Annotated in this window: 56 protein-coding genes (2 of these 56 running past the window's edge); 40 read left to right on the plus strand and 16 right to left on the minus strand. The window is 64.6% G+C overall.

What is annotated here, in order from left to right; translation table 11 throughout:
• The 11 genes in view from dctP to AADV58_RS02535 are tightly spaced (at most 49 nt apart) and all read left to right on the plus strand, a layout consistent with a single transcriptional unit that may run on beyond the window.
• On the plus strand, positions 1–725 hold the 3' portion of the coding sequence (dctP, locus tag AADV58_RS02485) for a TRAP transporter substrate-binding protein DctP (RefSeq protein WP_281982266.1). It extends 301 nt beyond the left edge of the window; the window shows 725 of its 1,026 coding nt (coding positions 302–1,026); the start codon falls outside the window, past its left edge; its stop codon occupies positions 723–725.
• Between the two features lie 49 nt (positions 726–774).
• Entirely contained in the window at positions 775–1,359 is a 585-nt protein-coding gene (locus tag AADV58_RS02490) for a TRAP transporter small permease subunit (protein WP_281982264.1), read from the plus strand.
• Positions 1,356–2,696 carry a TRAP transporter large permease gene (locus AADV58_RS02495; RefSeq protein WP_281982262.1) on the plus strand — a complete coding sequence of 447 codons (1,341 nt, stop codon included), beginning with the start codon at positions 1,356–1,358 and terminating at the stop codon, positions 2,694–2,696. Before AADV58_RS02490 ends, AADV58_RS02495 begins: the two co-directional genes overlap by 4 nt.
• Before the next feature lie 17 nt (positions 2,697–2,713).
• Complete coding sequence (mdcA, locus tag AADV58_RS02500; protein ID WP_341743994.1) at positions 2,714–4,366, plus strand: malonate decarboxylase subunit alpha; 1,653 nt, start codon at positions 2,714–2,716, stop codon at positions 4,364–4,366.
• 5 nt (positions 4,367–4,371) lie between these two features.
• Positions 4,372–4,686 carry a malonate decarboxylase acyl carrier protein gene (mdcC, locus tag AADV58_RS02505; RefSeq protein WP_341743995.1) on the plus strand — a complete coding sequence of 105 codons (315 nt, stop codon included), beginning with the start codon at positions 4,372–4,374 and terminating at the stop codon, positions 4,684–4,686.
• Complete coding sequence (locus AADV58_RS02510; protein WP_281982256.1) at positions 4,683–5,585, plus strand: biotin-independent malonate decarboxylase subunit beta; 903 nt, start codon at positions 4,683–4,685, stop codon at positions 5,583–5,585. The genes mdcC and AADV58_RS02510 overlap by 4 nt, the downstream gene beginning before the upstream one ends.
• Positions 5,582–6,304, plus strand: a complete 723-nt coding sequence (gene mdcE / locus AADV58_RS02515) for a biotin-independent malonate decarboxylase subunit gamma (protein ID WP_281982255.1) — start codon at positions 5,582–5,584, stop codon at positions 6,302–6,304. Before AADV58_RS02510 ends, mdcE begins: the two co-directional genes overlap by 4 nt.
• A 3-nt stretch (positions 6,305–6,307) precedes the next feature.
• The gene (gene mdcG, locus AADV58_RS02520; protein ID WP_341743996.1) at positions 6,308–6,973 is read left to right on the plus strand and encodes a malonate decarboxylase holo-[acyl-carrier-protein] synthase; all 666 of its coding nucleotides are present in this window, start codon (positions 6,308–6,310) and stop codon (positions 6,971–6,973) included.
• Complete coding sequence (mdcB, locus tag AADV58_RS02525) at positions 6,966–7,859, plus strand: triphosphoribosyl-dephospho-CoA synthase MdcB (RefSeq protein WP_341743997.1); 894 nt, start codon at positions 6,966–6,968, stop codon at positions 7,857–7,859. The genes mdcG and mdcB overlap by 8 nt, the downstream gene beginning before the upstream one ends.
• Position 7,860: 1 nt before the next feature.
• The gene (mdcH, locus tag AADV58_RS02530) at positions 7,861–8,775 is read left to right on the plus strand and encodes a malonate decarboxylase subunit epsilon (RefSeq protein WP_341743998.1); all 915 of its coding nucleotides are present in this window, start codon (positions 7,861–7,863) and stop codon (positions 8,773–8,775) included.
• 7 nt (positions 8,776–8,782) lie between these two features.
• A complete protein-coding gene (locus AADV58_RS02535) occupies positions 8,783–9,592 on the plus strand; it encodes a sulfite exporter TauE/SafE family protein (protein ID WP_424243828.1) in 810 nt (269 codons plus the stop codon).
• A gap of 11 nt (positions 9,593–9,603) precedes the next feature.
• Here the strand turns inward: AADV58_RS02535 and AADV58_RS02540 are convergent, their stop codons facing one another.
• A complete protein-coding gene (locus AADV58_RS02540) occupies positions 9,604–10,383 on the minus strand; it encodes an enoyl-CoA hydratase/isomerase family protein (protein ID WP_028993736.1) in 780 nt (259 codons plus the stop codon).
• Between the two features lie 124 nt (positions 10,384–10,507).
• Here AADV58_RS02540 and AADV58_RS02545 point away from each other — a divergent pair, with 124 nt between their 5' ends.
• Together AADV58_RS02545 and AADV58_RS02550 are read left to right on the plus strand one after the other, a co-directional pair.
• Positions 10,508–10,828 (plus strand): DUF485 domain-containing protein, encoded by a 321-nt coding sequence (locus tag AADV58_RS02545; protein WP_245580480.1) that lies wholly within the window; start codon positions 10,508–10,510, stop codon positions 10,826–10,828.
• The gene (locus AADV58_RS02550) at positions 10,828–12,489 is read left to right on the plus strand and encodes a cation acetate symporter (protein WP_028993734.1); all 1,662 of its coding nucleotides are present in this window, start codon (positions 10,828–10,830) and stop codon (positions 12,487–12,489) included. The genes AADV58_RS02545 and AADV58_RS02550 overlap by 1 nt, the downstream gene beginning before the upstream one ends.
• Before the next feature lie 76 nt (positions 12,490–12,565).
• On the opposite strand, the gene AADV58_RS02555 is transcribed toward AADV58_RS02550, so the two are convergent.
• The gene (locus AADV58_RS02555) at positions 12,566–13,237 is read right to left on the minus strand and encodes a GntR family transcriptional regulator (protein WP_028993733.1); all 672 of its coding nucleotides are present in this window, start codon (positions 13,235–13,237) and stop codon (positions 12,566–12,568) included.
• A gap of 161 nt (positions 13,238–13,398) precedes the next feature.
• On the opposite strand from AADV58_RS02555, the gene scpA reads away from it, so the two are divergent.
• From scpA to AADV58_RS02580, 5 genes are all read left to right on the plus strand, one after another.
• Positions 13,399–15,549 (plus strand): methylmalonyl-CoA mutase, encoded by a 2,151-nt coding sequence (scpA, locus tag AADV58_RS02560; protein ID WP_341743999.1) that lies wholly within the window; start codon positions 13,399–13,401, stop codon positions 15,547–15,549.
• Positions 15,550–15,556: 7 nt separating this feature from the next.
• The gene (meaB, locus tag AADV58_RS02565) at positions 15,557–16,567 is read left to right on the plus strand and encodes a methylmalonyl Co-A mutase-associated GTPase MeaB (RefSeq protein ID WP_341744000.1); all 1,011 of its coding nucleotides are present in this window, start codon (positions 15,557–15,559) and stop codon (positions 16,565–16,567) included.
• Between the two features lie 27 nt (positions 16,568–16,594).
• Entirely contained in the window at positions 16,595–18,130 is a 1,536-nt protein-coding gene (locus AADV58_RS02570) for an acyl-CoA carboxylase subunit beta (RefSeq protein ID WP_341744001.1), read from the plus strand.
• Between the two features lie 140 nt (positions 18,131–18,270).
• Positions 18,271–20,283, plus strand: a complete 2,013-nt coding sequence (accC, locus tag AADV58_RS02575; protein ID WP_341744002.1) for an acetyl-CoA carboxylase biotin carboxylase subunit — start codon at positions 18,271–18,273, stop codon at positions 20,281–20,283.
• Positions 20,284–20,351: 68 nt separating this feature from the next.
• A complete protein-coding gene (locus AADV58_RS02580) occupies positions 20,352–20,606 on the plus strand; it encodes a hypothetical protein (RefSeq protein WP_028993728.1) in 255 nt (84 codons plus the stop codon).
• A gap of 3 nt (positions 20,607–20,609) precedes the next feature.
• Here the strand turns inward: AADV58_RS02580 and AADV58_RS02585 are convergent, their stop codons facing one another.
• From AADV58_RS02585 to AADV58_RS02635, 11 genes are all read right to left on the minus strand, one after another.
• Entirely contained in the window at positions 20,610–21,542 is a 933-nt protein-coding gene (locus tag AADV58_RS02585; RefSeq protein WP_281982231.1) for an exopolyphosphatase, read from the minus strand.
• A 69-nt stretch (positions 21,543–21,611) separates the two neighbouring features.
• Complete coding sequence (gene ccmI, locus AADV58_RS02590) at positions 21,612–22,451, minus strand: c-type cytochrome biogenesis protein CcmI (protein WP_341744003.1); 840 nt, start codon at positions 22,449–22,451, stop codon at positions 21,612–21,614.
• Positions 22,448–22,930 carry a cytochrome c-type biogenesis protein gene (locus AADV58_RS02595; protein ID WP_341744004.1) on the minus strand — a complete coding sequence of 161 codons (483 nt, stop codon included), beginning with the start codon at positions 22,928–22,930 and terminating at the stop codon, positions 22,448–22,450. Before AADV58_RS02595 ends, ccmI begins: the two co-directional genes overlap by 4 nt.
• The gene (locus tag AADV58_RS02600; RefSeq protein WP_341744005.1) at positions 22,927–23,514 is read right to left on the minus strand and encodes a DsbE family thiol:disulfide interchange protein; all 588 of its coding nucleotides are present in this window, start codon (positions 23,512–23,514) and stop codon (positions 22,927–22,929) included. The genes AADV58_RS02595 and AADV58_RS02600 overlap by 4 nt, the downstream gene beginning before the upstream one ends.
• On the minus strand, positions 23,511–25,481 hold the full coding sequence (locus AADV58_RS02605; RefSeq protein ID WP_341744006.1) for a heme lyase CcmF/NrfE family subunit: 1,971 nt from the start codon (positions 25,479–25,481) through the stop codon (positions 23,511–23,513). The genes AADV58_RS02600 and AADV58_RS02605 overlap by 4 nt, the downstream gene beginning before the upstream one ends.
• Positions 25,482–25,483: 2 nt before the next feature.
• Positions 25,484–25,972: a cytochrome c maturation protein CcmE gene (ccmE, locus tag AADV58_RS02610; RefSeq protein WP_028993723.1), complete on the minus strand. Its 489-nt coding sequence runs from the start codon at positions 25,970–25,972 to the stop codon at positions 25,484–25,486.
• Positions 25,969–26,157, minus strand: a complete 189-nt coding sequence (gene ccmD / locus AADV58_RS02615; protein ID WP_028993722.1) for a heme exporter protein CcmD — start codon at positions 26,155–26,157, stop codon at positions 25,969–25,971. The genes ccmE and ccmD overlap by 4 nt, the downstream gene beginning before the upstream one ends.
• Complete coding sequence (ccmC, locus tag AADV58_RS02620; RefSeq protein ID WP_028993721.1) at positions 26,154–26,900, minus strand: heme ABC transporter permease CcmC; 747 nt, start codon at positions 26,898–26,900, stop codon at positions 26,154–26,156. The genes ccmD and ccmC overlap by 4 nt, the downstream gene beginning before the upstream one ends.
• Entirely contained in the window at positions 26,897–27,565 is a 669-nt protein-coding gene (ccmB, locus tag AADV58_RS02625; RefSeq protein ID WP_028993720.1) for a heme exporter protein CcmB, read from the minus strand. Before ccmB ends, ccmC begins: the two co-directional genes overlap by 4 nt.
• A gap of 11 nt (positions 27,566–27,576) precedes the next feature.
• Positions 27,577–28,191, minus strand: a complete 615-nt coding sequence (gene ccmA, locus AADV58_RS02630) for a cytochrome c biogenesis heme-transporting ATPase CcmA (protein ID WP_028993719.1) — start codon at positions 28,189–28,191, stop codon at positions 27,577–27,579.
• Between the two features lie 126 nt (positions 28,192–28,317).
• A complete protein-coding gene (locus AADV58_RS02635; protein WP_028993718.1) occupies positions 28,318–29,316 on the minus strand; it encodes a cytochrome-c peroxidase in 999 nt (332 codons plus the stop codon).
• Positions 29,317–29,479: 163 nt separating this feature from the next.
• Here AADV58_RS02635 and AADV58_RS02640 point away from each other — a divergent pair, with 163 nt between their 5' ends.
• A complete protein-coding gene (locus AADV58_RS02640; protein WP_028993717.1) occupies positions 29,480–30,385 on the plus strand; it encodes a hydrogen peroxide-inducible genes activator in 906 nt (301 codons plus the stop codon).
• Here the strand turns inward: AADV58_RS02640 and AADV58_RS02645 are convergent.
• Positions 30,367–34,635 (minus strand): EAL domain-containing protein, encoded by a 4,269-nt coding sequence (locus AADV58_RS02645; protein ID WP_341744007.1) that lies wholly within the window; start codon positions 34,633–34,635, stop codon positions 30,367–30,369. The genes AADV58_RS02640 and AADV58_RS02645 overlap by 19 nt on opposite strands.
• Before the next feature lie 251 nt (positions 34,636–34,886).
• Between AADV58_RS02645 and AADV58_RS02650 the strand changes: the two genes are divergently transcribed.
• The 17 genes from AADV58_RS02650 to hypE all read left to right on the plus strand — a co-directional run bounded on the left by AADV58_RS02650 (position 34,887) and on the right by hypE (position 49,078).
• Complete coding sequence (locus tag AADV58_RS02650; protein WP_028993716.1) at positions 34,887–35,975, plus strand: hydrogenase small subunit; 1,089 nt, start codon at positions 34,887–34,889, stop codon at positions 35,973–35,975.
• 4 nt (positions 35,976–35,979) lie between these two features.
• A complete protein-coding gene (locus AADV58_RS02655) occupies positions 35,980–37,776 on the plus strand; it encodes a nickel-dependent hydrogenase large subunit (RefSeq protein ID WP_341744008.1) in 1,797 nt (598 codons plus the stop codon).
• Between the two features lie 22 nt (positions 37,777–37,798).
• Entirely contained in the window at positions 37,799–38,503 is a 705-nt protein-coding gene (cybH, locus tag AADV58_RS02660) for a Ni/Fe-hydrogenase, b-type cytochrome subunit (RefSeq protein WP_341744009.1), read from the plus strand.
• An 89-nt stretch (positions 38,504–38,592) separates the two neighbouring features.
• A complete protein-coding gene (locus AADV58_RS02665; protein WP_281981583.1) occupies positions 38,593–39,204 on the plus strand; it encodes a HyaD/HybD family hydrogenase maturation endopeptidase in 612 nt (203 codons plus the stop codon).
• The gene (gene hypC / locus AADV58_RS02670) at positions 39,204–39,506 is read left to right on the plus strand and encodes a HypC/HybG/HupF family hydrogenase formation chaperone (protein ID WP_341744010.1); all 303 of its coding nucleotides are present in this window, start codon (positions 39,204–39,206) and stop codon (positions 39,504–39,506) included. Before AADV58_RS02665 ends, hypC begins: the two co-directional genes overlap by 1 nt.
• Positions 39,503–39,961 carry a hypothetical protein gene (locus AADV58_RS02675; RefSeq protein WP_341744011.1) on the plus strand — a complete coding sequence of 153 codons (459 nt, stop codon included), beginning with the start codon at positions 39,503–39,505 and terminating at the stop codon, positions 39,959–39,961. Before hypC ends, AADV58_RS02675 begins: the two co-directional genes overlap by 4 nt.
• The gene (locus tag AADV58_RS02680) at positions 39,958–40,821 is read left to right on the plus strand and encodes a hydrogenase expression/formation protein (protein WP_341744012.1); all 864 of its coding nucleotides are present in this window, start codon (positions 39,958–39,960) and stop codon (positions 40,819–40,821) included. The genes AADV58_RS02675 and AADV58_RS02680 overlap by 4 nt, the downstream gene beginning before the upstream one ends.
• 8 nt (positions 40,822–40,829) lie before the next feature.
• The gene (locus AADV58_RS02685) at positions 40,830–41,039 is read left to right on the plus strand and encodes a rubredoxin (protein WP_341744013.1); all 210 of its coding nucleotides are present in this window, start codon (positions 40,830–40,832) and stop codon (positions 41,037–41,039) included.
• A complete protein-coding gene (gene hybE / locus AADV58_RS02690; RefSeq protein ID WP_341744014.1) occupies positions 41,036–41,512 on the plus strand; it encodes a [NiFe]-hydrogenase assembly chaperone HybE in 477 nt (158 codons plus the stop codon). Before AADV58_RS02685 ends, hybE (AADV58_RS02690) begins: the two co-directional genes overlap by 4 nt.
• On the plus strand, positions 41,509–42,408 hold the full coding sequence (locus tag AADV58_RS02695) for a hypothetical protein (protein ID WP_341744015.1): 900 nt from the start codon (positions 41,509–41,511) through the stop codon (positions 42,406–42,408). Before hybE (AADV58_RS02690) ends, AADV58_RS02695 begins: the two co-directional genes overlap by 4 nt.
• Complete coding sequence (gene hypA, locus AADV58_RS02700) at positions 42,401–42,742, plus strand: hydrogenase maturation nickel metallochaperone HypA (RefSeq protein ID WP_028993708.1); 342 nt, start codon at positions 42,401–42,403, stop codon at positions 42,740–42,742. Before AADV58_RS02695 ends, hypA begins: the two co-directional genes overlap by 8 nt.
• Positions 42,743–42,759: 17 nt before the next feature.
• Positions 42,760–43,851 carry a hydrogenase nickel incorporation protein HypB gene (gene hypB, locus AADV58_RS02705; protein ID WP_281981592.1) on the plus strand — a complete coding sequence of 364 codons (1,092 nt, stop codon included), beginning with the start codon at positions 42,760–42,762 and terminating at the stop codon, positions 43,849–43,851.
• Positions 43,848–46,145: a carbamoyltransferase HypF gene (gene hypF, locus AADV58_RS02710; RefSeq protein WP_341744016.1), complete on the plus strand. Its 2,298-nt coding sequence runs from the start codon at positions 43,848–43,850 to the stop codon at positions 46,143–46,145. Before hypB ends, hypF begins: the two co-directional genes overlap by 4 nt.
• Positions 46,142–46,639, plus strand: coding sequence for a [NiFe]-hydrogenase assembly chaperone HybE (hybE, locus tag AADV58_RS02715; RefSeq protein WP_341744017.1), 498 nt, complete (start codon positions 46,142–46,144; stop codon positions 46,637–46,639). Before hypF ends, hybE (AADV58_RS02715) begins: the two co-directional genes overlap by 4 nt.
• A 21-nt stretch (positions 46,640–46,660) precedes the next feature.
• The gene (locus AADV58_RS02720; RefSeq protein ID WP_341744018.1) at positions 46,661–46,909 is read left to right on the plus strand and encodes a HypC/HybG/HupF family hydrogenase formation chaperone; all 249 of its coding nucleotides are present in this window, start codon (positions 46,661–46,663) and stop codon (positions 46,907–46,909) included.
• Positions 46,909–48,033: a hydrogenase formation protein HypD gene (gene hypD / locus AADV58_RS02725; RefSeq protein WP_341744019.1), complete on the plus strand. Its 1,125-nt coding sequence runs from the start codon at positions 46,909–46,911 to the stop codon at positions 48,031–48,033. The genes AADV58_RS02720 and hypD overlap by 1 nt, the downstream gene beginning before the upstream one ends.
• Positions 48,026–49,078, plus strand: coding sequence for a hydrogenase expression/formation protein HypE (hypE, locus tag AADV58_RS02730; RefSeq protein WP_341744020.1), 1,053 nt, complete (start codon positions 48,026–48,028; stop codon positions 49,076–49,078). Before hypD ends, hypE begins: the two co-directional genes overlap by 8 nt.
• Before the next feature lie 7 nt (positions 49,079–49,085).
• Here the strand turns inward: hypE and AADV58_RS02735 are convergent, their stop codons facing one another.
• Complete coding sequence (locus tag AADV58_RS02735; protein WP_341744021.1) at positions 49,086–49,286, minus strand: hypothetical protein; 201 nt, start codon at positions 49,284–49,286, stop codon at positions 49,086–49,088.
• A 164-nt stretch (positions 49,287–49,450) separates the two neighbouring features.
• Between AADV58_RS02735 and AADV58_RS02740 the strand changes: the two genes are divergently transcribed.
• From AADV58_RS02740 to AADV58_RS02755, 4 genes are read left to right on the plus strand one after another with little or no spacing between them, the layout of a single operon-like run.
• Positions 49,451–51,127 (plus strand): hydrogenase maturation protein, encoded by a 1,677-nt coding sequence (locus tag AADV58_RS02740; protein ID WP_341744022.1) that lies wholly within the window; start codon positions 49,451–49,453, stop codon positions 51,125–51,127.
• Positions 51,124–52,614 carry a sigma-54 dependent transcriptional regulator gene (locus AADV58_RS02745; protein WP_341744023.1) on the plus strand — a complete coding sequence of 497 codons (1,491 nt, stop codon included), beginning with the start codon at positions 51,124–51,126 and terminating at the stop codon, positions 52,612–52,614. The genes AADV58_RS02740 and AADV58_RS02745 overlap by 4 nt, the downstream gene beginning before the upstream one ends.
• Complete coding sequence (locus AADV58_RS02750; RefSeq protein WP_341744024.1) at positions 52,611–53,606, plus strand: HupU protein; 996 nt, start codon at positions 52,611–52,613, stop codon at positions 53,604–53,606. The genes AADV58_RS02745 and AADV58_RS02750 overlap by 4 nt, the downstream gene beginning before the upstream one ends.
• Complete coding sequence (locus tag AADV58_RS02755; protein ID WP_341744025.1) at positions 53,603–55,024, plus strand: nickel-dependent hydrogenase large subunit; 1,422 nt, start codon at positions 53,603–53,605, stop codon at positions 55,022–55,024. Before AADV58_RS02750 ends, AADV58_RS02755 begins: the two co-directional genes overlap by 4 nt.
• On the opposite strand, the gene AADV58_RS02760 is transcribed toward AADV58_RS02755, so the two are convergent.
• On the minus strand, positions 55,025–55,714 hold the final stretch of the coding sequence (locus tag AADV58_RS02760; protein WP_051295198.1) for a PAS domain S-box protein. It continues 2,634 nt past the right edge of the window; only the last 690 of its 3,324 coding nucleotides appear in the window; its start codon lies beyond the right edge, outside the window; the stop codon is at positions 55,025–55,027.

Below are 55,714 nucleotides of genomic sequence, written 5' to 3' on the forward strand. Positions count from 1 at the left end.
TGGCTTATGGCGGTGGCGAGATTCCGGCGGTCAACCTGACCCTGATGCCGACTCTGGTCACCAGTTACGAGCAGGGCATGCGCTGGAAAAATGCACCGATCGGCAAGGAGCTGGATCGAATTCTCGCGGAAAAAAATATCAAGATACTCACTTGGGTCTGGCAAGCGGGTGGTATCGCTTCGGGCAAGAAGTCGGTGGTTGTGCCGGACGACGCCAAGGGGCTGAAGTTCCGTGGTGGTAGCAAAGAAATGGACCAGATGTTGAAGGGGGCCGGCGCCGCCGTGACCGGCATGCCGTCGTCGGAAATCTACAGTGCCATGCAATCGGGCGTACTCGATGCGGCCTTGACTTCCAGTACCTCGCTGATCAGTTTCCGCCTCTACGAATTCGCCAAATACGTGACGACGGCGCGCAAGAACAGCTTCTGGTTCATGTTCGAGCCGCTGCTCATTTCCAAGAGCCTTTACGACTCGCTGACGCCCGAGCAGCAGAAGATCGTCAGCGAAGTCGGCGCCAGCCTTGAGCAGTTCGGTGTCGAGGAGTCGAAGAAGGACGACGCGCGGATGGCCGATATCTATGCCAAGGCAGGGGCTCAGGTCGCCGACATGGATGACAAGGCCTTCGCCGCCTGGCGTGCTGTCGCCGAACAGACCGCGTTCAAGGATTTCGCCGAGAACATCAAGGGTGGCCGCGAACTGCTCGACATGGCGTTGTCGGTCAAGTGATCCCAGGGCCGGGCAAGGCCCGGCCCCTCATTTTTTCTCGAGGTGAATCATGAGCCCCGGATATTTCATCAGCCGTGCAGTCAAGGTCTTCAATATCGCGACAGGTTACCTGTCGGCTTTCCTGATCGTTATCTCCAGCGGTGTCCTCGTCTTCGAGGTCGCTGTCCGTTATTTCTTTGCCTGGCCGACCGACTGGGAAATCGAGTTCTGTGTGATGCTGTTGATCGCTTCCAGCTTCCTGGCGGCTGCGCATACCCAACTCAATCGTGGGCATGTGCCCATCGAAATTCTCGATGAAGTCATGCCGCGCAGTTGGACGCAATGGCGCATGGCTTTGTCGGACCTTGCGTCTTTCATGTTCTGTGCCTTCATCACCTGGCATTGCTGGCATCTATTTTATGAGGCCTGGGACGAAGGACGGATGAGCGACACTTCATGGGCGCCAAAGATGTGGCCGGTGTTCGCCACTATGGCCGTCGGCATGACCTCGCTGACCCTGCAGATCTTTGTCCAATTTATCGAGGACTCGCTGCCGGAAGCCATGCGCTCGCACCAACCGCCGAAGGAGCACAACGCCGCCATTCAGGTGGCTATCGAACGCATCCAGCATGACGACGAAGGAGCGCAAAAATGAGCGTCGGACAAATGGGCCTGATGTATGGGTTGGCCACCTTCGTTTTTCTTTTCTCCGGCATGCCGATTGCCTTCGCCCTGGGTTCGGTCGCGGTGATTTTTATGTATTTCTTCATGCCGGCGGCGCAGTTGAGCATCATTGCCGAGACCATCTTCTCGGAGCTGAACAGCTTCACGCTGCTGACCATTCCCTTGTTCATCCTGATGGGCGCGGCAATCGGCAAGTCCCGAGCCGGTGCTGACTTGTACAACTCCTTGAACCGCTGGCTGTACAAGGTACCGGGTGGCCTCGGGCTAGCCAATACGCTGGCCTGTTCGGTGTTCTCGGCAATGTGTGGTTCGTCGCCCGCGACCTGCGCGGCGATCGGTTCGGCCGGTATTCCTGAAATGCGCAAGCGGGGTTATTCCGAGCGCCTGGCCACCGGCCTGATCGCTGCTGGTGGCACCTTGGGTATCCTGATTCCGCCATCGCTGACACTGATCCTCTACGGTCTGGCCACCGAGCAATCGATTGGCAAGCTGTTCATGGCTGGTGTTGGGCCGGGATTGCTGCTGACTACCCTGTTCGCTATCTGGGTAATGTACAAGTCCTGGGCAGAGAAGAGCGAGCGCTTGCTCAACCTCAAGGCGACCGGCATGGCTGCCGAGCCCGTGGAGTTCTATAGCTGGAAGGAAAAGCTGGAAATCCTGCCGCGGCTGCTGCCTTTCCTCGGGCTGATCCTGGTCGTCATGGTCGCCCTCTATGACGGTTGGGCGACGCCTTCCGAAGTTGCCGGCATTGGTGCTTTCGGCGCCATGCTGATGGTCATGGCCATCTACGGCTGCTGGCGCTGGTCCGACATGAAGGTGATCCTCTCAGGTACTGCCCGCGAGTCGTCGATGATCATGATGATCATCGCCATGTCCTTCCTCTACACCTACGTGATGAGCTACCTGCACATCACCCAGTCGGCGGCCGCCTGGATCGTATCGCTGGGTATGAGCAAATGGGAGTTTCTGCTCTGGGTTAATGTGATGCTGCTGGTCCTCGGCTTCTTCCTGCCGCCGGTCGCCATCATCCTGATGGTCACCCCGGTGCTGCTGCCGGCGCTGGTCGCCCTCGATATCGACCTGATCTGGTTCGGCGTGATCATGACCATCAATATGGAAATGGGCTTGGTGACACCACCGGTCGGGCTCAATCTATTTGTCATCAGCGGCATCGCGCCCGACGTCAAGCTCAAGCAAATCATGTGGGGCACCCTGCCTTTCCTCGGGCTGATGGCACTCGGCATCGTGCTGCTGTGCATCTTCCCGGAAATCGCCACCTGGCTGCCGTCGCAGTACGCCGGCTCCTGAGTGACGGAAAGATCATCATGAACGCACCTCTCCCCCGCAACTGGGACAGCTTGCGCCAGAGCCGCCGCCGCCGCCTCGAAAGGGCGGCAGGTCTCGGGCTCGGCAAAGCGATCCCGGCCGAACGCATCATCGATCTGCTGGAAGCGGTCATTCAGCCCGGCGACCGTGTCTGTCTGGAAGGCAACAACCAGAAGCAGGCAGATTTTCTCGCCGAGTCGCTGGCCGATTGCGATCCGGCGCGTATCAATCAACTCCAGATGGTCCAGTCTGTCCTGGCGCTACCGAGCCATGTGGACCTTTTCGAGCGCGGCCTGGCAAACCGCCTCGACTTTTCTTTCAGCGGCCCGCAGGGCGCCCGCCTGGCCAAGCTGGTCCAGGAACAGCGCATCGAGATCGGGGCGATTCACACCTATCTCGAACTGTTCGGCCGCTACTTCATGGACCTGACACCGAACGTCGCGTTGATCGCGGCGCAGGCGGCAGATGCCGAGGGTAATCTCTACCTCGGGCCGAACACCGAAGATACGCCGGCCATCGTCGAGGCGACCGCGTTCAAGGGTGGCATCGTCATCGCCCAGGTCAATGAGCGCCTAGACAAGCTGCCGCGTGTCGACGTGCCGGCCGACTGGGTCGATTTCACGGTGTTGGCGCCGAAGCCGAACTACATCGAGCCGCTGTTCACCCGCGACCCGGCGCAGATCACCGAAGTGCAGGTGCTGATGGCGATGATGGCGATCAAGGGCATCTACGCCGAATACGGCGTGACGCGCCTGAATCACGGCATCGGTTTCGACACGGCGGCGATTGAGCTGCTGTTGCCGACCTACGCCGCCGAGCTCGGCCTGAAGGGCAAGATCTGCACGCACTGGGCGCTCAATCCGCACCCGACGCTGATCCCGGCCATCGAATCCGGTTTTGTCGAATCGGTGCACTGCTTCGGTTCGGAAGTCGGCATGGACGCCTATATCTCAGCCCGTTCCGACGTCTTCTTCACCGGTGCCGACGGTAGCATGCGCTCGAACCGGGCGTTTTCCCAGACGGCCGGCCTCTACGCCTGCGACATGTTCATCGGTTCGACCTTGCAGATGGACCTGGCCGGCAACAGTTCGACGGCGACGCTGGGGCGGATCACCGGCTTCGGCGGCGCGCCGAACATGGGTTCCGATCCGCACGGCCGGCGTCACGCCAGCCCGGCCTGGCTGAAAGCCGGGCGCGAGGCGGCCGGGCCGAACGCCATTCGCGGCCGCAAGCTGGTGGTGCAGATGGTCGAAACCTTCCGCGAGCACATGGCGCCGGTCTTCGTCGAGGAGCTCGACGCGTGGAAGCTGCAGAAAATGATGGGCGCCGAACTGCCGCCAATCATGATCTACGGCGACGACGTCAGCCACATCGTCACCGAGGAAGGCATCGCCAACCTGCTGCTCTGCCGCTCGCCGGAAGAGCGTGAGCAGGCGATCCGCGGCGTCGCCGGCTTCACGCCGGTGGGCATGGCGCGCGACCAGGCGATGGTCGAGAACCTGCGCGACCGCGGCATCATCCGCCGCGCTGAAGATCTCGGCATCGACCCGCGTCAGGCGACGCGCGACCTGCTCGCCGCCCGTTCCGTCAAGGATCTGGTGCGCTGGTCGGGCGGCCTGTACGCCCCCCCTTCACACTTCCGCAACTGGTGACCACCATGGAAACACTCGACTTTCGTTTCGCTTCCAAACCGGTATCCCGCGTTGCCGATCCCGCGCTGTGTGGCGTGGTCGGTTCCGGTAACCTGGAAATCCTGATCAAGACCGGCGGTGAGCCGGCTGCTTGCCGGGTCAGCATCAAGACCTCGGCGCGTGGTTTTGGCGACACCTGGCAGGCGGTGCTCGGCAGCTTTGCTGCCGGCCACGCGGCGGGGGGTACCGAGATCGCGATCAACGACATGGGGGCGACGCCCGCTGTCGTCACCTTGCGTCTGGCTCAGGCGCTGGCCGAATATCAGGGAGGTGGCCAATGATCCCGTCACTTGCTTCACGCCACAGCTGGTTCGAGGCGACCGCCCGGGCCCGCCTGGCCGGCCTGCTCGATCCGGGCAGCTTTGCCGAAATCCTGCCACCCGCCGAATCGCAGCCCAGCCCGCATCTGGCGATGCTTGACCTGCCCGGTGCCTTTGATGACGGGGTGGTCGTTTGCTACGGTCAACTGGAAAAAAAACCGATTTTTGCCATCGCCCAGGAAGGCCAGTTCATGGGCGGGGCGGTCGGAGAAATCCACGGTGCCAAGATCGTCGGCCTGCTCCGTCGCGCGGTGCAGGAAAAGCCGGCCGCCGTGCTCTTCCTCATCGATTCCGGCGGCGTTCGTCTGCACGAAGCCAATGCCGGGCTGATCGCCATTTCCGAAATCATGCGCGCCGTGCTCGATGCCCGTGCTGCCGGTGTTCCGGTCATTGCGCTGGTCGGTGGCAGTTGCGGCGCCTTTGGCGGCATGGGCATCGTCGCCAAGCTGTGTTCGGCCATCATCATCTCCGAAGAGGGCCGGCTGGCGCTGTCCGGGCCGGAGGTCATCGAAACGGTGGCCGGGGTCGAGGAATTCGACGCCAAGGACCGGGCGCTGGTCTGGCGCGTCACCGGCGGCAAGCATCGCTACCTGATGGGCGATTGCGCCGAGCTGGTGGAAGATGACATCCCGGCCTTTCGTACCGGCGTCGCCAAACTTCTTGCCGGCTGGCAGGAAGCCGCGCCGGGTCTCGCCCAACTGCGGGCCAGCCAGCAGGCACTGGAAAATCGCCTCGCCGCCTACGCCACGTACCGCGATGGCCTTCAGGTCTGGGCGGCGCTCGGCATCGCTCGGCCGGACAGTGTGCCGCTGCTCGACCGCGACAGCCTGGTCGCCTTGAAGGAAGGATTGCCGACATGAGTCTCAACGACATTCTCGACGCGCTGTTCCCGGCCGGTCACACGGTCGCCGTTGCCAACCAGGTGATCACCGGTGAAGCAACGACTGCCCAGGGTACGGTCGCCGTGCTCGGCACCACCGACGCGGCGGCGATTGACCACGCCATGGCGCTGGCCCTGTCAGGTTTCGTCCTCGACACCGTCGAGCGCCACCCCGGCCGGCCGCTGATCTTTCTCGTCGATACCAGCGGCCAGGCGCTGTCGCGCAGCCAGGAATTGCTGTGTCTGAACGGCTCGCTGGCGCATTTGGCCAGTTGCGTCGATTTCGCCCGGCGTCAGGGGCATCCATCGCTCAGTCTGGTTACCGCCAATGCCGTCAGTGGCGGTTTCCTTTCCTTCGGGTTGATGGCCGATCAGGCTTATGCGCTGGCCGATGCCCAGGTGCGGGTAATGGATCTGCGGGCGATGTCGCGGGTGACCAAGATCGCCCACGAACGCCTGGTCGAACTGGCGGGAACGTCGCCGATTTTCGCGCCCGGTGCCGAGAGCTATGTGCGTATGGGTGGCATCGCGGCCATCTGGCCGGCACCGTCGGCGGACTTGCTTGGTGATGCCCTGAGCGCGGCCCGGAAAGCGGTGAGTGCCGGTGACCAGCGTCAGGGCACAGGCCTGAGTCGCGGCGGCCGCCTGCTGGCGTCGGACATTGCCACGACTGTGCAGAACGCGACCGCCGGCGCCTGAATCATGCTCCGCCACGATCTCGTCTATCTCCATCCGGAGGCAGCCTGGGATTCTCCCTGCGCTGCCGCTGGCTCCCCGCTGTGGCAGGCTGCAGAGCGCTGGATTGCTGGCGGGCGGCCGCTGGTGGTGGCTCGCCAGCCGGATGACCAGGTACTGCTGCTCGGTCTGGCCCTGCCACTGGCTTTCAATCGGCAGCGCTTGTCCATCCTGGTCGCACCATCGGCCGTTGCCCGCTGCCGGCCAGCGCTGACCGTTGCCGACTGCCTGCCTCACCTGCCGGCTGATCAGGCCGCACCACTGCGGGAGTTGGCCGGGCGAGCCGAGGCCTGCTCGGCGATGCTTGGCGTCTACGGTTCGCTGGCTTGGGAGGCCTTGAGTGGCGAGGCCTACCGTCATGCCGGCTCCGATATCGATCTGATCTGCGATGTGGCTACGCCAGCGCAATTCGACACCATGCTGGCGGCCCTGCAGCGTGCAGCGGAAGGCTTGAGCTGCCAGCTCGATGGCGAAATCCGCTTTCCCGATGGTCGGGCCGTCGCCTGGCGCGAGATTGTTGCCAAGCTGAAAACCCCGGCCGCCCCGGTGCTTGTCAAAGGGGCGCGGGAAGTTGGCCTGCAACCGCTCGAAAACCTCGTCGCCACCTTGCTGCCGGAGCCCTGCCATGTCTGAATCCGCCCTGCTGGCGACAGCGTCCCATCAGCTCGAGCCGGGTGACATGGCCGATTTGCCGGCACGGATCGGCCGGCTGGCCATTCGCAGCCTGTACCGTGAGGCAGCACTGTCGCCCAAGCCCGGGCTGGTCTGTCCGGACAGCCCGGGCAGTCATGACGACATGGATTTCGTCACCTTCGTCCGCAGCCTGCAGGCGTTACGCGACTACTTCCCGGCCATCGCGGAATGTGGCCAGCAGGCGCCTGCGCTGGCGCCTTTGCAGGCACTCGGCATCGCTGCCGAACAGCGCATGTTGACGGCTACCGGGGGCGTCAATACGCATCGCGGCGCCATTTTCAATCTCGGCCTGCTCTGTGCGGCGGGCGGCCTGCTTGCAGCTGCCGGTGAAAGACTGGAAGCGGCGGCCGTGTGCCGTACGGTCAGTGAGCGCTGGGGCGAGGAAATCCTGGACGGTTTGGCGGCTCCGAGCGCTGCCGATGCCGCCAGCAACGGTCTGGTTGTTGCCCGTCGATACGGCTGCGGCGGCGCCCGTCAGGAAGCGGCGGCCGGTTTTCCGGCGGCTTTGGAACTTGGCCTCCCGGCCTATCGCCGGATTCTGACCGAAACCGGCGATAGCGAACGGGCTGCGATACAGGCCTTGTTCTCGCTGATGGCCGGGCTGGATGACAGCAATCTGCTGTGGCGTGGTGGTCGCCAGGGACTGAGTTTCGGCCGTCAGCTGGCCGCCGGTTTTCTCGCCGTCGGCGGGGTCCTGGCCACTGACTGGCGCGCTCATGCAGTCGCCATCGACCGCGCTTTCGTCGCCCGTCGGCTGAGTCCCGGTGGCAGCGCCGATCTGCTCGGCGTCACCTTGTTCCTGGCCGAAGTGGACGGCCTGTACTGAGATGCGTCTTGCCCTCCTCTTCAGCGGCCAGGGTGGGCAGACGCCGGAACACTGGCGGCAGGTTGACCATGGTGTTGCCGGGGAACTGCGCGCCGCTTTGCTTCGGGCTTTGCCGACCATCGGCGAAGGCCGGCTAGCAAGCCCGGAAATGCTTGCCCGTAACCGGATCGCCCAGCCGTTGATCTTTGTCCAGCAGATGATGTCCTGGCACCGTCTGCGCGACCGTTTGCCACGACCAATCTGTGCCGCTGGCTATTCGCTGGGCGAGATGGCGGCCTGCTGCGCGGCCGGGGCATTTTCCGCCAGCGACGGCCTCGCCCTGTGTGCTGAGCGGGCGGCCTTGATGGATGCTGCTGCTGCCGGCGAGCACGGCATGCTGGCGGTGCTCGGGCTCGATGAAGCGCTGGTTGCAAGCCTGGCCGCCGAGGCCGGACTGGCGGTGGCGATCCGCAATGCGCCGCGCCACCTGGTGCTGGCCGGGCCACGGTCCGGTATTGTCAGCATCAGCGACCGCCTGCTGGCGGCCGGCGCCAGCCGATTGGTCCCGCTGGCGGTGCAGACGCCATCGCACACCCCCTTGCTGGCTGGTGCTGCGGTGGCTTTTGCCGAGCGTCTGGCGCACATGCCCGATGCTCGCTTGGCCTTTCCGGTCCTTGGCGCTGTCGACGGGACGGCGGCGCGCACGGTACGCCCGGCGCTCGCCGCACTGGGGCGCCAGATTGCCACACCACTGGACTGGGCAGCCTGCCTGCAGTCAGTGCGCGAACTACAGCCGGATGCTGTGCTCGAAATCGGCCCCGGCAATGCCCTGACCCGTCTGTTTGTCGAACTGGCGCCGGAAATTCCGGCACGGGCCTGCGACGATTTCCGTAGTGATGACGGCATCGTTCACTGGATCGAATCATGTGCCGGTTGAGCGAGGCATGATGTCCTTTGCGGTGATTGCAGCCTATCTGCTGACCGGGGGCGTTGCCGGGTTTTTCGCCGGCCTGCTCGGTGTTGGTGGTGGCGTGGTGGTGGTGCCAATGCTGGCCATCCTGTTTGCCGAACAGGGTTTTCCGGCCCGTGAAGTGCTGCACCTGGCGCTCGGGACCTCAATGGCCACCATCCTGTTCACTGCCTTGTCCAGCCTGCGTGCCCATCATGCCCACCAGGCAGTGCTGTGGCCGGTGATGCGCCGGCTGACGCCGGGTATCCTGCTCGGGACGCTGCTCGGCGCCCAGTTGGCTGCCTTCGTCTCGTCGCGGACGCTGTCGATCCTGTTTGTCGGCTTCATGCTCTTCGTCGCCGGGCAGATGATCGCCGAGCGGCGCCCGCAGCCGGGACGCCGCCTGCCCGGTTGGCCCGGCCTCAGTCTGGCGGGTGGTGTGATCGGTGCCTTCTCCAGCCTGGTTGCCATCGGTGGCGGTGCGCTGACCGTGCCTTTCCTGATCTGGTGCAATGTGCGGCCGCATCAGGCGATCGGCACCTCGGCGGCGGTCGGTCTGCCGATTGCTGTTGGCGGTACCCTGGGTTACATCTGGAACGGTTGGGGGCATGCGGGTCTGCCCCCGGGCAGTCTTGGCTTCGTCTATTTGCCAGGGCTGGGCATCATCCTGCTCGCCAGTGTCCTGACTGCCCAATCCGGTGCCCGGTTAGCCCATCGTCTGCCGATACGCGTATTGCGCCGTATTTTCGCCGGTTTACTGCTGCTGCTCTCGGTGAAGATGCTGTGGCGCTTGTACGGCAACTGAACGGCAGTTGATCAGCGCGCCTTGAACACCGGTTTGCGCTTTTCCAGGAAAGCCGCCAGCCCTTCCCGGTAGTCCTCGGTGTCGAGGAAGGCGAAGGACGCGGCTTTTTCTTCGTCGCTCAGCGGGCGGCCGTCGAGCAGGCGGTGGATCCATTGCTTGTGCCAGGCCGCGACCAGCGGGGCGCCGTGGCCGATGCGGCGGGCCGTGGCATAGGCTTCGTCGATGACCTGCGGGTCGGCAACGACGCGCGTCAGCAGGCCTTTTTCATAGGCTTCGCGGGCGTTCAGGATGCGGCCCTCGAGCAGGATTTCCTTGACCACCGCCGGCCCGGCAAGACGCAGCAGGCCTTCCATTTCGCCCGGGTACATCGAGAAGCCGAGCTTGTTGATCGGTGCGCCGAAGCGCGCGCTTTCGCCGGCGATGCGCAGGTCGCAGGCGCCGGCGATTTCCAGGCCGCCGCCGATGCAGGCGCCCTGGATCAGGGCCACGGTCGGATGCGGGCAGTCGGCAATGGCATTCAGGGCGGCGGCAACCTCGCCGTGGTAGTGGAGCGCCTGTGCCAGCGTTGCCCGGGCGGTGACGAACTCTTCCAGGTCGCCGCCGGCGGCGAAGGCCTCGTTGCCGGCACCGCGGATGACCACGCAGCGGATGCCCGGATCGGCGGCCAGCTCGCGCATGTACTGGCTCAGCGTCTGCCACATCGACAAGTCGATGGCGTTGAGTTTCCCCGGATTGTCCAGGGTCAGGGTGGCGATTTCCCCTTCGTTTGTCCGATTGATCTTGCCCATCATGGTTCTCCGTTTTTGCGGCATTTAGTGCAAAAGTCTTACATGCCGTCAGGTTGTTAAGTCTTATATAAGATACAATGCTGCGGCCGATTTACATCGGTAATTATTAATTAATAAGGAGAACAGAATGAGCAGCGTTATGTATGAGCGGATGCGGGAAAATCCCAAATTCCGTGAGCTGGTCGCCAAGAGGGGACGTTTCGCCTGGACCTTGGCAGCCATCGTCCTGACCATGTTCTACGGCTTCGTGATGGTCGTGGCCTTCGCGCCCGAATCGCTGGGCCAGCCGATTGCCGAAGGGTCCCGCTGGACCGTCGGCCTGGTCGCCGAACTTTTCATGTTTATCTTCTTCTGGGTGCTGACGGCCGTTTATGTCCGCAAGGCCAACACCGAGTTCGACGCGCTCTCGCAAGAGATCGTTCGTGAAGCCTGGAAGGAGAACAAGTAATGCGCAAGATCGTTTCCGCACTCGGGCTGCTGAGCCTGTGCACCCTCGCCATCGCCGCCGACGCGGTTGGTGCGACCGAAAAGCAGGCGACCAACTGGCACGCCATCATCATGTTCTGCATCTTCGTGACGCTGACCATGGGCATCACCTACTGGGCGGCCAGCCGCACCAAGTCGACGTCGGACTTCTACACGGCCGGCGGCGGTATCACCGGTTTCCAGAACGGTCTGGCGATTGCCGGTGACTACATGTCGGCCGCCACGCTGCTCGGTCTGACCGCCATGGTCTACATGCAGGGTTACGACGGCTACATCTACATGCTGTGCTTCTTCGCCGGCTGGCCGATCATCCTGTTCCTGATGGCTGAACGCCTGCGCAACCTGGGCAAGTTCACCTTCTCCGACATCACTGCCTATCGCCTCGACCAGGGCAAGGTGCGCACGATGGCCGCGATCTCCTCGCTGACCGTCGTCTGCTTCTACCTGATCGCCCAGATGGTCGGTGCCGGTCAGCTGATCAAGCTGCTCTTCGGTCTGGACTACAACGTCGCCATCTTCGCCGTCGGCATCCTGATGATGGTTTACGTCACGTTCGGTGGCATGGTCGCGACGACCTGGGTGCAGATCATCAAGGCCGTCATGCTGCTGTCCGGCGGTACGCTGGTCATGTTCCTGGCGATGTCCTACTTCAACTTCTCCTTTACCAATGTGATGGACCAGGCGATGTCGGTGCACAAGCTGGGTGAGAAGCTGATGCATCCGGGCAGCCTGCTCGCCGATCCGATTACCGCCATCTCGCTGGGTCTCGGCCTGATGTTCGGTACTGCCGGCCTGCCGCACATCCTGATGCGTTTCTTCACCGTGACCGACGCCAAGGAAGCCCGCAAGTCGGTGCTCTACGCTTCCGGTTTCGTGGCTTACTTCTTCAACGTCATCTTCCTGATGGGTCTGACCGCGATCATCATCGTCGGCCAGAACCCGGATTTCTTCGAAGGCGGCGAAATCGGCAAGAAGCTGATCGGTGGCGGCAACATGGTTGCCATGCACCTGGCCAAGGCGGTCGGCGGCGACATGCTGCTCGGCTTCCTGGCTGCCGTGGCCTTCGCCACCATCCTGGCCGTCGTTTCGGGTCTGGCGCTGGCTGGTGCTTCGGCGATCTCGCACGACATCTACGCCCGCGTGATCAAGAAGGGTACGGCTTCGGAAGCGGCTGAAATCCGCGTTTCCAAGATCGCCACGATCTGCCTCGGCTTCGTTGCCATCGTTCTCGGCATCGCCTTTGAAAAGCAGAACATCGCCTTCATGGTCGGCCTGGCCTTCGGTGTTGCCGCAGCTGCCAACTTCCCGGTGCTGATCCTGTCGATGTACTGGAAGGGCCTGACCACCCGCGGCGCGCTGTGGGGCGGTTACGGCGGTCTGGTTTCCGCCGTGCTGTTCGTGCTCTTCTCGAAGTCGGTGTGGGTCGACGTGCTGGGCAATGCCGCCCCGCTGTTCCCCTACACCCAGCCGGCCCTGTTCGCCATGCCGATCGCCTTCCTGCTGGCCTGGATCGGTTCGACGAGCGACGCCAGCGTTCGCGCGCAGGCCGAGAAGGAAGCCTTCGGCGACCAGTATGTGCGTGCCCAGACCGGTTTCGGTGCAGCCTCTGCATCCAACCACTAAGCGGTACTGAAAGTAGAAACCCCCTGACGAGTTGCCTCGTCAGGGGGTTTTGTTTTTGTATCAGGTGTTTTTCAGGTCAAGCGCTTTTCAGGTTCTGCGCATCCATGCGCGCCAGCGCTTCGCGGCCGGACAGCAGGTGATCGTGCATTTCGCGCTCGGCCTTGGCGGCGTCGCCGGAGAGCATGCTGGCCAGGATGGCCCGGTGCTCGTCGAGCGACTGCTGCAGGCGACCTTCCAGCGACAGCGAGTGCAGGCGCGACAGTTTCAGCACCTTGCGCAGGTCCTGGATGACCGAGAGCAGCCAGCGGTTGCCGGACAATTCCTGGATTTTCTTGTGAAATTCCTGGTTGGCTTCGAAAAAGGCGTCGATGCGACCGTCGCGAGCAGCCGACTCCAGCTTTTCGTGAATCGCCTTGAGTGCCGCCAGATCGGCGGTCTTGGCCCGCTTCACGGCCTCGAAGGCACAGCGGCCTTCGAGCATGGCCATCAGCGGGAAGATGTCGTCGAGGTCGCGGCGGGAAATTTCCGTGACGTAGCAGCCGCGGCGCGGCTTGAGCTCGACCAGCCCTTCCGAGGCCAGGACTTTCAGTGCCTCGCGTAGCGGGGTGCGTGAAATGCCATATTGTTCGGCGAGCTTTTGCTCATCGATCCACATGCCGGGTGTCAGTTCGTGCGCGAAGATGCGTTGCCGCAGTCGTTCGGCGACTTCCTGGTAAAGCGCGGTGGGTGCAATGCGATTCATGGTGATGGTGTGGTCTCGGTGGGCAAGCTCGGTGCGTTGCCGACTTGCTTCCATAATTATGGATACAGTATTATGTAGGGCTGACCATGTCAAGCCGGGTGCGAAAGCGTAGAATTTTGAATTCTGCATCATCGGCCCGAAAAAATCGAATCGGCGAGAGGTGTTTCATGTCTGAAAAGTTCTTTGATTCCAATAACCTGGATGTCTGGGAAAAGGCTGCGGCCAAGCAGTCCCCGGGTGGCGACGTCAACAACCTGGTGTGGAATACCCCCGAAGGCCTTGCGGTCAAGGCTTTGTACACGAAGAAGGATGTCGAGAGCCTCGAGTTCGCCGATACCCTGCCGGGCGTCGCCCCTTTCCTGCGCGGCCCGCAACCGACGATGTACGCGGTCAAGCCGTGGACCATCCGTCAGTACGCCGGTTTCTCCACTGCCGAAGCCTCCAACGCCTTCTACCGCAAGGCGCTGGCCGCCGGCGGCCAGGGCGTGTCGGTGGCTTTCGACCTGGCCACGCACCGCGGCTACGACTCGGACAACGCCCGCGTCACCGGTGACGTCGGCAAGGCCGGCGTGGCGATCGACTCGGTCGAGGACATGAAGATCCTGTTCGACGGCATTCCGCTCGACAAGGTCTCGGTGTCGATGACGATGAACGGCGCCGTGCTGCCCATCCTCGCCGGCTACATCGTTGCCGCCGAAGAGCAGGGTGTCAGCCAGGACAAGCTGTCCGGCACGATCCAGAACGACATCCTCAAAGAATTCATGGTGCGGAACACCTACATCTATCCGCCCAAGCCGTCGATGAAGATCATCGCCGACATCTTCGGCTACACCGCGCAGCACATGCCGAAGTTCAACTCGATCTCGATTTCCGGGTATCACATCCAGGAAGCCGGCGCCAACCAGGCCATCGAGCTGGCCTTCACGCTGGCTGACGGCATGGAATACGTGCGCACCGGCATCGCCTCGGGCATGGATGTCGACACCTTCGCCGGCCGCCTGTCCTTCTTCTGGGCCGTCGGCATGAATTTCTACCTGGAAATCGCCAAGATGCGCGCCGCCCGTCTGCTGTGGCACCGCATCATGACCAAGTTCGAGGCCAAGAGCCCGAAGTCGATGATGCTGCGCACGCACAGCCAGACTTCCGGCTGGTCGCTGACCGAGCAGGACCCGTACAACAACGTCGTCCGCACCACCATCGAAGCGATGGCGGCGGTCTTCGGCGGCACCCAGTCGCTGCACACCAACGCGCTCGACGAAGCGATCGCGCTGCCGACCGAGTTCTCGGCGCGCATCGCCCGCAACACGCAGTTGATCATCCAGGAAGAGACGCACATCACCAACGTCATCGATCCGTGGGCCGGTTCCTACATGATGGAAAAGCTGACCCAGGACATGGCTGACAAGGCCTGGGGCATCATCCAGGAAATCGAGGCGATGGGCGGCATGACCAAAGCCGTCGAATCCGGCTGGGCCAAGATGCAGGTCGAGACCTGCGCCGCCGACAAGCAGGCGCGCATCGACTCGGGCAAGGACGTGATCGTCGGCGTCAACAAGTACAAGCTGGCCAAGGAAGACGCGATCGACATCCTCGATATCGACAACCACGCCGTCCGCGAAGCCCAGATTGCCCGCCTCAAGAGCATTCGCGCCAGCCGCGACAGCGCCGCCGTCAATGCCGCGCTCGACGCGCTGACGAAGGCAGCTGAAAGCGGTGAAGGCAACCTGCTCGACCTGACCGTCAAGGCGATCCGCCTGCGCGCCACGGTCGGCGAAGTGTCGGATGCGCTGGAAAAGGTTTTCGGCCGTTTCCGCGCCAATAACCAGACCATTTCCGGAGTTTACGGAGGCGTCGTCGAAGGTATGGAAAGCTGGGAAGAAATCAAGGCCGATGTCGCCAAGTTCGCCGAAGAAGAAGGCCGTCGCCCGCGCATCATGATCGCCAAGCTCGGCCAGGACGGCCACGACCGTGGCGCCAAGGTCGTCGCCACGGCCTACGCCGACCTCGGTTTCGACATCGACATGGGCCCGCTCTTCCAGACGCCGGAAGAAGCTGCCCGCCAGGCCATCGAGAACGACGTCCATGCCATCGGCTGCTCCTCGCTGGCCGCAGGCCACAAGACGCTGGTGCCGCAGATCATCCAGTCGCTTAAAGCTCAGGGCGCCGACGACATCATCGTCTTCGCCGGCGGCGTGATTCCGGCGCAGGACTACGATGCGCTGTACGCGGCCGGTGCCAAGGCGATCTTCGGCCCGGGCACCCGGATCGAGGATTCGGCCAAGCGCGTGCTCGAAGAAATCCGCAAGGCGCGCGGCTAAGGCCGGGATGAAACTGGACGAGGCGCCGGTGAAGGCGAATCTCCTCTCGGATGCCGACCGGCAGCTGGTCGATGGCGTGAGCCAGGGTCAGCGCCGGGCGCTGGCCAAGGCGATCACGCTGATCGAATCGACCCGTGCCGATCACCAGCAGCGCGCGCAGCAGGTGCTGACCGCGTTGCTGCCGAAGACCGGCAACGCGATCCGGGTCGGCATCTCGGGCGTGCCCGGCGCCGGCAAGTCGACCTTCATCGAGGCGCTCGGTGTCTGGTTGATCGAGCAGGGCAAGAAACTCGCTGTGCTCGCCGTCGATCCGTCGTCGTCAGTCTCTGGCGGTTCCATCCTCGGCGACAAGACGCGCATGGAGTTGCTCAGCCAGCGCGAGGAAGCCTTCATCCGCCCCAGTCCGTCGGCCGGTTCGCTCGGCGGCGTCGCCGAGAAGACGCGCGAAGCCATGCTGCTCTGCGAAGCGGCCGGCTACGACGTGATCATCATCGAGACGGTCGGCGTCGGCCAGTCGGAAACGACGGTGGCCGGCATGGTCGACATGTTCTGCCTGCTGCAGTTGCCAAACGCCGGCGACGACCTGCAGGCGATCAAGAAGGGCATTGTCGAGATCGCCGACATGGTGGTCATCAACAAGGCCGACATCGACAAGCAGGCGACTGCGGTCGTCCGCGCCCAGTGGCGTAATGCGCTGCACATGCTGCGCCCGGCCTCGCCCAACTGGGCCCCGCCGGTGATCGCGCTGTCGGCGCTGCACAAGCAGGGCATCGCCGAGTTCTGGGCCGAAGTCGAGAAATTCCAGGCCGCGCTCAAGCCGACCGGCGAGTTCGACGCCAAGCGCCAGCACCAGTCACTGGCGTGGATGTGGCAACTGATCGACGCCGGCCTGCGCCAACATTTCCGCAATCATCCGCGCGTGCAGGAGAACCTGCCCGCGCTGACCCGTTCCGTCGAGTCGGGGCATACGACGCCGGCTGCCGCCGCGTATGCGCTGCTCGACTATCTGAAACACTGATCACCCGTTCCATTTTGGGAGTTTTCTATGCATGACATCATCCGCCAGCTGGAAAAAAAGCGTGAAATGGCCCGCCTCGGCGGTGGCCAGAAGCGCATCGACAGCCAGCACAAGAAGGGCAAGCTGACTGCCCGCGAACGCCTCGAGCTGCTGCTCGATCCGGGTTCCTTCGAAGAATGGGACATGTTCAAGGAACACCGCTGCGTCGATTTCGGCATGGATCAGGCCGAAAAGACCCCGGGTGACGGTGTCGTCATCGGCTACGGCACGATCAACGGCCGTCTGGTCTTCGTCTTCTCGCAAGACTTCACCGTTTTCGGCGGCTCGCTGTCGGAAACCCACGCCGAGAAGATCTGCAAGGTCATGGACCAGGCGATGAAGGTCGGCGCCCCGGTGATCGGCCTCAACGATTCGGGCGGCGCCCGCATCCAGGAAGGCGTCGCCTCGCTCGGCGGCTACGCCGACGTCTTCCAGCGCAATGTGATGGCCTCCGGCGTCGTGCCGCAGATCTCGATGATCATGGGCCCCTGCGCCGGCGGCGCGGTGTACTCGCCGTCGATGACCGACTTCATCTTCATGGTCAAGGACTCGTCCTACATGTTCGTGACCGGTCCGGAAGTGGTCAAGACCGTGACCCACGAAGACGTGACCGCCGAAGAACTGGGTGGTGCCGTGACCCATACCAGCAAGTCCGGTGTTGCCGACCTGGCCTTCGAGAACGACGTCGAAGCGCTGTCGATGCTGCGTCGTTTCATGAATTTCGTGCCGTCGAACAACAAGGAAAAGCCGCCGGTCACGCCGACCAACGATCCGGTCGACCGCTTCGACTATTCGCTCGACACCCTGGTGCCGGACAACGCCAACAAGCCGTACGACATGAAGGAGCTGATCATCAAGGTCGTCGATGACAACGACTTCTTCGAGATCCAGCCCGACTACGCGAAGAACATCATCATCGGTTTCGGGCGTATGGATGGCCATCCGGTCGGCATCGTCGCCAACCAGCCGCTGGTCCTGGCCGGCTGCCTGGACATCAAGTCGTCGATCAAGGCTGCCCGCTTCGTCCGCTTCTGCGACGCCTTCAACATTCCGGTCGTCACCTTCGTCGACGTCCCGGGCTTCATGCCGGGCACCACGCAGGAATACGGCGGCATCATCAAGCACGGCGCCAAGCTGCTCTACGCCTACGCCGAATGCACCGTGCCCAAGGTCACCATCATCACCCGCAAGGCCTACGGCGGCGCCTACGACGTGATGTCGTCCAAGCACCTGCGCGGCGACGTCAACCTCGCCTGGCCGTCGGCTGAAATCGCCGTCATGGGCCCGAAGGGCGCGGTCGAGATCATCTTCCGCGAGGAAAAGAACGATCCGGCCAAGCTCGCCCAGCGCGAAGCCGAGTACAAGGAAAAGTTCGCCAATCCGTTCGTCGCCGGCGCCCGTGGCTTCATCGACGACGTGATCATGCCGCACGCCACCCGCAAGCGGATCGCCCGCTCGCTGGCCATGCTGCGCGACAAGAAACTCGAAAATCCCTGGCGCAAGCACGGCAACATCCCCCTCTGAGCAATTTGGCATCGCGCATGGCTTCGTTGGCTTCCTCGTCTGCTCCTCGCCGTACTGGCGTACTGTCTCGTCGCAGCCAGCGTCGCCGCCTCGCCCTGCGCGCCCCAAATTACTCAGTAACTCCGAATTGAGGGTCTCTCATGTTTAAAAAGATTCTGATTGCCAACCGCGGTGAAATCGCCTGCCGCGTCATCAAGACCGCCCGCAAGATGGGCATCGCCACCGTCGCCGTCTATTCCGAGGCCGACAAGGACGCCCTGTTCGTCGACCTGGCTGACGAAGCCGTCTGCATCGGTCCGGCGGCCTCGAAAGAGTCCTATCTGGTCGCCGACAAGATCATCGCCGCCTGCAAGCAGACCGGCGCTGAAGCGGTGCACCCGGGTTACGGCTTCCTGTCGGAAAACGCCGAGTTCTCGCGCCGCCTGGAAGAAGAAGGCATCAAGTTCATCGGGCCGAAGCACTACTCGATCGCCAAGATGGGCGACAAGATCGAATCGAAGAAGCTGGCCATCGAAGCCAAGGTCAACACCATCCCCGGCCACAACGATGCCATCGACGGCCCTGACGCCGCCGTGGAAATCGCCAAGAAGATCGGTTATCCGGTGATGATCAAGGCCTCCGCCGGCGGCGGCGGTAAAGGTCTGCGCGTGGCCTACAACGACGCCGAAGCCCATGAAGGCTTCTCGTCCTGCGTCAACGAAGCCCGCAACTCCTTCGGTGACGACCGCGTCTTCATCGAGAAGTATGTGCTTGAACCGCGTCACATCGAAATCCAGGTGCTTGGCGACAGCCACGGCAACTACGTGTACCTGAACGAGCGTGACTGCTCGATCCAGCGTCGTCACCAGAAAGTCATCGAAGAAGCGCCGTCCCCGTTCGTCGATCCGGAAATGCGCAAGGCGATGGGCGAACAGGCCGTGGCCCTGGCCCGTGCGGTGAACTACGAATCGGCCGGTACGGTCGAATTCGTCGTCTCCGGCGCGACCAAGGAGTTCTACTTCCTGGAAATGAACACCCGCCTGCAGGTCGAGCACCCGGTCACCGAACTGATCACTGGCCTCGATCTGGTCGAGCAGATGATCCGCGTCGCCTACGGCGAGAAGCTGCCGCTGACCCAGGCCGACGTCAAGATCAACGGCTGGTCGATGGAATGCCGGATCAACGCCGAAGACCCGTTCCGCGGCTTCCTGCCGTCCACCGGTCGTCTGGTCAAATTCCTGCCGCCGGCCGAGACGACCGACGCTCAGGGCACGACCCGCGTCGACACCGGCGTCTACGACGGCGGCGAAATCTCGATGTTCTACGACTCGATGATCGCCAAGCTGATCGTGCACGGCAAGGACCGCAATGCGGCGATTGCCCGCATGCGCGACGCGCTGAACGCCTTCGTGATCCGCGGCATTTCCTCGAACATTCCGTTCCAGGCCGCGCTGATGCAGCACCCGGTGTTCCACTCCGGCATCTTCGACACCGGCTTCATCCCCAAGCACTACCCGACCGGCTTCGACGCCTCGATGGTGCCGCACGACGATCCGGCGCTGCTGGTCTCGGTGGCTGCCTACGTCTATCGCGCCTTCACCGACCGTTCCGCTTCGATCAGCGGCCAGCTGCAAGGCCATGAGCGCATCGTCGGCGATCAGTGGATGGTGGTGCGCCTGAACGGCGACCAGAAGGAAAACCACCCGGTGACGGCGCGTCCGATCCCCGGTGGCTACCACGTCGAGTACAACGGCCAGCCCTACGAAATCCTGTCCGACTGGAAGCTGGGCGAGTCGCTGTTCGTCGGTACCTGCAACGGTCAGGAATTCACGCTGCAGGTCGAGCGCCACAAGACCAAGTACTCGCTGTTCCACTGGGGCACGCGCGCCGACTTCATGGTCATGAGCGCCCGTGCTGCCGAACTGCTGGCACTGATGCCGGAGAAGCCGGCGCCCGACCTGTCGAAGTTCCTGCTGTCGCCGATGCCCGGCCTGCTGCGCGACATCGCGGTCAAGGTCGGTCAGGAAGTGAAGGCCGGCGAGAAGCTGGCAGTCATCGAAGCGATGAAGATGGAGAACATCCTCAAGGCCGAGCAGGATTGCAAGGTCAAGAAGATCTCCGCCGCCGTTGGCGAAAGCCTGTCGGTTGACCAGATCATCATCGAGTTCGAATAAACTTCTGCTCACGACAAACAGCAAAAAAGGCCTGTTCCCGGACAGGCCTTTTTTTACGAGAGCGCATCATGAGCGGTTTTGAGCACTATCAGCAGGAAATTGCCGATCTTGATCACGAAATTCACAAATACGCGATGATTTGTGGCGTCGACTTGGCCAATCGCCACGAAATCGATGCCTGTCTGCGCGATCATCATGCCAGTTGGGCCGATGACAAGGCCCGGGAGTCACTTCAGGGGCTGTTGGTGCTGCGCATCAAGGTGGAGACGGAAATGATCGAGCAGGGGATGAAGCCACCCCCGCTCGTTCCGACTATGGGCTGATTTTCAGCCGTCGGCGTTGATCCGGGCGATCAGGGCCTGCAAGGTCGTTTCTGCCTGGTCGTTGGCGACCTGACAGGTGCCGGCCGCCTGATGCCCGCCGCCGCCGTACTGCAGCATCAGTTCGCCGACATTGGTCTTGCTGCTGCGGTCGAGGATGGATTTGCCGGTGGCGAATACCGTGTTCTGCTTCTGCATGCCCCACATCACGTGGATCGAGATGTTGGTCTGCGGGAACATGGCGTAGATGGTGAAACGGTTGGTGGCGTAGATCGTTTCCTCGTCGCGCAAGTCGAGCACGACCAGGTTGCCGTACACCTTGGCGCAGCGCTGGATCTGTTCCTTGGCCTGGGCAGCATGCTCGAAATACAGATCAACCCGCTCACGCACGTCGGGCAGCGCCAGGATATCGGCGATGTCGTGGTCGCGGCAGTACTTGATCAGATCCATCATCAGCGCGTAGTTGCTGATGCGGAATTCGCGGAAACGGCCGAGGCCGGTGCGTGCATCCATCAGGTAGTTGAGCAGCACCCAGTCGGTCGGTTCAAGGATTTCCTCGCGCGAGAACTGGGCGGCGTCGGCCTTGTCGACGGCTTCCATCATCGCGTCGCTGATCCGCGGGAAGGCTTGCTTGCCGCCGTAGTAGTCGTAGACAACGCGGGCTGCCGACGGCGCTTCCGGATGGATGATGTGGTTCTTGCGCTCGCCGGTGTTGCGGATGGTTTCCGACAGGTGATGGTCGAAAGCCAGATGCGCGGCGGCGACGTAGGGCAGGTTGGTGGTGATGTCGCGGCCGGTGATGTCCACCTTGCCGTCCTGCATGTCCTTCGGGTGGACGAACTTGATGTCGTCGATCAGATCGAGTTCATTCAGCAGGACGGCGCAGACGAGGCCGTCAAAGTCGCTGCGGGTGACGAGGCGGAATTTTTCCTGGGTCATGCGTGAGTCTCCGGTGGTTTGGGCGGTAAGCTTTTCCTGCAAGCATACCGCCTTCCCGGCACGGAGACATCACTTCGCCTGTTTCATCTGCTCGATACCGGCACGCAGCATCTGGTCCAGCTCGGAGCCCGGCTCAACCTGGGGCAGCAGCGCTTCCCAGTAGGCGATGGCGTTTTTCGCATCGCCCGCTTCCATGGCGGCGGCGCCGGCCAGGAACAGGGTGTGAGCATGCTTGGGATCGAGCTTGAGGGCCTTGTCGATCTGTTCCTTGGCCTTGCCGGTCAGGCCTTGACCGCTGGCCATGGCCAGGGTTTCCGCATAGCTGGCGAGCAGTTCCGGATCCTTGTCGATCAGGGTTTCGGCCTTGCCGTAGGCAGCGACGGCGTCGTCGTAACGGCCCAGCATCTTGTAGGAGCGACCGAGCATGACCCAGCCGTTCAGATCGTCTGGGTTGGTTTCCATGCGGGCAGCCAGTCTGGCCACCATGGCATTGATGTCGTCCGCAGTCATCTGCTTCTGTGGCGCGGTATTGGCCGGATCCAGCGCCTTCGGATTACCCAGGAACAGGTAGCCGAGCAGCGCCGCCAAGGGCAGCAGCAGTATCAGCGCGATGGCGGTCGGGCGGCTGGTCGGACGGGCGGTGCCAGCTTGATCGTCGTTGTCCGATTCGACCTCCTCGAGCAGGCGGCGCTTGAGTTCGGTGTGCGCCTGTTCGAATTCCTCGCGGGTGATGATTTCTTCCTGGTGCTCGCGTTCGAGATCGGCGAGCTGGTCGCGGAAGATGGCCAGGTTGGCCTCCTTGCGATCGGCGGCGGTGGTTTTGTTGCGCTTGCCGAACCAGAGCACGGGCAGCAGCAGCGCGAGGCCCGCTAGGACGACCAGGGCAGCGTAGATGGCAAACTGGGTCATTTGTCGTTCATTTCCTTGAGCAGTGCTTCGGCACGCCGGGCTTCATCGGCGGAAAGTGGGCGGCTGGCGCTGGCCACCTGGCTGCTACGCCGCTTGAGATAGCTGCGCATGGCGATGATGCCGATCAGCAGCAGCGCCAGGGGGCCGACCCAGAGCAGTAGCGTGATGCCCTTGACCGGCGGCCGGTAGAGCACGAAATCGCCGTAGCGGGTGACCATGAACTCGAGGATTTCCCGGTCGGAACGCCCGTCGCGGATCATGCCGCGAATTTCCCGGCGCAGGTCGACGGCCAGTTCGGCGTTCGAGCCGGCGATGGTTTCGTTCTGGCAGACCAGGCAGCGCAATTCCTTGGAGAGTTCCTGAAGGCGCTTTTCGGCGACCGGGTCGTCGGCGAGTGCGGCTTCATTGGTCGCCGAGGCGAAGACCGGACCGGAGATCAGGCCGAGAACGAGCAACAGGCTGGAGAAAAAAGGCTTCATTTGTTCAGCTCCGCGACCAGGGGCAGGATCTTCTCGTTGAGGATCTGCGGGCTGATCGGTCCGGTGTGCTTCATGCGGATGACCCCGGTCTTGTCGATGACATAGGTTTCCGGCACGCCATAGACGCCGTAGTCGATGCCGACCCGACCATCGATGTCCATGACCGTCAGCAGGTAGGGGTCGCCGTGCGTCTTCAGCCAGCCGCTGGCACGTTCCAGGGCGAGCGGTACTTCCTGTTCGGCCGGAACGCGGCGCATGTCGATGGCGCCGTCGCCGCGCAGTTCCTTGTAGTTCAGGCCGACGATCGGCGTACCGTTGCCGCGTCGGGCGAAGTCGACCAGCACCGGGTGTTCCTGGCGGCAGGAGACACACCACGAGGCCCACACATTGAACAGCCAGACCTTGCCCTTGAGGTCTTCCGGACCCATGGTCTGGCCTTCCTGGCCGAGTACGGCCAGGCGGAAGGCCGGTGCGGGCTTGCCGACCAGTGGCGAGGGCACGTCGCGGGGATTGAGATTCAGGCCAACGGCGAGCAGCACGACCAGGGCGATGAAGGCGCCGAGCACCCAGAAATAACGATTCATGCCTGCTTGCCTCCCGCCTTGCGCCGGTTGCGATAGCGCCGGTCGAACATGGCGATCAGGCCGCCCAGCGACATGATCACGCAGCCGCCCCAGATCCAGTCGACAAAGGGTTTGTAATAGACGCGGACGGCCCATTCGCCTTCCGGTTGGTCGGGGTTGATCGGTTCGCCCAGCGAGACGTAGACGTCGCGCCACAGGCCGGCATCGATGGCGGCTTCGGTCATCGGCATCGACGACGAGAAATAGTTGCGCTTCTCCGGGTTCAGCTTGCGAATGAAGCGGCCGTCCATGGACAGGTCGAATTCGCCTTGCGCGGCCTGGTAATTCGGACCCTGCACCGCCTGCACGCCGTTGAAGGTGAAGCTGTAGCCGCTGACCTCGACGGTTTCACCCGGGGCCATCTTGACGTCCTTTTCCTCTTCATAGGACGAGACCATGGCGACCCCGACGACGAAGATGGCGACACCGATGTGCGCCAGATGCATGCCGGTGAAGCTGGCCGGCTGGCTGAAGACCGACGCCAGCAGGCTGCGCTCGCCGCGAGTGGCGCTGACTCGCTGGAAGAAATTCAAGCCGGCGGTGAACAGGATCCAGGCGGCGAGCAGGATGCCGAGTGCGGTCAGGGTCTTCCATTCGCCGTAGATCAGCGGCAGGGCAATGGCGACGACGGCAGCGGCAGCCAGCGCCCAGCGCACCGTGCGCTGGATTTCCGGCAGCGAGGCTTCCTTCCAGCGGGCGAAGGGCGCGATCCCCATCAGGAACAGGACCGGCACCATGACCGGGACGAAGACCGCGTCGAAGTACGGTGGGCCGACCGAAATCTTGCCCAGGCCAAGCGCGTCGATCAGCAGCGGGTAGAGCGTGCCGAGCAGGACGGTGGCGCAGGAAACGACGAGCAGGACGTTGTTGGTCAGCAGCAGCGATTCGCGGGAGACCAGGCCGAACTTGCCGCCCAGGCCGACCGACGGCGCGCGCCAGGCGAACAGGGCGAGCGAGGTACCGACGACGGCGACCAGGAAGATCAGGATGAAGATGCCGCGGGTCGGGTCGGTGGCGAAGGCATGCACCGAGGTCAGCACGCCGGAACGGACCAGGAAGGTGCCGAGCAGCGACAGCGAGAAGGCGGAAATGGCCAGCAGTACGGTCCAGTTCTTGAAGCTGCCGCGCTTTTCGGTGGCCGCCAGCGAGTGCATCAGGGCGGTGCCGATCAGCCAGGGCATGAACGAGGCGTTTTCGACCGGATCCCAGAACCACCAGCCGCCCCAGCCCAGTTCGTAATACGCCCACCACGAACCCATGGCGATACCCAGGGTCAGGAACACCCAGGCGGCTGTCGTCCATGGCCGCGACCAGCGTGCCCAGGCGGCGTCGAGTTTGCCCGAGAGCAGCGCGGCGATGGCGAAGGCGTAGGCGACCGAGAAGCCGACGTAACCCATGTACAGCAGCGGCGGGTGGATGATCAGGCCGGGATCCTGCAGCAGCGGGTTGAGGTCGCGCCCTTCGGCGACGCCGGGTAGCAGACGCTCGAAGGGATTGGAGGTAAACAGGATGAACAGCAGGAAGCCGAAGCAGACCAGGCCGAGCGTGCCAAGCACGCGAGCCAGCATGACGTCGGGCAGTTGCCTGGAGAACAGGCGGACCGCCAGCGCCCACCAGGACATCATCAGCATCCACAGCAGCAGTGACCCTTCATGGCCGCCCCAGACGGCCGAGATGCGGTATTCGATCGGCAGCAGCGAATTCGAATGCTGGGCGACATAGACCACCGAGAAGTCATTGGCGATGAAGGCCCAGGTCAGGCACAGGAAGGAGAAGGTGACCAGCAGCGCGAATACGTCGGTGGCCGGGCGGGCCAGCGCAATCCAGGCCGGACGGCCCTGATGGGCGCCGATCAGCGGCAGGGTGCCGAGCAGCAGGGCAACGATGGCGGAAAAGATCAGGGCGAAATGGCCAAGTTCGGGAATCATGCTCAGTAGCTCGCTTTCGGTTGTGCTGCCTTGGCCGCTTCTTCTTCGGCCTGACGTTGGACGCCGCGGACATGGGCGTCGTTGAGCGCCTTGGCGGCTTCCGGCGGCATGTAGTTTTCGTCGTGCTTGGCCAGCACTTCCTGGGCCTTGAAGGTGCCATCCGGCAGCAGGCGGCCCTGAGCGACGGCGCCCTTGCCTTCCAGGAACAGGTCGGGAAGGATGCCGACGTAGTCGACGCTGATGTCGGATTCGGAATCGGTGATGATGAAGCGGATGGTCACGCCGTCAGCCTGGCGCTGGATGCTGCCTTCCTTGACCAGGCCGCCGATGCGGAACAGCTTCTCCTGCGGGGCTTTACCCTGGGCGACGTCGGTTGGCGAAATGTACAGCGCGATGTTGCTGTTCAGGGCGTTCAGCACCAGCGCGGCAATGATGCCGACGAGCGCGATCGCCCCGCCGATCAGGGCGAGTTTCTTGTGGCGTGACTTCATGCTTCGGTACTCCGGGATTCTGCGCGCAACTGGCGCTTCAGGCGGGCGATGGTGGTCTTGCGCTGGCGCGCGACGGCGATCGGCTCGATCACCATGATCAGTGCCGTGACGCCAAAGGAGCCCCAGACGTAGAGTCCGTAGCCGCCCATGGCGAGGAAATCGGAAAAACTGTTCCAGTGGATCATGACTTGCCTCCCGTCAGTTCGGCGCGGACCCAGTCGGTATGGCATTCCCGTTCAAGAATGATGGTGCGCACCCGGGCCAGGGCCACGGCAATCGAATACATCCAGAAGGCCAGGGCCATCAGCAGCATGCCCCAGAGCATGATTTCGGCCATCGACGATTTGGTCAGATTGACGCTGGAGCCCTGGTGCAGGGTGTTCCACCACTTCACCGAGAAATAGATGATCGGGATATTGACCACGCCGACCAGCAGCAGGATGCCACCGGCCTTGTCGGCGCGGCGGGCGTCGTCGATGGCGGCGACCAGCGCCATGTAGCCGATGTAGAGGAAGAGCAGGATCAGTTCGGAGGTCAGTCGGGCATCCCAGACCCACCAGGTGCCCCACATCGGCTTGCCCCAGAGCGCGCCGGTCCATAGCGAGAGGAAGGCCATCAGCGCGCCGGTCGGGGCCAGGGCCTGCGCCATCATGCCCGACAGGCGGGTGTTGAAGGCCAGCCCGATGGCGGCCCAGAAGGCCATCACCAGATAGATGAACATGCTCATCCATGAGGTCGGGACGTGGATGAAGATGATCCGGTAGCCCTCGCCCTGCTGGAAGTCGGTCGGCGCGACAAGCATGCCGATATACAGGCCGACCAGCCCGAGCAGGGTGCCGGCGGCGATGAACCAGGGGATCATTTTCCCGGCCAGCGGGTAGAAGGTGGCCGGAGACGAGAAGCGGTAGAGGTTGAAGCGGTCGTTCATTCGAGGGCGATCTTCAGGGCCGCAGCCGACGCCCAGGGGGCGAAACCGATTGCAGCGATGGTCATTGCAGCGAGCAGTGATAGATGTCCTTCCCCCCCGAGACCGGACACCGTCGCGTCAACTGCGCCAGCCCCGAATATTAGCACCGGAATGTAGAGCGGGAGAACAAGTAGGGACAAAAGTACACCGCCGCCGCGCAAGCCGAGCGTCAGCGCTGCGCCGATGGCGCCGATACCGGACAGCGCCGGCGTGCCGAGCAGGATGGCGCCGGTGAGCACCAGCAGGGCTTCACCGGAGAGGTCGAACTGGATGCCGAGGACGGGTGCGATCAAGGCCAGCGGCAGGCCGGAAACCAGCCAGTGAGCAATCACTTTTCCGGTAACCACCAGGCCTAGCGGGTGCGGTGACAGCGCCAGTTGTTCGAGCGTGCCGTCGCGATGGTCGTCGGCGAACAGCCGGGGCAGCGACAGCATGGTCGCCAGCAAGGCCGCCACCCACAGCACGCCGGGCGCGAGCTGGCGCAGCAGGTCGAGTTCGGGGCCGATGCCGAGCGGGAACAGGCTGACGACGATGATGAAGAAGAACAGCGCCGAGACGATGTCGGCCTGACGGCGCATGGCCAGTTTCAGGTCGCGGGCGATGACGGAGAAGACGATGTTGGACATGGATTCCGTTCTCAGCCGATGCGTAGTTCGCGGACCGTGCCGGCGGGAATGGCAACCGGCTGGTGGGTGGTCATCACGGCCATGCCGCCGCGTTGCAGGTGGCCGGAGATGATGCCGGCCAGCCAGTCGACGGCGGCGACATCGAGGGCGACGAAGGGTTCGTCGAGAATCCACAGCGGACGCCGGTCGATTACCAGGCGGGCCAGTGCCACCCGGCGTTTCTGGCCTTGTGAAAGGTATTTGCAGGCCAGGTCCTCGCGTCCGGCAAGGCCGACCTGTTCGAGTGCGTCGATGGCGTCGTCCTCGGACAAGGCTTCGCCAGCCAGGCGGGCAGCGGCCAGCAGGTTCTCGAGCGGCGTCAGTTCTTCCTTGATGGCGTTCAGGTGGCCGAGGTAACAGAGGGCGGCGTGGTACTCGTCGGCCTGTTTGCGGATGGGTTTGCCGTGCCAGCGGATTTCGCCGGTTTCGGGGGGCAGCAGCCCGATCAGCATGCGCAGCAGGCTGGTCTTGCCGGCACCGTTGCGGCCCTGCAGGTAAAGCAGTTCGCCTGCGTCCAGCGTGAAGCCGAGGCCTGAGAACAGGCGGCGCTCGCCGCGCACGCATTCCAGATTGTCAGCTTCCAGCATGTTGGATACCCGGGAAAATCAGGTGCAGATTATGGACGCGCAAGTGTACCGACAGATTGAGGTGAATCAAACAGGAAAAAAATGGGGGCCGAAGCCCCCGAAAATTGAGAGGTAGGACTGTGCCGCTTACTTGAACGGCGTCGGACGCGGGGTCGAATCCGAAGACGGCGGCAGGATCGGCAGCATGAAGGTCGGTTGGTCGCCGGTCAGAGTCTTCAGGAAGGCGACGATCTTGGCGTTTTCGTCCTTGGTGAACTTCTTGCCCAGTTGCAGGCGGCCCATGACGTCGACGGCTTCGGTCAGCGTGTTGGCGGCACCGTCGTGGAAGTACGGATAGGTCATTTCAACGTTGCGCAGGGTCGGGACCTTGTAGTTGAAGCGGTCTTCGTCCTTGCCGGTCACAGCGGCGCGGCCGTCAGGCATGTTGCCCTTGTACGGCGCAACGACGCCCATCTTCTGGAAGGAGTTGCCGCCGACGGCTTCACCGTTGTGGCAGGCAACGCAGCCGCTGTCCTTGAACAGCTTGTAGCCTTCCTGCTCGTCCTTGGTCAGTGCCGTCTTGTTGCCGAGCAGCCACTGGTCGAAGCGGGAGTTCGGCGTGACCAGGGTCTTCTCGAATTCGGCGATGGCGGTGGTGACCTGATCGATATCGATCTTGTCCTTGCCGAAGACCAGCTTGAACTCGCGGACATAGGCCGGGATCGATTCGAGGACGTTGATGGCCAGGGTGTGCGTGAAGGCCATTTCGCCCGGATTGGCGATCGGGCCGCCGGCCTGGGCCTTGAGGTCGGCTGCGCGGCCGTCCCAGAACTGGGCCAGGTTCAGGCTGGAGTTGAGCACGGTCGGTGCATTGATCGGACCTTGCTGCCACTTGTCGCCGACCGAGGTCGGGATGTTGTCGGTGCCGCCCATCGACAGGTTGTGGCAGGTGTTGCAGGACATGATCCCGGACTTGGACAGGCGCGGATCGAAATAGAGCTTCTTGCCCAGTTCGACCATGCCGATGTTGATGCTGGCCGGCGGCTTGATCGGCTGGATCGGTTCGTCGGCAGCAGCCAGTGCGGCGGACTGAATGGCGATGCCGGATACCAGGGCGACGGCTGTCGACAGAATGGTATGTTTCATCGTGTTTCTCCCTCGTTGATAAAATGTGTCAGGCCATTGTCCCTGTCGTCGATATGCCGGGTTTGATCCAAGTCAATGTTTTTCATGGGTTTCAACTATAGTAGTCATAGGTAGACCCTATAAGTGTTGAGGGTATGATCCATGCCCGGAGGATGTGAAACGGATGACCCTGACCGAATTACGCTACATCGTGGCCCTTGCCCAGGAAAAGAATTTCAGCCGTGCTGCCGAACGTTGTTCGGTCAGTCAGCCGACGCTCAGTGTGGCCATTGCCCGCCTTGAAGATGAGCTCGGTGTACAGCTGTTCGAACGCGGCAAAGGCTTCGTCAGCCCCAGTCTGGTCGGTGCCCGGGTCGTCGAACAGGCGCAGCTGGCGCTGGAGGAAGCCGAGAAGGTGCGGCAGATCGCCCAGCGTGGTCGCGACCAGCTCGACGGTACGCTGCGGCTTGGCGTCATCCACACCATCGGCCCCTACTTGCTGCCGCAGTTGATCCACTCGCTCAAGGCGGTGGCGCCCAACATGCCGCTGGTGATCGAGGAAAACATGACGGCCAATCTGGCCGACATGCTGCGCGACAACGACATCGACGTGGCCATCCTGGCCCTGCCCTTCGATTTGCCCGGTGTGCTCACCCGGCCGCTCTACGATGAGGTGTTCAAGGTCATCGTGCCGCGCGGTCATGCCTGGGAAGGCCGCAAGGCAATCGCGCCGGAAGAAGTGGCCGGCGACGAGGTGCTGTTGCTCAAGGCCGGCAACTGCTTCCGCGATCAGGTGTTGGGTGCCTGTCCGCAGGTCAGTAGCCCGGAAACCGACATCCGCCTCGGTCATTCGATCGGTACCATCCGCTGCATGGTGGCGTCGGGCTTGGGGGTGTCGGTGTTGCCCGACGGTGCGCTCCAGCATCCGTACAGCAACGACATGATCAGCGTCATCCCGTTTACGCCGCCCGAGCCGTCGCGCCGGGTGGCCCTGGCCTGGCGCAGTTGCTTTGTCCGGCCGAAGGCCATCGATGCCCTGCTGGCCGCCGTTCGCGGGCTGGATTCGCCGGCTTACCGCCTTTTGGTCTGAGCGCCGAGCAGGATTTCCGCCTGCAGTTCCTGCAGGAGGTGCGCCAGTTCGCCGCTGGCTTCCCTGAGTTTTTCCAGCAGTTCCGGAATGGCTTCGGGCAGGCCGGCCTGTCTGGCGTTGAGGATGTGCCTGGCCATTTCGTGCAGACGATGATGTGTTGCATCGATCTGCTCGAAGACCGGGATGTGTCCGTAGCGTCGCGCACCGGCGCCGTGATACCAGCGTCCGAAACCGCAGGCGCGTTCGTCCAGTTCCGGAATCGGCAGCAGGCCGCTGTCGTCGGCCAGGTGACTGTCCAGGGTTTTCAACCAGCGGCGGTGGTCGACTTCGGCGATCAGGAGCGGCAGGTCTTCGCGTGACCAGGCAAAGGACGAGGCTGAGCTCCACAGATCGTCGGGCCGGAAATTCCTAATCCAGTCAGGCAGTTCGCTTGCCGGCATGGGGCGGGCGATGCCGAAGCCCTGGGCTAGATCGCAACCGAGCAGCAGCAGGACCAGCCCGTGTTCGACGCTTTCGACGCCTTCGGCGATCACCTGGCGGCGGAAGGCCCGGGTCAGGCCGATGACGCCTTCGACGATGGCCAGGTCTTCCGGATCGTCGAGCATGTCACGGACGAAGGACTGGTCGATCTTGAGCATTTCTGCCGGCAGGCGGCGGAAATAGGTGAGGGAGGAATAGCCGGTGCCGAAGTCGTCGAGGGCGAAGCTGACGCCGAGTTTGCGGCAGGTTTCGAACAGTTCGGCGGCGCGGCCGACATCCTCGATGGCGGCCGTTTCGAGGACTTCCAGCTCGAGGCGTTCGGGGAGTACCTCGGGATGGGCGGCGAGTTCGGCGGCCAGCATGTCGGCAAATTCCGGGTGTTGCAGATGCTCGCCGGCAATATTGATGCTCAGCGCCAGGTCGAGGCCGGCCTGCGCCCAGTGGGCAAGCTGATCGAGCGCGGTGCGGATGACCCAGTTGCCGAGATCGATGGCCAGTTCGCTGCCTTCGACCGCCGGCAGGAAGTCCTGCGGCAGCAGCAGGCCGAGTTTCGGGTGCTGCCAGCGGATCAGGGCCTCGGCGCCGATCACCCGGCCCTGGCGCATGTCGACCTTGGGCTGGTAATGCAGGGCGAATTCGCCGCTCGCGAGTGCTTCGCCGATGCGGGTGATGTCCTCCCGCCGTTGCCTGGCGCGCCGGTCGTTTTCCGGATCGAACAGGTGGTGGCGGTTGCGTCCGGCCTGCTTGGCCACGTACATGGCCTGGTCGGCGTGGCGCAGCAGGGTGTCGGCATCCGAGCCGTCGTTGGGGTAGAGCGTGACGCCGATGCTGGCGGAAATGGTCGCCTCGCCGCCGGGAACGGCAAAGGGGCGGGTCAAGGTCGTGGCGATGCGGTTCAGCGCCTGATCGCATTCGTGGATGTCGCCGAGTCCGGCCAGCAGCAGCACGAATTCGTCACCGCCCAGGCGGGCCACCGTGTCGCCGCCGCGCACGCAACTCTTGAGCCGTTGTCCGACCTCGATCAGCAGACGGTCGCCGGCGGCGTGGCCGTACTGGTCATTGACCGGCTTGAAACCGTCGAGGTCGAGATAGCAGACCGCCAGCAGTCCATGCGAGCGCGCTGCATGGGCCATGGCCAGTTGCAGGCGGTCGGCGAGCAACATGCGGTTGGGCAACTGGGTCAGGGCATCGAAATGCGCCAGGTGTTCGAGTCGCTGCTGGTGTTCCTTGAGCACCGTGATGTCGGAAAAAATGCCGACAAAGTGGGTGATCGTCGAGTCCGGGCTGCGCACGGCGGAAATGGTCAGCAGTTCGACGAAGATCTCGCCGGATTTCTTGCGGTTCCAGACTTCGCCGCGCCAGTGTCCGTGGTGGTGGATGGCCTGCCACATCTCGCGGTAGAAGCTGCTGTCGTGGTGGCCGGAATTGAGCAGGCCGGCGTTCTGGCCGATGGCTTCGGCCCGGCTGAAACCGGTCAGTTCGCTGAAGGTGGGGTTGACCTCGACGATGCGGCCGCTGACGTCGGTGATCATGATGCCTTCGTGGGCGTTGGCGAAAACGCTGGCGGCCAGGCGCTGGCGTTCTTCCAGGACCTGGCGTTCGAGGGCCAGGGCGAATTGCCGGGCCATGTTCTGGACGGCCTGGCAATTGGCCTCGGAAATCTGTTCGGTATGGCGGCCGGCCAGGTTCAGGCAGGCAACCGCCTGACCGTCGACGACGATAGGCTGGATCAGCAGGCAGCGCAGGCCTTCCGCGTTGATGTGCGGTAGCGCCAGCAGGCTGCAGTCTTCATGCTGGCTGCAGCAGTGCTGGCAACTGCAGATGACCTGATGTTCTTGAATGAGGCGCGCCTGGCTGGAGTCTGCCGGATAGTAGCGAATCTGTTCGATGAAGTGCTCGGACAAGCCGCGCTGGGCAAGCAATTCGTAAGCGCCGCCAGGGGCTTGCCAGTAGATGCCGCCGCAATCGAATTCGGGAATGCGCAGCGACAGGTCGAGCATGGTGGCCAGCAGCCCGGCCCGGTCGCTGCCGGCGGCCAGGGCGTTGGCCAGGTCGCGCTCGATGCCCAGGCGGAGTTCTTCGGCACGAGTGGCGCCGATATTGATGGCGCTGGCGATCACGGCCGCTTGCCCGGCGTAGCAGGTGGCAGTCATCTGGACACGGATCAGGACGATTTCGCCGGCGCGTGTGCGGCCCCAGTATTCGATGGATTGCGGTTTCCCCGCAGCGGCGGCGCGGATGGCAGCAGCCACTTCGCCGGGCGGGTTCATGCCGGCAACGGCCATGTCGTCCGGCTTGCGGCCGTGGAGTTCGTCCCGGCTGTAGCCGCACATCTGCTCAGCGGCCTGGTTGGCGTCGAGGAAATGGCCGTCGGCATCGAGCACGAACAGGGCGTTGGCGACGGTTTCGAACAGCTGGTGGAAGGTATTCCGACTGTTCTGCAATTCTGCCGACTGGCGTTGCTGCGAAATCAGCAGGGTGGCCAGCTGGCTGGCCTGGTGGACGGTGGCGCGGATGCTTTCGGGCAGGCGGCCGGTGTTTTCCCGGTAGGCGGCGAAGGTGCCGAGCAGGGTCTGGTCCGCTCCGATCAGGGCTTCGGCCCAGCCCGAGCGGCCGCCCAGCAACCGGGCGAAGTCGTGGTAACGCTCGCCTTCGGCCTGGGTATACACATCTTCGATGAAGGCTTCACCGCGCCGCCAGGCTGCGGTGCCGGAAACACCAACGCCTTCGCCGATTTCCGCCGTTGCCAGGATTTGCTGTGCAGCTTCCGGCAGGCTGGGGGCGGCTGCCAGGCGCAAGGTTCTGCCATCCGGATTGGCCAGCATGATCGTGCATTTGATGCCGGGCACCTCGTGTTCGGCCGACAGGACCACCAGTTCGAGCAGGTTTTCCAGGCGCTCGCCGCGCAGCATGCCGGCCATGGCCGCGTTGCGGATCAGCAGGGCTTCGTCGTAGCGCGTCTGCAGGCCGCGTTGCTCGCTGACCGCTTCATCGAGCAGATCCATTTCCAGTGGTCGTATCAAGCTGTGCTCTGTGAGCAGGCCGATCAGGCGGTTGTCGCGGTCGACTACGGTCAGGTGGCGGATGCGGGCTTCCAGCATCATCGCTGCCGCGTCCGCTGCCGAAGTGTCAGGATAGACGCTGGTCAGCGGCTGGGTCATCACTGCTTCAAGCAGTGGATTTCCCTCTTCGTTCAGGTACAGCCGGACCACGTCGCGTTCAGTGACGATGCCGCAGGCCCGGGGGCCGTCCATGACGACGACGCTGGTCGCCTTGGCTGTTTCCATGGCTGTTAGCGCCTGGTCCAGGGTCGCGGTCCGCGGCAGCCGGGGAAAGACCCGTTCCATCAGACCTTCGACAGTGTTCAGATGGCGATAGAAGTCGAGTCCGAAGAAACGCCGGAAATCGGTTTCGCTGATGATGCCGAGCAGGCCGTCGTCGTTGCCGGTGACGACCAGATGGCGGATGCCCAGGCGCGTGGTTTGGCGAAAAGCGGCACGGACATCGGTGTCATGCCTGACTGTGTGTACCGGTGTGGTCATGAATTCGCGCACCGAGCGGCTGGAGTCGTCGTGCTGGCGCATGGCGTGCAGCATGTCGCGCTCGGTCAGGATGCCGGCGACGCGGCCCTGGTCGACCACCACGACCGAGGAGATCCGGGACCGGATCATCATGGCGGCAGCAGTCGCCAGCGTGGCATCGGGGGCTACGCTGTCAGCGTGCAGCGTCATCAGGTCGGCAACGGTGGGCATGGCCGCGATTGTAGTCAAGACAACCGCCCCTGTCTTGATCCAGCACAAGTCTAGTGAATGCGTTGCTGTACGGGAAATCCGGTATGGGTGGAATTTATGTATCCACTTGTGGACTTTTTATTTCCATACAACTATGCCGATGAGCGGTTGTTTGTCTTGATGCCATTGTCAATTCCATGAATTTAAATGGTAAATCCAGTTTTCTTTCGGATGGCACAGGCCTTGCGAAGTGATCGCCACGCAAGTTCTGACCAACGGGGGGAAGCGCTGTGACCGAAACCTTTTATGATGTGCTGCGCCGCCAGGGAATTTCCCGGCGCAGCTTCCTGAAATTCTGCAGCCTGACCGCGACTTCGCTCGGCTTGGGCAGTGCCGCCGCGCCGCGCATCGCGCAGGCCATGGAAACCAAGCCGCGCACGCCGGTCCTGTGGTTGCACGGGCTGGAATGCACCTGCTGTACCGAATCCTTCATCCGCTCGGCGCATCCGCTGACCAAGGACGTCGTGCTGTCGATGCTGTCGCTCGATTACGACGACACGCTGATGGCCGCCGCCGGCCACCAGGCCGAGGAAATCCTCGAAGAGGTCAAGCGCAAGTACAAGGGCCAGTACATCGTCGCCGTCGAGGGCAATCCGCCGCTCAACGAAGACGGCATGTTCTGCATCCAGGGCGGTCGCCCCTTCATCGAGAAGCTGCGCGAGACCTGTGCCGACGCCAAGGCCATCATTTCCTGGGGCGCCTGCGCTTCCTACGGCTGCGTGCAGGCCGCCAAGCCGAACCCGACGCGTGCCACGCCGGTGCACAAGGTGATTTCCGGCAAGCCGATCATCAATGTCCCGGGCTGCCCGCCGATTCCCGAAGTGATGACCGGTGTCGTCACCTACATGCTGACCTTCGACCGCATTCCCGAGCTTGATCGCCAGGGTCGGCCGAAGATGTTCTATGGTCAGCGCATCCACGACAAGTGCTACCGCCGCGGCCACTTCGACGCCGGCCAGTTCGCCGAAGCCTGGGACGACGAGGGTTCGCGCAAGGGCTACTGCCTGTACAAGATGGGCTGTAAAGGCCCGACCACCTATAACGCCTGCTCGTCGATGCGCTGGAACGGCGGCGTCTCCTGGCCGGTGCAATCCGGTCACGGCTGTATCGGCTGCTCCGAGGACGGCTTCTGGGACAAAGGCAGCTTCTACGACCGCGTCACCGACATCAAGGCTTTCGGCGTCGAATCGAATGCCGACACCATCGGCAAGGCGGCGGCCGGCACCGTTGGTGCGGCGATCGCCGCCCATGCGGCCGTGACCGCGCTGGCCCGCGCCCGCCAGAAGGCTGGCGAGACCGAAGAACAGAAGGGGGAATAACCAGATGGCCGCTTACGAAACCCAGGGCTTCAAGCTCGACAACTCCGGCAAGCGCGTCGTCGTCGACCCGGTCTGCCGCATCGAGGGCCACCTGCGCGTGGAAGTGAACCTCGATTCCAACAACGTGATCCGCAACGCGGTGTCCACCGGCACCATGTGGCGCGGTCTCGAAGTCATCCTCAAGGGGCGCGATCCGCGCGACGCCTGGGCCTTCACCGAGCGCATCTGCGGCGTGTGTACCGGCACCCATGCGCTGACTTCGGTGCGGGCGGTCGAGGATGCGCTGAACATCCAGATTCCCGAGAACGCCAACATCATCCGCAACCTGATGCAGTTGAATCTCTACATTCACGACCATCTGGTGCACTTCTATCACCTGCATGCCCTTGACTGGGTCGATGTCGTGTCGTCGCTGAAGGCCGACCCGAAGAAGACCTCGGAACTGGCGCAGAGCATTTCCTCGTGGCCGCTGTCGTCGCCGGGCTACTTCCGCGACATCCAGAACCGCCTGAAGAAGTTCGTCGAATCCGGCCAGCTCGGCCCCTTCGCCAACGCCTACTGGGGCAATCCGGCTTACAAGCTGCCGCCGGAAGCCAATCTGATGGCCGTCGCCCACTACCTCGAAGCCCTCGATTTCCAGAAGGAAATCGTCAAGGTGCACACCATCTTCGGCGGCAAGAACCCGCACCCGAACTGGCTGGTCGGCGGCGTCCCCTGCGCGATCAATCTGGAGGGCGCCGGTGCTGTCGGCGCCATCAACATGGAGCGCCTGAACCTGGTCAAGAGCATCATCGACCGCTGCACCGAATTCGTCGAACAGGTCTACATCCCCGATCTGCTCGCCATCGGCTCCTTCTACAAGGGCTGGCTGTACGGCGGCGGCCTGTCGTCGAAGAACCTGCTGTCCTACGGCGACCTGCCGCTCAAGGCCAACGACTACTCGGCCGGCAACCTGATGCTGCCGCGCGGCGCGATCATCAACGGCAAGCTCGACGAAATCCACCCGGTTGACCTGCGTGACCCGGAACAGGTCCAGGAATACGTCGCCCACAGCTGGTACAAGTACCCGGACGAAAACCTCGGCCTGCATCCGTGGGACGGCGTCACCGAACCGAATTTCGTCCTCGGCCCGAACACCAAGGGGACCAAGACCAACATCAAGGAACTCGACGAAGGCGCCAAGTATTCGTGGATCAAGGCCCCGCGCTGGCGCGGCCACGCCATGGAAGTCGGCTGCCTGCCGCGGATGGTGCTCGGCTACCTGCAGCCCAAGCAGTACCCGGAAATCCATGGCCTGGTCGAAGGGGCGCTCAAGCACCTCGACGTGCCGGTCACCGCGCTGTTCTCGACGCTCGGCCGGACCGCCGCGCGCGGTCTGGAAACGGCTTACTGCGTCAAGCTGCAGGCGCGCGAATTCGACCGCCTGATGGCCAATCTCAAAGCCGGCGACCTGAACACCGCGAACATCGACAAGTGGGAACCGAAGACCTGGCCGAAGGAGGCCAAGGGCGTTGGTTTCACCGAAGCCCCGCGCGGTGCGCTCGGTCACTGGATCAAGATCAAGGACACCAAGATCGACAACTACCAGTGCGTCGTGCCGACCACCTGGAACGGCGGTCCGCGTGACCACAAGGGCCAGATCGGCGCGTTCGAAGCCTCGCTGATGGACACCCCGGTGGCCAAGGCCGACGAGCCGCTGGAAATCCTGCGCACGCTGCATTCCTTCGATCCCTGCCTGGCCTGCTCGACGCACGTGATGAGCCCGGACGGACAGGAAATGACGACGGTCAAGGTCCGCTGAGCGGTCCGGAAAGGAGGCAATCATGCTTTCACAACAGGACATGCTGGAGGCCGAACGGCACGGCCGGCAGGTACGCTCGATCTATGTCTACGAGGCGCCGGTGCGTCTGTGGCACTGGATCAACGCGCTGTGCATGGTGGTGCTGGCGGTGACCGGTTACTTCATCGGCAAACCCTTGCCGACCGTACCCGGCGATTCGACCGAAAACTTCGTCATGGGCTACATCCGTTTCGCCCATTTCGCGGCCGCCTACATCTTCGCCATCGGGCTGCTCGGCCGCATCTACTGGGCGCTGGTCGGCAACCACCACGCGCGTCAGATCTTCATGCTGCCGATCACCAACAAGCACTGGTGGAGCGAAGTCTTCTTCGAACTGCGCTGGTATCTCTTCCTTGAGAAGACCCCGAAGAAATACGTCGGCCACAACCCGATGGCGCAGTTGATGATGTTCTTCTTCTTCACCGTGCTGGCGGTCGGCATGGTCCTCACCGGCTTCGCGCTGTACAGCGAAGGCACCGGGCTGGGCAGCTGGGCCGATACGCTGTTCGGCTGGGTCATCCCGGCGCTCGGCGGCTCGCTGCAGGTGCATAACCTGCACCGGCTGGGCATGTGGATCATGATGACCTTCGCCGTCATCCACATCTACGCGGCGATCCGTGAAGACATCATGAGCCGGCAGTCGTTGATCTCGACCATGGTCAGTGGCTGGCGGATGTTCAAGGACTGAGCGGGCAAAGATTTACCTTGCGTTAGGTTCGCCCCGGTCAGCCTGGCTGTCCGGGGCATTTTTCCCCAGGGGAAAGCGAGAACAAGCGGATGAAAAAACGGATACTCGTACTCGGCATCGGCAACCTGCTGTGGGCCGACGAAGGTTTCGGCGTGCGTTGCGTCGAGGCGCTCAACGCCGGCTGGTGCTTCCCGGACAACGTCACGGTCATGGACGGCGGCACGCAGGGGCTCTACCTGCTGCCCTACGTACAGGAGGCCGACTGCCTGCTGGTTTTCGACGCGGTCGATTACGGCGACACGCCGGGCGACCTGCGCGAGGTGGTTGGCGACCAGGTGCCGCGTTTCATGGGCGCCAAGAAGATGAGCCTGCACCAGACCGGTTTCCAGGAAGTGCTGGCGGCCGCAGCGTTGACCGGCAAGCTGCCGGCCGAACTGGTGCTGATCGGCGTCCAGCCTGAAGAACTCGAGGACTACGGCGGCAGCCTGCGCGACGTGGTCAAGGCGCAGATGGTGCCGGCGCTGAACCTGGCGCTGGACTGGCTGGAACGCTGGGGCGTCGTCGGCAGCATCCGCGAAGGCGCGGCCGAGGCGATCACCGACCGGGCGCTGGCCATGGACGTCTACGAAGCCGGCCGGCCGCCGGCCGACCAGGCCTATCGCCTGGGCGACGCCCGTTTCCTGAACGCGGAAGCCGCCTGATGTGCCTCGGCATACCCGTCGAGGTGCTTGATTGCGGCGAGCATTTCGCCCGCTGCCGGGGGCGTGACGGCGAGGTCAGCATCGACATCCGCCTGGTCGGCGCACAGCCGCCGGGCACCTGGCTGCTCTGCTTTCTCGACGCCGCCCGCGAGGTCATTCCGGCCGAGCGCGCCGCCGCCGTCAATGCCGCACTGTCGGCGCTGAGCGCGGTCAATGCCGGCGAGACCGATCTGTCCGCCTTCTTCGCCGACCTCGAGCGCGAACCCCAACTCCCCGAATTCCTGAGGACATCCCGCCCATGATGCTCGAACTGAAAGCCGGCGCCACCTCGCTCGAACGCCTCGAAGGTGCCATTGCCCGGATGCAGCAGAAACACGGATTCGTCCGCGTCGCTGCCGACGCTCCGCAATTTCCCGCCGGCCTCGCCGCCCTGCTGCTCACCGACGATCCGCAGCGCAACCTGGAAGTGCTCGATGCCTGCGTCATCCTGCCCGAAGCGCTGAACGGCCTCGGCGCCGACGTCGCCCGCCTGGTCGCCGGCCCGGAAGCAGCCGCCGCGCTGATGCAGCGTTTCGCCGTGGCGCGCGCGCCGGCCGTCGTCTTCCTGCGCGATGGCGATTATCTCGGCAGCCTCAACGGCATCCGCGACTGGCAGGAATACCGCGACGAAGTCGCCTGCCTCGCCGCCGGCCCGGCCCGGCCGCGCCCGATTCCCATCCCGGTGCGTGACGCCGGAAACTCTGGAGCCTGCGCATGAATCCCGCGTCCCTGCGTCCCTTCCCGATTCCCGTCGTTGCCCTCGGCCCCGGTTCGCAAGGCGACGATGCCCCGGCCTACCTGGCCATGCCGCAGGGCATGCAGACCTTTTCGGCGCCCTATCTGCCCGACGACGCCGCGCCCGATGCCGTTGCTGCCGTACTTGGCCTGCTCGGCGATTTCGTCGACCAGGCGGCAGCGCGCGGTCTCGACGGTGCCGCCAGCATCGACCTGCTCGGCCTGGACCCGGCGGTTCGCGACCTGATCAACCAGTCGCTCGGCTTTGGCGAAGTCAGCGCCTTCACCACCGCGCCGCGTCACTGGCGCGTCCAGGAAACCGCTTTCGCCGGTTTCTGGCGCGTGCTCGAAATCGCCGACGACGGTCGTTTCCTAAGCGACCGCCTGCAGACCGGCGCCATTCCCGACGTCCTCGCGGCGACCATGTACGCCTGTGCCGGCAGCCAACTGGCCGCGCCCGACTACCCGACCGGCTGCATGAACGCGCCGGCGCTGGTCGAGGAAATCCGCATGCAGGCCACTGCCTGGCAGCCGGGACAAGCCGCGCACGTCATCAACCTGAGCCTGCTGCCGGTCAGCGAGGCCGACCTCGACACGCTCTACGGTTGGCTCGGCCACCGCGAGGTGTCGATCCTGTCGCGCGGCTACGGCAACTGCCGGATCACCAGCACGCGGCTGAAGAACGTCTGGTGGGTGCAGTACTTCAACAGCATGGACGTGCTCATTCTCAACTCGATCGAGGTCGGCGGCATGCCCGAAGTGGCGCTGGCAGCGCCCGAAGATTTCGCTGATTCGCTGCAGCGGCTGCAGGAATACCTCGAAATGATGGCCGAAAACGCGTGAGTGCAGCCATGAACGAGCGCATCTTCGAAGGCAGCTTCCGTGCCGTGCAAGCCGACGACCGTCTCGAATGCGGCATTTGCTGGTGGGTGTACGACCCGGCCGAGGGTGACGACGTGCGCGCTATTCCGGGTGGCACACCCTTCGCCGAACTGCCCGACGACTGGTGCTGCCCCGGTTGCGACGCGCCCAAGCACAAGTTCATGGTCATCGCTGCGTGAAATTCTGGCCAGACGATCCGGCGGCCGACATCGAAGCCGTCTTTGCCGACATCGCGGCGACGCGCATGGCCGGCCTGCCGATCTGCAATCCGGCGCTGCAGGTCGAGGCCGTCGGCTTTCGCCTGGCCGGGCACGGTCATTGGACCGGCGCCTTGGTCACGCCGTGGGCGATCAACCTGCTCTGCCTGCCCGGCCACGCCGACTGGCCGGCGGCTGCTGCCGGCAGCCATTACGACTGGGCCTTTCCGTCCGGCGTCTACGAATTCATCGTCGCCGACGAGGCCCGGCTCGGCCGCTACCACCTCTGTTCGCTGTTCTCGCCGGCCGGCGAATTCGTCAGCCACGAGCAGGCCCGGCTGACCGCGCTGGCGGCGATCACCGCGCTGTTCAACGATCCGCTCGCGGCGCCCCCGGACCCGCCGGTGGAGGTGCCACCGCCCAGTCGGCGCGCCTTTCTGGGATTGCGCGGATGAATCCGGCCGGCTCGCTGATCATCCGCGCCGCCTTCGCCGAAGGCGGTGTGCACATCGACGCGGTCATTCTCGAACGCCCGGCGATGACGCGGCTGTTCGTCGGCCAGAACCCGGACGCTGCGGTTCGCCTGATCCCGCATCTCTACGCGCTGTGCGCCGAGGCCCAGCGTGTCACCGCACGTGCCGCCCTGGCCGCCGCCGAAGGGCGCAGCATGGTCTGCGATGCCACCGATAACCGCCTGCTGTGGCTGGAAGTGCTGCATGAAAACCTGTGGCGGCTGCTGCTCGACTGGCCGGTGGCCTGCGGCCTGCCGGCCGCGCGCGATGCCTTCATCGCCTGGCGCAGCGACCGTCTCGGTGTCGATGGCACGCTGGCGACCCGGCGGTTGATCGACGAAACCTTGTGCCCATTGGTCGACCGCTGCCGGCGCATTCTTGATGATCGCGGCGTCGCGCCGACCTGGCCGCAAGCCGATCCCGCCGCCTGGCTCGCCTGGTGGCAGGGCGGCGTGGCGACCCGGCCGAGGACGCCGCCGCCGCATGACATCGCCGCCACCTACCTGGCCCGCGTCGCCGACGTTGCGCGGGCCGCCGCTGCGCTCGACGCCGGCCAGCCGTTCCCGTTGCTCGCCGCCGGCGGCGACGGGCTGGGCGTGGCGCAGAGCGTCACCGCCCGGGGCGTCCTGACGCATGCAATTGCCGTCGAGCAGGGGCGGGTGAAGCGGTATCATCTCGAAGCGCCGACCGACGCCTGTTTTGCCGGTCGCGAGGCGTTGGCGGCACTGCTCGCCGGGCGTCGCTTCGACGCCGCGGCGGCAGCCCGGATCGGCCTGGAAACGGCGATCCTGGCGCTCGATCCGTGCCTGCCCTACGAAGTGGAGTGGAAAGATGCATGAAATGTCGCTGGCCGAAGGCATCATCGAACTGGTCGAGGACACCGCGCGGCGCGAGAACGCCGCCCGGGTCGGCTTGGTCGTGCTCGAAATCGGCCAGCTGTCGTCGGTCGAACCGGAAGCGCTGCGTTTCTGCTTCGACGTTGTCACCAAGGGCGGCATCGCCGATGGCGCGGCGCTGGAAATCGTCGCCGTGCCCGGCGCCGGCTGGTGCATGCCGTGCGGGGCAACGGTACCGATCAGCGAGCGTTACGGCGCCTGCCCGATCTGCGGCAGCCACCAGGTGCAACCCACGGCCGGCACCGAGATGCGGGTGCGGGAAATCGCCATCGAATAAGAATCAGGAGACCCATGATGTGTACAGTTTGCGGCTGCGGTGACGGCGAAGTGAAAATCGAGGGCGAAGCGCACGCGCACCGCCATGTCCATGCCGACGGCACGGTGCATGAGCACGGCCATGCGCACGATCACGAGCATGCGCACAGCCACGATGGCGAGATTGCCGATGCCCACGGCCATGCCCATACGCACGCCGACGGCACGACGCATGTGCACGAACACGTCCATCACGGCGAACACGCCCACCCGCACGACCACGGCTACCGGCCGCAGAAGGCGGCGCCTGGCGAGCACGGACACAGTCACGATCACCACCACCACGGCGACCTCGACTACGGTAGCGGCCCGGCGCGCGCCCACGTTCCCGGCATGAGCCAGGCGCGCATGGTGCAGATCGAGCGCGACATCCTGTCCAAGAACGACGGCTACGCCGCCAAGAACCGCGCCTGGTTCGACGAGCACGGCGTCTTCGCGCTCAACCTCGTCTCCAGTCCGGGCTCGGGCAAGACGACGCTGCTGGTCAAGACCATCGAGGCCTTGCAGGCGCGGCTGGCCATTGCCGTCGTCGAGGGTGACCAGCAGACGACCAACGACGCCGAGCGCATCCGCGCCACCGGCGCCCCGGCGCTACAGATCAACACCGGCAAGGGCTGCCACCTCGACGCGCACATGGTCGGCCACGCCATGGAACGCCTGCAGCCGGCCGACGGCTCGCTGTTCCTGATCGAGAACGTCGGCAACCTCGTCTGCCCGGCCGCCTTCGACCTCGGCGAGCAGCACAAGGTGGCGATCCTCTCGGTCACCGAGGGCGAGGACAAGCCGCTCAAGTACCCGGACATGTTCGCCGCCGCCGACGTGATGCTGCTCAACAAGTGCGACCTGCTGCCCTACCTGCAGTTCGACGCCGACCTCGCCGAAGCCAACGCCCGCCGCGTCAATCCGAAGCTGACCGTGTTCCGTGTCTCGGCGACCAGCGGTGAGGGCATGGCCGACTGGCTGGCCTGGATCGAAGCCGGCGTCGCCGGCCAGCGCGCCCGTCTGGCCGACAACGTCGCCGCGCTGAAGGCGCGCATCGCCGACCTGGAGCGACAACTGGCGGCCAAGTGAGCGCTCGCCTGCTGCACATCCGCGGCCTCGTCCAGGGCGTCGGCTTTCGCCCCTACGTCTGGCGGCTGGCCGGCGAACTCGGCATCGCCGGCTGGGTGCGCAACGACGGCGCCGGCGTCACGCTGCTCGCCGCCGGCGCGCGGCTCGACGACTTCCTCGCCCGCCTGCCGCGCGAAATCCCGCCGCTCGCCCGCATCGACGCCATCGACAGCAGTGCCAGCGACGAACGCCCGGCGCCCGGTTTCGTCATCCGCGACAGCGTCGCCGGCGCGGTGCGTACCGCCATCGGCCCGGACGCTGCCATCTGCCCGGCCTGCATCGCCGACCTCTGCGACCCCGAGGGCCGCCGCTGGCGCTACGCCTTCACCACCTGCACCCACTGCGGCCCGCGCTATACCGTCAGCGCCGGCATTCCCTACGACCGCGCCCGTACCAGCCTGGCCGCTTTTCCGCTGTGCGCGCCGTGCACGAGCGAATACACCGACCCCGCCGACCGACGCTTTCACGCCGAAACCACCTGTTGTCCCGACTGCGGACCGCAGTTGCGGCTGTTCGATGAAAATGGCGTCGATCTCGCAGTTGGCGGTGACGATCCGATTGCCGCCACGCTCGCCCTGCTGCGCGCCGGCCGCATTGTCGCGATCAAGGGTCTGGGCGGCTTTCACCTCGCCTGCGACGCGCGCAATGCCGACGCCGTCGCCGAACTGCGCCGGCGCAAGGCGCGCGAGGCCAAGCCCTTCGCGGTGATGGGCCTCAACCCCGGCGCGCTGGCTGCTTTTGCCGAGTTCGGCGATGGCGAGCGGGCGCTGTTCGCCGATGTCGCCGCGCCCATCGTCCTCTGCCGCAAGGGCGCCGCCGAACTCACCGGCGTCGCCCCCGGCCTGCCCTGGCTCGGCGTCATGCGCCCGGCGACGCCTTTACACCTGCTGATCTGGCACGAAGCCGCCGGCCGTCCCGCCGGCACCGCCTGGCTCACCGAGGAAAATGACCTGCTGCTGGTGATGACCAGTGCCAACCCGCAGGGCGAACCGCTGGTCATCGGCAACGCCGAAGCCTTGCAACGCCTGAACGGCATCGCTGATGCCTTCCTGGTGCACGACCGCGACATCGTCGTCCGCTGTGACGATTCGGTGGTGCGCGTGGCCGATGGCGCGCCGGCCTTCCTGCGCCGGGCGCGCGGTTACGTGCCGCTGCCCATCCCGCTCGCCGACGACGGCCCGCCGGTGCTGGCACTCGGTGCCCACCTGAAGAACGCCGTCTGCGTGCTGCGTGGGCGCCAGGCTTTCGTTTCGCAGCACATCGGCAGCCTCGACAACGCGGCGACGCTGGCTTTCCTCGAAGAAACCGTCGCCCATCTGCTCGCCGTACTCGACGTCCAACCGGCGCTGATCGCCCACGACCTGCACCCCGACTACGCGTCGACCGCGCTGGCCCTGCGCCTGGCCGGCGAACTCGGCGTACCGACGCGCGCCGTCGGCCATCATCACGCGCATATTGGCGCGATCTGCGCCGAACACGGCGTCAACGGCCCGCTATTGGGGCTGGCGCTCGACGGCGTCGGCCTCGGCCCCGACGGCGGCGCCTGGGGCGGCGAACTGCTGCGCGTCGACGGCGCCGACTGCCGTCGCCTCGGCCACTTGCGCCCGCTGGCGCTGCCCGGCGGCGACCGCGCGGCGCGCGAGCCGTGGCGGATGGCAATTGCCGCGCTGCACGGCGCCGGCTTTGGCGATCAGGTCGCTGGCTGGCTGGCACGGACTTGGCCGGAACGCGAGGCCGGCCCGTTGCTGACGCTGCTCGACCGGCAACTGCGCTGCCCGCCGACGTCCAGCCTCGGTCGCTGGTTCGACGCCGCCGCCGGTCTGCTCGGCGTGCGCGACGTTTCGCGCTACGAAGGCCAGGCGGCGATGGAACTCGAAGGCCGGGCGGCGGCGCACGGCCCGGTCGAGCCACTGGTCGGCGGCTGGCGGATAGCCGGCGATATCCTCGACTTCTCGCCGCTGCTGCCGGCGCTGCTCGGCTGCCGCGCTGCCGGACAAGGCGCCGCGCTGTTCCACGCCACCGTCGCCGCCGGCCTCGCCGAGTGGGCGATGCTTGCGGTCCACCGCGAAAAACTTGCGAAAATGGCGGTTGGCGGCGGCTGCGCAGCGAACGCGATCCTCCTCGACGCGCTGCGCCACCGTTTGACGGCGGGCGGTGTCGAAGTCCTCGAAGCGCGCGCCGTCCCTGCCGGCGACGGCGGCCTGGCGCTGGGCCAGGCCTGGGTCGCGCGGCGGATGAATGGAGAGAAGGCATGAACGACCTGGCCAACGCCGCCATCCACACCGACAACCCGGCGCCGCGCGTGCTCGCCCGCTATCGGCGCTGGCAGGAAACGCTGGCCTCAGGCCATCCCGGCCTCAGTGTCGATATCGCCGGTTTTCGTCGCTATCGCGGCGACTGGATCGGCGCTGTCGTCACCCCCTGGTTCATCCACCTGCTGCTGCTCCCCGGCGGCGGCGAACTGTGGCGCGAGCTGCCGTCCGAGCAGACGCTGCGCGTCGGCTTCCCGGCCGGCGATCTCGACCTGATCAGCGAACGCAGCGACGACGCCGACCTGCCGGCAAGCTTCTTCGCCACCATCCTGGCGCCGGTTGACGAACTCGCCGATCAGGACGCCGCGCTGCGCACCGCGATGGACGCGCTGCACCTGCTTTTCGAACCGCCGGCTCAGGTGCCGGTGCCGATGAACTCCGAGCCGCCGCCGGTCGACCGGCGCGGCTTCTTCCGTCGCCTGGCCGGGCGCGGTTGAACTCCCCCGAAAGGAAGCCCCATGTGTCTAGCGATTCCCGCCCAGGTCGTCGAACTGCGCGACGGCGACAACGCCGTCGTCGATCTTGCCGGCGTGCGCAAGGAAATCTCGCTGTCGCTGGTCGAAGGCGTCGCCGTTGGCGACTACGTCATCGTCCATGTCGGCTTTGCGCTGAACAAGCTCGACCCGGAAGAAGCCGAGCAGACGCTCAAGCTCTTCGCCGAAATGGGACAACTGACCGCCGATGGCGACGGACTGACGCTGCACTGATGAAGTACATCGATGAATTCCGCGACGGCGAGGTAGCGCAGAAGATCGCCGCCAGCATCCGCGCCGAGGCCGATCCCACCCGCAACTACCATTTCATGGAATTCTGCGGCGGCCACACCCACGCCATCTCGCGCTACGGCGTCTCCGACCTGCTGCCGGCCAACGTGCGCATGATCCACGGCCCCGGCTGCCCGGTCTGTGTGCTGCCGATCGGCCGCGTCGACCAGGCCATCCGCCTGGCCCTCGACGAGGGCGTGACGCTATGCACCTACGGCGACTGCCTGCGCGTGCCGGCCTCCGACGGCTTGTCGCTGCTCCGGGCCAAGGCCAAAGGTGGCGACATCCGCATGGTCTATTCGAGTGCCGACGCTGTCACGCTGGCGCAGAAAAACCCGGACAAACAGGTCGTCTTCTTCGCCATCGGCTTCGAAACGACGACGCCGCCCACCGCAGTAGCGATCAAGCAGGCCGCCGCGCTCGGCCTGAAGAATTTCTCGGTGCTCTGCTGCCACGTGCTGACGCCGTCGGCGATCTCCAGCATCCTCGAATCGCCGGAAGTGCGCCAGTGGGGTACCGTGCCGCTCGACGGCTTCGTCGGCCCGGCGCACGTGTCGACGATCATCGGCAGCCGGCCCTACGAATTCTTCGCCGAGGAGTACCGCAAGCCCGTGGTCATCGCCGGCTTCGAACCGCTCGACGTGATGCAGGCGATCCGCATGCTCATCCGCCAGGTCAACGAAGGCCGCGCCGAAGTCGAAAACGAGTTCTCGCGCGCCGTCGACCGCGAGGGCAACCTGAAGGCGCAGGCCTTGGTCGCCGAGGTCTTCGAAATGCGCAAGCACTTCGAATGGCGGGGCTTAAACGTTTTGCCGTATTCGGCGCTGCGCATTCGCGGCACGTTCGCCGAATTTGACGCGGAGAAGCGCTTTCCGGTTCGTTATGAGTCAGTAGCGGATCACAAGGCTTGTGAGTGCGGGGCGATTTTGCGCGGAGTCAAGCGGCCGCAGGACTGCAAGATCTTCGGGACGGTGTGTACGCCGGAGAATCCGGTGGGGTCGTGCATGGTCAGTTCGGAAGGCGCCTGTGCGGCGCACTACACCTATGGACGGTACAAGGATGTCTGAAACTCGCAAACTCTATATCCGCCCCCTCGACCTCAAGCACGGCCAGGTCGACCTGGCTCACGGTTCCGGCGGCCGGGCAATGGCGCAGCTGATCGACGAACTTTTCGCCCGCCACCTCGGCAACGAATACCTCGGCCAAGGCGACGACGGCGCCGTGCTGCCACTGCCGGGCGAAGGCCGGCTGGTCATGGCGACCGACGCCCACGTCGTCTCGCCGCTGTTCTTCCCGGGCGGCGACATCGGCTGCCTGTCGGTGCATGGTACGGTCAACGACGTCGCGGTGATGGGCGCCAGACCGCTTTATCTGGCGGCCAGCTTCATCCTCGAAGAGGGCTTCCCCCTCGGCGACCTCGCCCGCATCGTGCAGAGCATGGCGGCGGCGGCGAGCGCCGCCGGGGTGCCGGTGGTGACCGGCGACACCAAGGTGGTCGAGCGTGGCAAGGGCGACGGGGTGTTCATCACCACCACCGGTGTCGGTATCGTGCCGCCGGGACGAGAACTGTCCGGGCGGCGGGCGCGGCCGGGCGATGTGATTCTGGTTTCCGGCACGCTCGGCGACCACGGCATGGCGATCATGGCCGAGCGCGAGAGCCTGGGCTTTGACTCGCCTATCATTTCCGATACGGCGGCATTGCACGGATTGATTGAAACGCTGCTGGTCAGTGGTGCCGATCTTCGTGTGTTACGCGACCCGACGCGCGGCGGGCTGGCCACGACGCTGAACGAGATTGCCCGTCAGTCGGGCGTCGGCATGATGCTGCAGGAGAAGGCGCTGCCGGTGAAACCGGCGGTCAACGCGGCCTGCGAGTTGCTCGGGCTGGATCCGCTTTATGTAGCGAACGAGGGGAAATTGGTCGCCATCTGTGGCGAAAAAGACGCGGAAATGCTGTTATCGGTCATGCGGGCTCACCCGCTTGGGCAGGCGGCAGCCATCATTGGTCAGGTCGTCGCCGACGATCATCATTTTGTCCAGATGACCACGGCTTTCGGTGGACGGCGAATGGTGGACTGGTTGTCCGGCGAGCAGTTGCCGCGGATCTGCTGAGGTGCTTTCAGTGTCGCTCGGCAAGCACCAGGCTGCGTACTTCGCCGACTTCGAGCAGCACCATCTCGCGGGCATCGGCAAGGTTGTCGGCGTTGCGGACATAGAAGAGGTCGCTGCGGCCATCGGGATAGCGGACGGCGGCGACATAGTCCACGCGTTGCCGGGGGGCGACGCGGGGGCGGGACGATTTGCGCTGAGTGGCGGCCATGCTGGTGAACTCCCTGAAACATTTTTTCGCATCCTAGCGAAATGCAAGTGATTGAAAAATATAGCGAAGGTCATAGCTGTGCCCAGAATGAATAGGCGCCTGCCGGCAATCCCCGTGGTAGCGCGATTCACGCTTTTTGCCTCTTTGAAAAAAACCTACATAACATGCGGATATTATTCATAACGCACAGCTTCAACAGCCTGACGCAGCGCCTGTTCTGCGAATTGGCCACGCGCGGACACGAGCTCAGCGTCGAGTTCGACATTGCCGACTCGGTCACTGAAGAGGCGGTGGCGCGTTTCCGGCCCGACCTGTTGCTGGCGCCTTTCCTCAAACGGGCGATTCCGGCGTCGGTGTGGTCGGTGCTGCCTTGTTTCGTGGTCCATCCGGGTGTTCCCGGTGATCGCGGTCCGTCGGCGCTGGACTGGGCGATACAGCGCGGTGAACCGCACTGGGGCGTGACCGTGCTGCAGGCCGAGGCCGAAATGGATGCCGGCCCGGTGTGGGCCAGCGCGAGCTTTGCCATGCGCCCGGCGGCCAAGGCGTCCCTGTACCGCAACGAAGTCACCGAAGCGGCGGTGCACGCCGTGTTGCTGGCGGTCGAGCGTTTCGCCGCCGACGATTTCGTCGCCCAACGTGTGCCCGGCGTGGCACACCCCTTGATGCGCCAGGCCGACCGGAGAATCGACTGGAACACGCAGTCGACCGCAGAAATCCTTGCCCGTCTGCATGCTGCCGACGGCTTTCCCGGCGTTGCCGACGAATTGTTCGGTGCGCCCTGCCACCTGTTTGATGCGCACCCGGAAAGTGAATTACGCGGCGCGCCGGGCGAGTTGCTGGCGCGGCGCGAAACGGCGGTCTGTCGCGCAACCGTCGACGGCGCGGTGTGGATCGGCCACGTCAAGCGCCCGGGCGGGATCAAGTTGCCGGCGACGCTGGCCTTTCCGGAAGCTGCCGGTTTGCCGGAAGTGCCGCTGGCCGGCTGGCAGCGCGCGGTGCAGCCGACCTGGCAGGACATTGCCTGGTCGGCGGCCGACGGCGTCGGCTTCCTGTCCTTCGATTTCTACAACGGCGCGATGAGTACGGCACAGTGCCGGCGTCTGACCGAGGCTTTCCGCTGGGCGACGACGCAGCCGGTGCGCGTCATCGTGCTCACCGGTGGCGGCGATTTCTGGTCAAACGGCATTCATCTGAACGTGATCGAATCCGCCGACAGTCCGCCGGACGAATCCTGGGCCAACATCAACGCCATCGACGATCTGGCCGAAGCCATCCTGCGCTGCACGACACAACTGACCGTCGCCGCCGTCGGCGGCAACACCGGGGCCGGCGGCTGTTTCCTGGCGCGCGCCTGCGATCGGGTGTGGGTGCGCGACGGCGTCATGCTCAATCCGCACTACAAGAACATGGGCAACCTGTTCGGTTCGGAGTTCTGGACCTATTTGCTGCCACCGCGCGTCGGTGCCGACGGCGCCGCGGCGATCATGCGCCATCGCCTGCCGATGGCGGCGGCCGAGGCCGTGCGTCTGGGCTTCTACGATGCCTGTCTGCCGGCGCCGGGCTATGCCGTCGATGTCGCCCGCCGGGCCGTCGAACTGGCGCACGCACCCGATTTCTCCGGCCAGCTGGCGGACAAAGTGGCCCGCCGCGCTGCCGACGATGCGATCAAGCCGCTGGCGCAATACCGCGACGAGGAACTGGCGGCGATGCGCCGCAATTTCTACGGCTTCGACCCGGCCTATCACGTCGCGCGTTATCATTTCGTCCAGAAAAGCCCGCATTCGTGGACGCCGCGTCATCTGGCGCGGCACCGCGATCTCGACTGGAAGATTCCCGCATGAGCTTGCCCGTGTTGCGCCGCCTGCCCGCCGTCCTCGTCGTCGATGACGAGTTGCGTTCGCAGGAAGCCCTGCGGCGCACGCTGGAAGAGGATTTCGAGGTGTTCTGCGCGTCCAGCGCCGACGAGGGAATGTCGATCCTCGAAATGGAGGAAGGCACCGCCGGCATTCGCGTCATCCTCTGCGACCAGCGCATGCCCGGCACCACCGGCGTCCAGTTCCTCAAGGAAGTGCGCCAGCGCTGGCCGGACATCGTGCGCATCATCCTGTCCGGCTATACCGACGCCGAGGACATCATCAGCGGCGTGAACGAAGCCGGCATCTGGCAATACCTGCTCAAGCCCTGGCAGCCCGAACAACTCTTGCTGACCTTGCAGCGCGCCGCCGAGGTATGGCGTCTGCAGCAGGAAAACCAGCGCCTCAGCCTGGACCTGCGTACCGCCGAGCCGGTCCTGCGCCGTCGCGTCGACAGCAAACAGGACAAGGCGCGCAAGGTCTTCGGCCTGGCCGCGCTGGTGCGCGGGCCGGGCAGCCCACTCGATCCGGTCTGCGATCTGGTCGGTCGCATCGCCCCGTACGACCTGTCGGTGATGGTCACTGGAGAATCCGGCACCGGCAAGGAAATGGTCGCCCGCGCCATCCACTACGAGAGCAATCGCGCCGACAAGCCCTTCATTACCGAGAACTGCGGTGCGGTGCCGGATACCCTGCTCGAATCGGAATTGTTCGGCTACAAGCGCGGCGCCTTCACCGGCGCCGTCGATGACCGCATCGGCCTGTTCCAGCAGGCCGACGGCGGCACCCTGTTCCTCGACGAAATTGGCGAAACCAGCCCGGCCTTTCAGGTCAAGTTGCTGCGCGCGCTGCAGGAAGGCGAGTTTCGCCCGCTCGGCAGCAACAAGTCGGTGTCGGTCGATGTCCGGGTGATTGCCGCCACCAACCGCGACCTTGACGAGGATGTGCGGACCGGCCGCTTCCGCGAGGATCTCTACTACCGGCTGGCGACCATCCCGGTACATGTGCCGCCTTTGCGGCAGCGGCCGATGGATCTGCCGCTGCTGGCTGCGCGTATCCTTGAACAAAGCTGTGCCGCGCTGGGCAAGAAGCCGGTGGCCGGGTTTGCCGCCGAGGTGCTGGCGGTGTTCGCGGCGTATTCCTGGCCGGGCAATGTGCGCGAACTGCAGAACGAAATCCTGCGCATGGTGGCGCTGGCCGATGGTCCGACCCTGGGCGCGGGATTGCTGTCGCCGCGCTTGCGCCAAGCGCCGGCAGTCGATGCCGGCAGCGTCGGCGCAAGCTGGACCGACGGCTTGTCCGGCAATCTGCGCGAGCGTATGGAACAACTCGAATTGCGCGTGCTGCAGGCGGCCATGCAGCGGCATCACGGCAACAAGTCGCGCGCCGCGCGCGAGCTCGGCCTGTCGCGCGTCGGCCTGCGCGCCAAGCTGGCGCGCTACGGCCTGGCCGACGAAGGGCAGGGGGGCGAATGAAAGTCCTCTGGCTGCAAAGCGGCGGTTGCGGCGGCTGCACCCAGTCGCTGCTGTGCCACGAGCCGCGCCCACTCTTCGACGAGTTGCGCGATGCCGGCATCGACTTCGTCTGGCACCCGGCGCTGTCCGAAGCCAGTGGCGAAGAGGCGCTGGCGGTACTGGAAGACTGCGCGGCCGGCCGCCGCGAATTCGATGTGCTTTGCGTCGAGGGCGCGATGCTGCGCGGCCCGAACGGCACCGGCAAGTTCCACCTGATGGCCGGCAGCGGCCGGCCGCTGACCGAGTGGGTACAGCGGCTGGCCGAGCAGGCGAAGTGGGTGTTTGCCATCGGTTCCTGCACCGCCTGGGGTGGGTTTTCGGCGAGCACGCCGGGTAATCCGCTGGAGGCCTGCGGCCTGCAGTACGACACCGACACGCCGGGCGGATTGCTCGGCAAGGCTTTTGTTTCCCAGGGCGGTTTGCCGGTGGTCAATATCGCTGGTTGCCCGACGCACCCGGGTTGGGTGGTCGATACCCTGGAAAAGCTGGCCATCGACGGCCTGCGCACCAGCGATCTCGACGAAATTGGCCGTCCGCTGTTGTACGCCGAGCAACTGGTCCATCACGGCTGCCCGCGCAACGAGTTCTACGAATTCAAGGCCAGCGCCGAAAAGCACTCCGACCTCGGCTGCCTGATGGAAAACCTCGGTTGCAAAGGTACCCAGGCGCACGCTGACTGCAACACGCGAGCCTGGAACGGTGCCGGTTCCTGCCTGAAGGGCGGCTACGCCTGCATCGCCTGTACCGAGCCAGGGTTCGAATCGCCCGGTCATGCTTTCCAGGAGACGCCCAAACTGGCCGGCATCCCGGTCGGCCTGCCGGTCGACATGCCGAAAGCCTGGTTCGTTGCACTCGCCGCGCTGTCCAAGTCGGCAACGCCAAAACGGGTGCGCGACAACGCCGTCGTCGACCACACCGTGGTCCGGCCGGGCGTGAAAAAGGGCGGCAAATGAAGCGCATCCAGGTTGGTCCGTTCAACCGTGTCGAAGGCGATCTGGAAATCGGCCTCGATATCGATGCCGGCCGGGTTGTCGCCGCGCGCGTCAATTCGCCGCTGTTCCGGGGCTTCGAGCAGATTCTCGTCGGCCGCGACCCGGCCGATGCCCTGGCTGTCGTGCCGCGCATCTGCGGCATCTGCTCGGTCGCCCAATCGGCGGCTGCAGCCGCGGCACTGGCTGCGCTGGCCGGTGTGACAGCGCCGCCGAACGGGCAACTGGCGAGCCGGCTGGTGCTGGCGACAGAAAACCTGGCCGACCACCTGACCCATTTCTACCTCTTCTTCATGCCCGATTTTGCCCGTGCCGCCTACGCCGGGCGCCATTGGCACGACGATGTCGCCCGGCGCTTCACCGCCCAGCAGGGCAGCGCTGTCGCGCCCTGGCTGCAGGCCCGCGCCCGCTTCTTCAACCTGACCGGTTTCCTGGCCGGCCGCTGGCCGCACACCCTGGCCCTGCAGCCGGGCGGCAGCAGCAAGGCGATGACGGCTGCCGAACGCATCCGTATCCTGGCCCTGCTGCGCGAGTTCCGCGCTTTCCTCGAAGGCAGGCTGTTCGCCGATTCGCTTGAAGCCTTTGCCGGCCTCGCCGCCTTCGACGAACTGCAGGCGTGGGCCGCGACTCGCGACGGCGACTTCGCCCTGTTCCTGCGTGCCGCCGGCGATCTCGGGCTGGAGCGCTGCGGTCGCGCCGCCGACCGTTTCCTGTCCTACGGCGCCTACGAACTGTTTCCGGCCGGCCTGTGGCAAGCCGATACGGGCGCTCAGCCGCTCGATATGACCAGGATTGCCGAAGATGTCAGCCATTCCTGGCTATATGGCGACACGCCCTTGCCGCCGGCGCAGGGTGAAACCCGTGTCGATGCCGACAAGGCCGAGGCCTACACCTGGTGCAAGGCCCCGCGCTACGGCGGTCAGGTAGTCGAAACCGGCGCATTATCCCGGCAACTCGTCGCCGGCCACCCTCTGCTGCGCGATCTGGTCGCCCGCCATGGCGGCAGCGTCACCGCCCGCATCGTCGCCCGCATGCTCGAAGTCGCCCAAGTCGTTCCGGCGATGGAAAACTGGCTGCGTGCGATCGAGCCGGGCGAACCTTTCTGTCTGCCGGCGCCGCTACCCGACAGCGGCCAGGCCGTCGGTCTGGTCGAAGCCGCCCGCGGTGGCCTGGGCCACTGGCTGAGCGTCAAGCGCGGCCGGATCGAGCGCTACCAGATCATCGCCCCGACCACCTGGAATTTCTCCCCGCGCGACGCCGCCGGCACACCCGGCGCTCTCGAACAGGCCCTGGTCGGCCTGCCTGCCGGCGATGACGCGCCGCCGACCGTGCAGCATGTGGTGCGCAGCTTCGATCCGTGCATGGTGTGCACCGTTCATTGATCACAGGCCGGGTTGGCGTCCTTTCCTCAGCCACTTCAGCAACTTGGCGAAAAGTTCCTCCGGGGTGACCGGTTTCGGGATGAAATCGTCCATGCCGGCCGCCAGGCAGAGTGCGCGGTCCTCGGCGAAGGCGTTGGCGGTCATGGCCAGGATGGGGATGTCGGCGCACGCAGGGTCCTGGCGGATCGCCTGGGTGGCTTCGAGGCCGTTCATGCCGGGCATCTGGACGTCCATCAGGATCAAGGCGTAATGCTGGCGGCCGCAGGCAGCTAGCGCCTGGTAGCCGTCTTCGGCGACGTCGACGATCAGGCCGGTGTCGCCGAGCAGCATGACGCTGATTTCTCGATTGATCGGCTCATCTTCGACGAGCAGTATGCGCTGGCCGGCGAAACTGCTGCCCAACTCCTGTTCCGCAGCATTGTCCGGGAGCGCCGCCGATGATTCACGGGATGTCTGCTGGATGCGCAGGCGGGCCGTCAGCCAGAAGGTACTGCCTTGGCCAGGTACGCTGTCCACTCCGGTTTCGCCACCCATCATCGCGGCCAGTTTGCGGGTGATGGCCAGACCCAGTCCGGTGCCGCCATAACGTCGGGTGGCCGAGTTGTCGGCCTGCTCGAAAGCGGTGAACAGGCGTGGCAGGGTGTCGGCAGGAATCCCGATGCCGGTGTCGCTGACCGAGAAGCGCAGCAG

Origin of the sequence: Azonexus hydrophilus, assembly GCF_038368255.1 — a bacterium.
GTDB lineage: Bacteria > Pseudomonadota > Gammaproteobacteria > Burkholderiales > Rhodocyclaceae > Azonexus > Azonexus hydrophilus.

Bases quoted from the DNA above. Each gene is read 5' to 3' on its own strand.
- AADV58_RS02755 (WP_341744025.1), top strand. From the start codon at position 53,603: ATGAAGCGCATCCAGGTTGGTCCGTTCAACCGTGTCGAAGGCGATCTG.
- hybE (WP_341744017.1), top strand. From the start codon at position 46,142: ATGAACGACCTGGCCAACGCCGCCATCCACACCGACAACCCGGCGCCG.
- AADV58_RS02570 (WP_341744001.1), top strand. From the start codon at position 16,595: ATGCATGACATCATCCGCCAGCTGGAAAAAAAGCGTGAAATGGCCCGC.
- hypC (WP_341744010.1), top strand. From the start codon at position 39,204: ATGTGCCTCGGCATACCCGTCGAGGTGCTTGATTGCGGCGAGCATTTC.
- mdcB (WP_341743997.1), top strand. From the start codon at position 6,966: ATGTCTGAATCCGCCCTGCTGGCGACAGCGTCCCATCAGCTCGAGCCG.
- AADV58_RS02540 (WP_028993736.1), bottom strand. From the start codon at position 10,383: ATGATGGGCAAGATCAATCGGACAAACGAAGGGGAAATCGCCACCCTG.
- mdcC (WP_341743995.1), top strand. From the start codon at position 4,372: ATGGAAACACTCGACTTTCGTTTCGCTTCCAAACCGGTATCCCGCGTT.
- AADV58_RS02605 (WP_341744006.1), bottom strand. From the start codon at position 25,481: ATGATTCCCGAACTTGGCCATTTCGCCCTGATCTTTTCCGCCATCGTT.
- AADV58_RS02655 (WP_341744008.1), top strand. From the start codon at position 35,980: ATGGCCGCTTACGAAACCCAGGGCTTCAAGCTCGACAACTCCGGCAAG.
- AADV58_RS02550 (WP_028993734.1), top strand. From the start codon at position 10,828: ATGCGCAAGATCGTTTCCGCACTCGGGCTGCTGAGCCTGTGCACCCTC.
- scpA (WP_341743999.1), top strand. From the start codon at position 13,399: ATGTCTGAAAAGTTCTTTGATTCCAATAACCTGGATGTCTGGGAAAAG.
- AADV58_RS02495 (WP_281982262.1), top strand. From the start codon at position 1,356: ATGAGCGTCGGACAAATGGGCCTGATGTATGGGTTGGCCACCTTCGTT.
- AADV58_RS02535 (WP_424243828.1), top strand. From the start codon at position 8,783: ATGATGTCCTTTGCGGTGATTGCAGCCTATCTGCTGACCGGGGGCGTT.
- AADV58_RS02685 (WP_341744013.1), top strand. From the start codon at position 40,830: ATGAACGAGCGCATCTTCGAAGGCAGCTTCCGTGCCGTGCAAGCCGAC.
- AADV58_RS02750 (WP_341744024.1), top strand. From the start codon at position 52,611: ATGAAAGTCCTCTGGCTGCAAAGCGGCGGTTGCGGCGGCTGCACCCAG.
- cybH (WP_341744009.1), top strand. From the start codon at position 37,799: ATGCTTTCACAACAGGACATGCTGGAGGCCGAACGGCACGGCCGGCAG.
- meaB (WP_341744000.1), top strand. From the start codon at position 15,557: ATGAAACTGGACGAGGCGCCGGTGAAGGCGAATCTCCTCTCGGATGCC.
- mdcE (WP_281982255.1), top strand. From the start codon at position 5,582: ATGAGTCTCAACGACATTCTCGACGCGCTGTTCCCGGCCGGTCACACG.
- AADV58_RS02735 (WP_341744021.1), bottom strand. From the start codon at position 49,286: ATGGCCGCCACTCAGCGCAAATCGTCCCGCCCCCGCGTCGCCCCCCGG.
- AADV58_RS02720 (WP_341744018.1), top strand. From the start codon at position 46,661: ATGTGTCTAGCGATTCCCGCCCAGGTCGTCGAACTGCGCGACGGCGAC.
- mdcH (WP_341743998.1), top strand. From the start codon at position 7,861: ATGCGTCTTGCCCTCCTCTTCAGCGGCCAGGGTGGGCAGACGCCGGAA.
- hypE (WP_341744020.1), top strand. From the start codon at position 48,026: ATGTCTGAAACTCGCAAACTCTATATCCGCCCCCTCGACCTCAAGCAC.
- mdcG (WP_341743996.1), top strand. From the start codon at position 6,308: ATGCTCCGCCACGATCTCGTCTATCTCCATCCGGAGGCAGCCTGGGAT.
- ccmI (WP_341744003.1), bottom strand. From the start codon at position 22,451: ATGACCCAGTTTGCCATCTACGCTGCCCTGGTCGTCCTAGCGGGCCTC.
- ccmE (WP_028993723.1), bottom strand. From the start codon at position 25,972: ATGAAGTCACGCCACAAGAAACTCGCCCTGATCGGCGGGGCGATCGCG.
- AADV58_RS02665 (WP_281981583.1), top strand. From the start codon at position 38,593: ATGAAAAAACGGATACTCGTACTCGGCATCGGCAACCTGCTGTGGGCC.
- ccmD (WP_028993722.1), bottom strand. From the start codon at position 26,157: ATGATCCACTGGAACAGTTTTTCCGATTTCCTCGCCATGGGCGGCTAC.
- hypA (WP_028993708.1), top strand. From the start codon at position 42,401: ATGCATGAAATGTCGCTGGCCGAAGGCATCATCGAACTGGTCGAGGAC.
- AADV58_RS02745 (WP_341744023.1), top strand. From the start codon at position 51,124: ATGAGCTTGCCCGTGTTGCGCCGCCTGCCCGCCGTCCTCGTCGTCGAT.
- AADV58_RS02695 (WP_341744015.1), top strand. From the start codon at position 41,509: ATGAATCCGGCCGGCTCGCTGATCATCCGCGCCGCCTTCGCCGAAGGC.
- AADV58_RS02595 (WP_341744004.1), bottom strand. From the start codon at position 22,930: ATGAAGCCTTTTTTCTCCAGCCTGTTGCTCGTTCTCGGCCTGATCTCC.
- mdcA (WP_341743994.1), top strand. From the start codon at position 2,714: ATGAACGCACCTCTCCCCCGCAACTGGGACAGCTTGCGCCAGAGCCGC.
- AADV58_RS02635 (WP_028993718.1), bottom strand. From the start codon at position 29,316: ATGAAACATACCATTCTGTCGACAGCCGTCGCCCTGGTATCCGGCATC.
- ccmB (WP_028993720.1), bottom strand. From the start codon at position 27,565: ATGTCCAACATCGTCTTCTCCGTCATCGCCCGCGACCTGAAACTGGCC.
- AADV58_RS02580 (WP_028993728.1), top strand. From the start codon at position 20,352: ATGAGCGGTTTTGAGCACTATCAGCAGGAAATTGCCGATCTTGATCAC.
- AADV58_RS02740 (WP_341744022.1), top strand. From the start codon at position 49,451: ATGCGGATATTATTCATAACGCACAGCTTCAACAGCCTGACGCAGCGC.
- AADV58_RS02510 (WP_281982256.1), top strand. From the start codon at position 4,683: ATGATCCCGTCACTTGCTTCACGCCACAGCTGGTTCGAGGCGACCGCC.
- AADV58_RS02640 (WP_028993717.1), top strand. From the start codon at position 29,480: ATGACCCTGACCGAATTACGCTACATCGTGGCCCTTGCCCAGGAAAAG.
- hypB (WP_281981592.1), top strand. From the start codon at position 42,760: ATGTGTACAGTTTGCGGCTGCGGTGACGGCGAAGTGAAAATCGAGGGC.
- AADV58_RS02545 (WP_245580480.1), top strand. From the start codon at position 10,508: ATGAGCAGCGTTATGTATGAGCGGATGCGGGAAAATCCCAAATTCCGT.
- hypD (WP_341744019.1), top strand. From the start codon at position 46,909: ATGAAGTACATCGATGAATTCCGCGACGGCGAGGTAGCGCAGAAGATC.
- ccmC (WP_028993721.1), bottom strand. From the start codon at position 26,900: ATGAACGACCGCTTCAACCTCTACCGCTTCTCGTCTCCGGCCACCTTC.
- AADV58_RS02675 (WP_341744011.1), top strand. From the start codon at position 39,503: ATGATGCTCGAACTGAAAGCCGGCGCCACCTCGCTCGAACGCCTCGAA.
- AADV58_RS02585 (WP_281982231.1), bottom strand. From the start codon at position 21,542: ATGACCCAGGAAAAATTCCGCCTCGTCACCCGCAGCGACTTTGACGGC.
- AADV58_RS02680 (WP_341744012.1), top strand. From the start codon at position 39,958: ATGAATCCCGCGTCCCTGCGTCCCTTCCCGATTCCCGTCGTTGCCCTC.
- accC (WP_341744002.1), top strand. From the start codon at position 18,271: ATGTTTAAAAAGATTCTGATTGCCAACCGCGGTGAAATCGCCTGCCGC.
- AADV58_RS02600 (WP_341744005.1), bottom strand. From the start codon at position 23,514: ATGAATCGTTATTTCTGGGTGCTCGGCGCCTTCATCGCCCTGGTCGTG.
- AADV58_RS02490 (WP_281982264.1), top strand. From the start codon at position 775: ATGAGCCCCGGATATTTCATCAGCCGTGCAGTCAAGGTCTTCAATATC.
- ccmA (WP_028993719.1), bottom strand. From the start codon at position 28,191: ATGCTGGAAGCTGACAATCTGGAATGCGTGCGCGGCGAGCGCCGCCTG.